General features: G+C 70.5%; 45 protein-coding genes and 1 pseudogene (1 of these 46 running past the window's edge). 24 read left to right on the top strand and 22 right to left on the bottom strand.

The window, feature by feature from the left end; translation table 11 throughout:
• The 9 genes from IEZ19_RS14760 to IEZ19_RS14720 all read right to left on the bottom strand — a co-directional run.
• On the bottom strand, positions 1-749 hold the beginning of the coding sequence (locus IEZ19_RS14760; protein WP_189311633.1) for an SAV_2336 N-terminal domain-related protein. It extends 2,545 nt beyond the left edge of the window; 749 of the gene's 3,294 nt are visible here — the first part of the coding sequence; it begins with the start codon at positions 747-749; the stop codon falls past the left edge of the window.
• A 324-nt stretch (positions 750-1,073) separates the two neighbouring features.
• Positions 1,074-2,024, bottom strand: a complete 951-nt coding sequence (locus tag IEZ19_RS14755; protein ID WP_189311632.1) for an AAA family ATPase — start codon at positions 2,022-2,024, stop codon at positions 1,074-1,076.
• On the bottom strand, positions 2,021-4,195 hold the full coding sequence (locus IEZ19_RS14750) for a VMAP-C domain-containing protein (protein WP_189311631.1): 2,175 nt from the start codon (positions 4,193-4,195) through the stop codon (positions 2,021-2,023). Before IEZ19_RS14750 ends, IEZ19_RS14755 begins: the two co-directional genes overlap by 4 nt.
• A 3-nt stretch (positions 4,196-4,198) precedes the next feature.
• Positions 4,199-4,588: a CU044_2847 family protein gene (locus IEZ19_RS14745; protein WP_308428967.1), complete on the bottom strand. Its 390-nt coding sequence runs from the start codon at positions 4,586-4,588 to the stop codon at positions 4,199-4,201.
• 215 nt (positions 4,589-4,803) lie between these two features.
• Positions 4,804-5,193 carry a D-ribose pyranase gene (rbsD, locus tag IEZ19_RS14740; RefSeq protein WP_189311629.1) on the bottom strand — a complete coding sequence of 130 codons (390 nt, stop codon included), beginning with the start codon at positions 5,191-5,193 and terminating at the stop codon, positions 4,804-4,806.
• The gene (locus IEZ19_RS14735) at positions 5,190-6,113 is read right to left on the bottom strand and encodes a ribokinase (protein WP_189311628.1); all 924 of its coding nucleotides are present in this window, start codon (positions 6,111-6,113) and stop codon (positions 5,190-5,192) included. The genes rbsD and IEZ19_RS14735 overlap by 4 nt, the downstream gene beginning before the upstream one ends.
• Positions 6,114-6,126: 13 nt before the next feature.
• Entirely contained in the window at positions 6,127-8,076 is a 1,950-nt protein-coding gene (locus tag IEZ19_RS14730) for an ABC transporter permease/substrate-binding protein (RefSeq protein WP_189311627.1), read from the bottom strand.
• Positions 8,066-9,586, bottom strand: a complete 1,521-nt coding sequence (locus IEZ19_RS14725; RefSeq protein WP_189311626.1) for a sugar ABC transporter ATP-binding protein — start codon at positions 9,584-9,586, stop codon at positions 8,066-8,068. The genes IEZ19_RS14730 and IEZ19_RS14725 overlap by 11 nt, the downstream gene beginning before the upstream one ends.
• Entirely contained in the window at positions 9,583-10,602 is a 1,020-nt protein-coding gene (locus IEZ19_RS14720) for a LacI family DNA-binding transcriptional regulator (RefSeq protein ID WP_189311625.1), read from the bottom strand. The genes IEZ19_RS14725 and IEZ19_RS14720 overlap by 4 nt, the downstream gene beginning before the upstream one ends.
• A gap of 127 nt (positions 10,603-10,729) precedes the next feature.
• On the opposite strand from IEZ19_RS14720, the gene recD2 reads away from it, so the two are divergent.
• Positions 10,730-12,991, top strand: coding sequence for an SF1B family DNA helicase RecD2 (gene recD2 / locus IEZ19_RS14715; protein WP_189311624.1), 2,262 nt, complete (start codon positions 10,730-10,732; stop codon positions 12,989-12,991).
• A 196-nt stretch (positions 12,992-13,187) separates the two neighbouring features.
• Positions 13,188-14,477, top strand: a complete 1,290-nt coding sequence (locus IEZ19_RS14710) for a citrate synthase (protein WP_189311623.1) — start codon at positions 13,188-13,190, stop codon at positions 14,475-14,477.
• Between the two features lie 816 nt (positions 14,478-15,293).
• On the opposite strand, the gene IEZ19_RS14705 is transcribed toward IEZ19_RS14710, so the two are convergent.
• The 3 genes from IEZ19_RS14705 to IEZ19_RS14695 all read right to left on the bottom strand — a co-directional run bounded on the left by IEZ19_RS14705 (position 15,294) and on the right by IEZ19_RS14695 (position 18,696).
• Positions 15,294-17,534, bottom strand: coding sequence for a heavy metal translocating P-type ATPase (locus IEZ19_RS14705; protein WP_189311622.1), 2,241 nt, complete (start codon positions 17,532-17,534; stop codon positions 15,294-15,296).
• 104 nt (positions 17,535-17,638) lie between these two features.
• Complete coding sequence (locus IEZ19_RS14700; RefSeq protein WP_189311621.1) at positions 17,639-17,878, bottom strand: heavy-metal-associated domain-containing protein; 240 nt, start codon at positions 17,876-17,878, stop codon at positions 17,639-17,641.
• A 134-nt stretch (positions 17,879-18,012) separates the two neighbouring features.
• A complete protein-coding gene (locus tag IEZ19_RS14695) occupies positions 18,013-18,696 on the bottom strand; it encodes a TetR/AcrR family transcriptional regulator (protein ID WP_189311620.1) in 684 nt (227 codons plus the stop codon).
• 166 nt (positions 18,697-18,862) lie between these two features.
• Between IEZ19_RS14695 and IEZ19_RS14690 the strand changes: the two genes are divergently transcribed.
• Both IEZ19_RS14690 and IEZ19_RS14685 read left to right on the top strand, forming a co-directional pair.
• Entirely contained in the window at positions 18,863-21,118 is a 2,256-nt protein-coding gene (locus IEZ19_RS14690; RefSeq protein ID WP_189311619.1) for an MMPL family transporter, read from the top strand.
• A gap of 68 nt (positions 21,119-21,186) precedes the next feature.
• The gene (locus IEZ19_RS14685) at positions 21,187-22,230 is read left to right on the top strand and encodes a zinc-dependent alcohol dehydrogenase family protein (RefSeq protein WP_189311618.1); all 1,044 of its coding nucleotides are present in this window, start codon (positions 21,187-21,189) and stop codon (positions 22,228-22,230) included.
• On the opposite strand, the gene IEZ19_RS14680 is transcribed toward IEZ19_RS14685, so the two are convergent.
• From IEZ19_RS14680 to IEZ19_RS14670, 3 genes are all read right to left on the bottom strand, one after another.
• Positions 22,211-22,774, bottom strand: coding sequence for a GNAT family N-acetyltransferase (locus IEZ19_RS14680; protein WP_189311617.1), 564 nt, complete (start codon positions 22,772-22,774; stop codon positions 22,211-22,213). The two genes, IEZ19_RS14685 and IEZ19_RS14680, sit on opposite strands and share 20 nt — an antisense overlap.
• Before the next feature lie 56 nt (positions 22,775-22,830).
• Positions 22,831-23,031, bottom strand: coding sequence for a helix-turn-helix transcriptional regulator (locus IEZ19_RS14675; RefSeq protein ID WP_189311616.1), 201 nt, complete (start codon positions 23,029-23,031; stop codon positions 22,831-22,833).
• Positions 23,032-23,447: 416 nt separating this feature from the next.
• A complete protein-coding gene (locus IEZ19_RS14670) occupies positions 23,448-24,374 on the bottom strand; it encodes a sugar phosphate isomerase/epimerase family protein (RefSeq protein ID WP_189311615.1) in 927 nt (308 codons plus the stop codon).
• Positions 24,375-24,537: 163 nt separating this feature from the next.
• Between IEZ19_RS14670 and iolC the strand changes: the two genes are divergently transcribed.
• From iolC to IEZ19_RS14640, 6 genes are all read left to right on the top strand, one after another.
• On the top strand, positions 24,538-25,488 hold the full coding sequence (gene iolC, locus IEZ19_RS14665) for a 5-dehydro-2-deoxygluconokinase (RefSeq protein WP_189311614.1): 951 nt from the start codon (positions 24,538-24,540) through the stop codon (positions 25,486-25,488).
• A gap of 59 nt (positions 25,489-25,547) precedes the next feature.
• Positions 25,548-26,432 carry a Cgl0159 family (beta/alpha)8-fold protein gene (locus IEZ19_RS14660; protein WP_229840354.1) on the top strand — a complete coding sequence of 295 codons (885 nt, stop codon included), beginning with the start codon at positions 25,548-25,550 and terminating at the stop codon, positions 26,430-26,432.
• Between the two features lie 7 nt (positions 26,433-26,439).
• A complete protein-coding gene (gene iolB / locus IEZ19_RS14655) occupies positions 26,440-27,264 on the top strand; it encodes a 5-deoxy-glucuronate isomerase (protein WP_189311613.1) in 825 nt (274 codons plus the stop codon).
• Positions 27,261-29,153, top strand: coding sequence for a 3D-(3,5/4)-trihydroxycyclohexane-1,2-dione acylhydrolase (decyclizing) (gene iolD / locus IEZ19_RS14650; RefSeq protein WP_189311612.1), 1,893 nt, complete (start codon positions 27,261-27,263; stop codon positions 29,151-29,153). The genes iolB and iolD overlap by 4 nt, the downstream gene beginning before the upstream one ends.
• Positions 29,154-29,167: 14 nt before the next feature.
• The gene (mmsA, locus tag IEZ19_RS14645; protein ID WP_189311611.1) at positions 29,168-30,670 is read left to right on the top strand and encodes a CoA-acylating methylmalonate-semialdehyde dehydrogenase; all 1,503 of its coding nucleotides are present in this window, start codon (positions 29,168-29,170) and stop codon (positions 30,668-30,670) included.
• Positions 30,671-30,983: 313 nt separating this feature from the next.
• Complete coding sequence (locus IEZ19_RS14640; protein WP_189311610.1) at positions 30,984-32,393, top strand: APC family permease; 1,410 nt, start codon at positions 30,984-30,986, stop codon at positions 32,391-32,393.
• A gap of 6 nt (positions 32,394-32,399) precedes the next feature.
• On the opposite strand, the pseudogene IEZ19_RS14635 reads toward IEZ19_RS14640, so the two are convergent.
• Positions 32,400-32,812: pseudogene (locus IEZ19_RS14635) on the bottom strand (GNAT family N-acetyltransferase).
• A 153-nt stretch (positions 32,813-32,965) separates the two neighbouring features.
• Here IEZ19_RS14635 and IEZ19_RS14630 point away from each other — a divergent pair.
• From IEZ19_RS14630 to IEZ19_RS14615, 4 genes are all read left to right on the top strand, one after another.
• On the top strand, positions 32,966-35,596 hold the full coding sequence (locus IEZ19_RS14630; RefSeq protein WP_189311609.1) for a CocE/NonD family hydrolase: 2,631 nt from the start codon (positions 32,966-32,968) through the stop codon (positions 35,594-35,596).
• Positions 35,593-36,456: an ABC transporter permease gene (locus IEZ19_RS14625; RefSeq protein WP_189311608.1), complete on the top strand. Its 864-nt coding sequence runs from the start codon at positions 35,593-35,595 to the stop codon at positions 36,454-36,456. The genes IEZ19_RS14630 and IEZ19_RS14625 overlap by 4 nt, the downstream gene beginning before the upstream one ends.
• A gap of 147 nt (positions 36,457-36,603) precedes the next feature.
• Positions 36,604-38,154: a vWA domain-containing protein gene (locus IEZ19_RS14620; protein WP_189311607.1), complete on the top strand. Its 1,551-nt coding sequence runs from the start codon at positions 36,604-36,606 to the stop codon at positions 38,152-38,154.
• A 107-nt stretch (positions 38,155-38,261) separates the two neighbouring features.
• The gene (locus IEZ19_RS14615) at positions 38,262-40,181 is read left to right on the top strand and encodes an AMP-dependent synthetase/ligase (RefSeq protein ID WP_189311606.1); all 1,920 of its coding nucleotides are present in this window, start codon (positions 38,262-38,264) and stop codon (positions 40,179-40,181) included.
• A gap of 55 nt (positions 40,182-40,236) precedes the next feature.
• Here IEZ19_RS14615 and IEZ19_RS14610 read toward each other — a convergent pair whose 3' ends face one another.
• Together IEZ19_RS14610 and IEZ19_RS14605 are read right to left on the bottom strand one after the other, a co-directional pair.
• Complete coding sequence (locus IEZ19_RS14610; protein ID WP_189311605.1) at positions 40,237-40,644, bottom strand: rodlin; 408 nt, start codon at positions 40,642-40,644, stop codon at positions 40,237-40,239.
• A 206-nt stretch (positions 40,645-40,850) separates the two neighbouring features.
• Positions 40,851-41,261, bottom strand: coding sequence for a rodlin (locus IEZ19_RS14605; protein WP_189311604.1), 411 nt, complete (start codon positions 41,259-41,261; stop codon positions 40,851-40,853).
• 200 nt (positions 41,262-41,461) lie between these two features.
• Here IEZ19_RS14605 and IEZ19_RS14600 point away from each other — a divergent pair, with 200 nt between their 5' ends.
• The 8 genes from IEZ19_RS14600 (at position 41,462) to IEZ19_RS14565 (ending at position 46,032) form a co-directional block, all read left to right on the top strand.
• The gene (locus IEZ19_RS14600) at positions 41,462-41,872 is read left to right on the top strand and encodes a rodlin (RefSeq protein WP_189311603.1); all 411 of its coding nucleotides are present in this window, start codon (positions 41,462-41,464) and stop codon (positions 41,870-41,872) included.
• Positions 41,873-42,111: 239 nt separating this feature from the next.
• On the top strand, positions 42,112-42,339 hold the full coding sequence (locus IEZ19_RS14595; RefSeq protein WP_189311602.1) for a chaplin: 228 nt from the start codon (positions 42,112-42,114) through the stop codon (positions 42,337-42,339).
• A 135-nt stretch (positions 42,340-42,474) separates the two neighbouring features.
• Complete coding sequence (locus IEZ19_RS53060) at positions 42,475-43,044, top strand: chaplin (protein WP_229840340.1); 570 nt, start codon at positions 42,475-42,477, stop codon at positions 43,042-43,044.
• A 268-nt stretch (positions 43,045-43,312) separates the two neighbouring features.
• Entirely contained in the window at positions 43,313-43,552 is a 240-nt protein-coding gene (locus IEZ19_RS14585; RefSeq protein WP_189311601.1) for a chaplin, read from the top strand.
• A 250-nt stretch (positions 43,553-43,802) separates the two neighbouring features.
• A complete protein-coding gene (locus IEZ19_RS14580) occupies positions 43,803-44,342 on the top strand; it encodes a hypothetical protein (protein WP_189311600.1) in 540 nt (179 codons plus the stop codon).
• Between the two features lie 200 nt (positions 44,343-44,542).
• A complete protein-coding gene (locus tag IEZ19_RS14575; RefSeq protein ID WP_189311599.1) occupies positions 44,543-44,824 on the top strand; it encodes a hypothetical protein in 282 nt (93 codons plus the stop codon).
• 126 nt (positions 44,825-44,950) lie between these two features.
• Positions 44,951-45,448: a DUF5949 family protein gene (locus IEZ19_RS14570; RefSeq protein WP_189311598.1), complete on the top strand. Its 498-nt coding sequence runs from the start codon at positions 44,951-44,953 to the stop codon at positions 45,446-45,448.
• Positions 45,448-46,032 carry a vitamin K epoxide reductase family protein gene (locus IEZ19_RS14565; protein ID WP_189311597.1) on the top strand — a complete coding sequence of 195 codons (585 nt, stop codon included), beginning with the start codon at positions 45,448-45,450 and terminating at the stop codon, positions 46,030-46,032. Before IEZ19_RS14570 ends, IEZ19_RS14565 begins: the two co-directional genes overlap by 1 nt.
• Before the next feature lie 143 nt (positions 46,033-46,175).
• Here the strand turns inward: IEZ19_RS14565 and IEZ19_RS53055 are convergent, their stop codons facing one another.
• The 4 genes from IEZ19_RS53055 to IEZ19_RS14545 form a co-directional block, all read right to left on the bottom strand.
• On the bottom strand, positions 46,176-47,333 hold the full coding sequence (locus IEZ19_RS53055) for an SH3 domain-containing protein (protein ID WP_308428966.1): 1,158 nt from the start codon (positions 47,331-47,333) through the stop codon (positions 46,176-46,178).
• Between the two features lie 743 nt (positions 47,334-48,076).
• Positions 48,077-49,213, bottom strand: coding sequence for a tetratricopeptide repeat-containing glycosyltransferase (locus IEZ19_RS14555; RefSeq protein WP_189311595.1), 1,137 nt, complete (start codon positions 49,211-49,213; stop codon positions 48,077-48,079).
• 66 nt (positions 49,214-49,279) lie between these two features.
• A complete protein-coding gene (locus IEZ19_RS14550; RefSeq protein ID WP_189311594.1) occupies positions 49,280-50,704 on the bottom strand; it encodes a DUF2079 domain-containing protein in 1,425 nt (474 codons plus the stop codon).
• A gap of 331 nt (positions 50,705-51,035) precedes the next feature.
• Positions 51,036-53,732 carry a SpoIIE family protein phosphatase gene (locus tag IEZ19_RS14545; protein WP_189311593.1) on the bottom strand — a complete coding sequence of 899 codons (2,697 nt, stop codon included), beginning with the start codon at positions 53,730-53,732 and terminating at the stop codon, positions 51,036-51,038.
• A 133-nt stretch (positions 53,733-53,865) separates the two neighbouring features.
• Here IEZ19_RS14545 and IEZ19_RS50655 point away from each other — a divergent pair, with 133 nt between their 5' ends.
• Together IEZ19_RS50655 and IEZ19_RS14535 are read left to right on the top strand one after the other, a co-directional pair.
• Complete coding sequence (locus tag IEZ19_RS50655) at positions 53,866-56,463, top strand: hypothetical protein (protein WP_229840339.1); 2,598 nt, start codon at positions 53,866-53,868, stop codon at positions 56,461-56,463.
• Between the two features lie 183 nt (positions 56,464-56,646).
• The gene (locus IEZ19_RS14535) at positions 56,647-57,615 is read left to right on the top strand and encodes a D-2-hydroxyacid dehydrogenase family protein (RefSeq protein WP_189311592.1); all 969 of its coding nucleotides are present in this window, start codon (positions 56,647-56,649) and stop codon (positions 57,613-57,615) included.
• Positions 57,616-57,671 lie beyond the last annotated feature (56 nt).

The following is a 57,671-nucleotide window of genomic DNA, read 5'->3' as shown; positions in this document are numbered from 1 at the left end:
AGCAGCACGTCGTGCACCGCGCCGCCCCGCCAGCCGGAGCCCATGCCGTCGCTGACGACCAGGACGAGCGTCCGGCCGGAGGGGTCGTGCAGCACCGAGGGGGACAGAGTGGAACTCTCCGGGTCGAAGGGGTGGCCGCGCAGGACGGGGCCTCCCGGAGTGCGGGTGTCCATGCCACGGACGTGTATCGCCCGGAAGGCGCCGAGCCGCTGCAGCGTGGTCAGCAGCTCCGAGGTCAGCCGGTGCCAGAGCAGCATCGACAGACCGTCGTCGACGACCAGGACCAGGTTCAGCCAGCGCTCCCGGGTGGGGCGCAGCACGACGTCCGGCAGCCGCGTTTCGGCGAGCTGGGCCGCCGTGGCAGCCTCGTCCAGTTCGAGCAGCCGGGGGCTTGGCCGCTTCCGTTTGAGCGGGCGCAGAGCGCGCCCGATGACCAGCTCGTCGCGCAGGGCCTTCTCCTCCGGCACGAGCAGAGGGAGGGCGGGCTTGCCCGGTTCCGGCGTGGGCGGCACCTGCGGCAGGTCGGGCAGAGAGGGAGGCAGGGATGCCGCGTGCAGTTCGGGCATGCTGAGACCGGGCAGTTCGGCACCGTCGGGCGGGCCGTCGGGCTCCTGGGCGCTCTCGGCGGCGGGTGACTCCTGGGGTGGGGGGAGCCGCACGGAGGGACCGGCCCGGCGCAGCACGCGATGCAACGGCAGCCCGTCTCCGCCCCGGGGCAGTCTTCCGGCCAGCCACAGCACGTCCAGCACTTCATGAGGATCGAGGTCGTACCCGGCCCCTTTGAGCACGCGCAGGAAAGCGCCCAGCCGGTCACCGTGCCGGTGCGGTGCCCGTTCCGTGTCTTCGTGCCGGGGGACCTCCGCCCGAGCGGCACGGTCGCCCTTCCTGCTGCTCGGCGGGCCCGTTGCACCGGGCCCGGGAGTGTCCGGTCGGTCGCTCGGACGCCCCTGCCGGTCGGTGCGGTCGTGATGGTGGCGGTCCGGTCGGTCGCCGTCTCGGTTCCCCAGCCGCTCGCCTCCGTCAGATCCGTCGCCCCCAGCGCCCCCGTCGGCCTCCCATGTCCCCCGCACCGCTCACACCGTTCCTGTGAGCTGGTGGAGTACCGCGTCGAGGAGGCCGTCGGCGTCCAGATCGACGTCGTTCGTGCGCAGGAACACGGCATTGAGCAACTGGTCGGTGGCCAGTTCGCCGGGGGCACGGCGGCGCAGGAAGGCCTGGAGCAGGTCGTCCACCTCGGGGAGGATCTCGGGGCCCAGATGGGCGGCGACGATGGCGCGCAGCCGTTCCTCGTCCGGAATCGGCAGGTCCAGGCGGATACAGCGGCGCAGGAACGCGGGCGGAAAGTCCCGCTCACCGTTGCTGGTGATGACCACGACCGGGAACTCCACGCACTCGACCCGGCCCTGATGCACCGTCACCGAACCGCGATGGTCGGCCGTCAGCACGTCGACGTCGGCCATCTCCTCGGGCAGTCGCGCCAGTTCGGGGATCTCGAACACGCCCTCCTCGAACACGGTCAGCAGGTCGTTGGGCAGATCCACGTCGCCCTTGTCCATCTCGTCGACCAGCAGCGCACGCGGGGTGTCGTGCGGGGCGAGCGCCGTACCGAGCGGGCCGAGACGGACGAAACTGCCGATCGTGGGCTCCGTCTCGCCTCGGTCCCGGCTCAGCGTGGTCTCCCGGAGCCGCCCGATCGCGTCGTACTGGTAGAGCGCCTCCTGAACGCTGGAGCGGCTGTTGACCGGCCAGCGCAGCAGCTCACCGAGGCTCAGCTCGTGCGCCACGGCCCGCGCCAGCGACGACTTTCCGGTGCCCGCCGGACCTGTCACGAGCAGCGGGCGGCGCAGATGCAGAGCCGCGTTGACGACGTCCGCGTGCTCGCGAGCGACAAGATACGGCGGTGGCGCGGCCGCCTGACCCTGCGCCCGGAAGCGGCGCCAGGGCGGAGCGGGCGGCATCGAGACCGGGCGGGCCACGCCGTCGCCGCGGAAGATCCGCCAACTGCCGTTCGCCGACGTACTCATGCGTTCTCCTGAGGCTCTGCCAGATGCAGCCGGGGGACCGAGCGGTCCGCGTCCGACCATGCCAGGACGGGACGGCCGGAATAGTGCCGGGGATCGCCGAGACTCATGGCGCGATACGCCCGCACGCCTTCGGGCAGGGCGCCCACAGGCACCGTGGACAGCCGGGCCAGCGCATGCGAGCGCGCTTGCCGGCCGCGGTCCCAGATCACCACGGGCACCCCCATCATCAGACATGTCTGCACGATCTCGTCACGCGAGCGAGGGGGCACGTCCACGGCGACCCGGACGGAGTCCTTGTCGGCCAGCAGGGCGCCATAGACCTCACTACGGCCCTGGGTGGGGTCGTCGAACGTCAGCGTCGTATCCGAGTCGAGAAGTCTCCAGCGGTGGCGCCAGTCGGGATGGAAACGTTCGTGCCGGTGCAGGAGTTCCGGGCAGGTGACCACCAGGGGGAACTCGGCGCCGAGCACCTGAGGAAGGTCGTCCGGCCCGAACCCGTCGTAGGCGCCGCCGTCGAGCTCGCCCCATTCGTCGATCGGCAGGTTCAGCCCGTCCCGGTCGACGAGGACCTCGAGAACCGGCCTGTCGCGGTCGGGGGCGGACCTGTGCAGCGCCTCCAGGACCTTCAGCAGTTCGCGGGCCGCCTCCGCTCCGGTACGCACCGCCTCGCCGTCCCCCGACGTCTGCCGCGGACCGGTGCCCTCGTCGCACCAGACCCGCAGCCGGTAGCGGTCCGCGCCGACACGCTCCACCTGCGCCGACACCCGTGCGGGGCCCGTGCGTTCACGCTGCGCGCGGGCCCACTCCTCGGCGTCCGTACGGCGTTCCATGAGGGAGGTGGCGGGGACGCCCATCCGGTCCACCACGGACACCGTCCACAGTCGCAGGGACGCCCGCAGCGCGGACGGCGCGATCACGGCCAGGTATTCCATCACCCGCAGCAGCCCTGGCACCCGCAGTCCGTCGTCGCTACGGCTGTCCCCTGGCAGGCTCTCCAGGTGGTCCAGGAGGTCCCTGACCGTATGACTGCCGGAGACCGTGGCCGCCAGCGGCAGCGCGGCCCGCGCCACCTCGGGCAGCCGGGCCCGCACCGTCTTCGGCAGGTCGTCCAGATACCGCATGAGCCTGCGGTGCTCGCGCGGCGACAGCAGCCGGGGTACCCGCGACATCCGCCCGGCCGCCAGCAGTTGAGAGACGGCCGTCGGTTCCCGGCGGCGTAACACCTCCGACAGTGCGGCCAGTGCCCGGGGCTCGGTCAACAGCAGGGCCGCGAACTCCTCGGTCGTGGGCGCGGACAGATTGTCGTGGACGCCGTATCCGCAGTGTTCCGCGACGGCACGCGCGTACTCGATGCGCTGCCCCGACGCAGGCATGTGCCTGTCCAGCAGGTCCAGCAACAGCTCGTAAGCCGGATCGTCCGGATCGGGCTCCGGCGCCTCGAACAGTTCGGCTCCGCCGGCCGCCCGCAGCTCGGCCTCGATGCGCTGCCAGGGGATGCCCCAGCTGCGCCGTGCGATGTGCTGGGAGCTGTAGGGCAGCGGTCGGCCGGTGATCGGGTCGTGGGGCGGTGTGACGAGTCCGGCGACGATGCCCACCACCGCGTTGTCGCCGATCGACCACAGCGGGCTGCCGCTGTAGGAAGGTCCGATGGCCATGCCGGTGGATTCCCCGTCGATGTAACCGACCGCCTCGTCACAGGACTTGACCCGGACGTCTGCGAAGGTGTGACTCAGCCCCGTGCCGTGCCAGGCACGCAGCGCCTGGCCGACCGACATCGTCAGCCACTGTGGCGGCAGCACGTTGTCGGACGGTTCCGTCTCCAGCCGCAGGACGGCGAGATCGCCCAGCCACTCGTGGTCCTCGGCCCTCGGGATCTCGGGCGTGCCGTTCCGGCGACGAGCGGGTACCCAGTGCGCGACCCGGGCGTCGCTGCGGACCGTGAGGGCGGCTCGGTGCAGAGCGACCGGCACGTTGTGGTCGTCGGGGCACCGTGGATCGAACACCCCTCGCCCCAGCGCATCGTTGACGACATGGGCACAGGTCAGCAGGTGGTCCCGGGTGAGCAGGACGCCCGCCCCCACGACATCGAGGCCGGAGGCACTCAGTACGGAGACCACGCAGTGGCGTGGGTCGGCTGCGGGCGAACGGTCCGCCTTGGTGAACCAGCCCATACGTCAGTCCGCGGCGGGTGCCGGGCGCCAGGTGGCCGAGACCGTCAGATGGGCCTGCCCGTTTCCTCCGACGATGCCCAGTTTGAGATCCTGTCCCACCTGCACGCCGAAGGTGACGCTGATCTCCTGCGGCGGCCTCTCGGACCCCGCCACGGCGTCATGGACCTCCTGCAGGAACGGCCCCAGAGGCCGCAGGGCAGTGCGCAGCGTCCCGACCGCGTGGGCGGCGATCGTCCGTCCGCCCCGGGACACCGGCACTGTGGCCCCCATGCCCTCCGGCAGTTCCGGCACCGGTTCCGTGGGGGCGTGCGAGCCGCCCGCGGGAGTGAGCTGGAACCTTACGAGTGACCCGTCGGCCAACTGGAGTTCGCTGAAGTCCGCCACGCTTGCCATTGTGCCGATCACAGCCCCGCTGAGAAGCCGGAAAAAAAATTCTCGGACCGCCGTGCAACCCTTCCCACCCTTGGCGGGTCGTATCTCACGTCAGAACCGCTGGAGGGGGATCTGGGGGGATCGCGGGGGTTCTGATGTGGAGGGGAAGAGCCGAGGGGGCCCGGTCTACGGACCAGGCCCCCTCGAAGCTGTCACCCGGCTTCCAGAAGAAGCGTCTAGAAAAAGACTCCGCATCTCAGCAGCACGTTCGCGTACGGTCGGGCCTCTCCCGTGCGGACGATCAGGCGTGCGCCCCGGGACAGCTCCTTCAGGCGGTCGTGCGGGACCAGGGTCAGGTCCGGGAACTCGCCCTCGAGCAGCGCTGCCGCCGCCGGATTGGCCTCCCGTACCTCCGTCGCCGCCGTCGCCCCCTCCACCACCAGCTCGTCGAGGAGCCCGGCCAGTACCTCCGCGAAGGACGGTACTCCGGCCCGGAACGCCAGGTCGACGACCCTCGGGCCGTCGGGTATCGGCATGCCGGCGTCGCACACCAGTACCCCGTCGCCGTGGCCGAGTTCGGCGAGGGCGCCGGACAGGTGGCGATTGAGGATGCCCGCCTTCTTCATCGCGCCCCGACCTCCGACAGCGCCTCGACCTCCGCGGCCGTGGGGAACGACTCCTGCGCGCCCCGCCGGGTCACCGCCACCGCCCCGACCCGCGCCGCGTACGCCGCGGCCTCGGCCAGGGACAGACCGGCGCCCAGCTTCCAGGCCAGCGCCGCCGTGAAGGAGTCGCCCGCGCCGGTGGTGTCCACCGCCGCCACCTTCACCGAGGGCACTCGGACGGCCCCTTCCGTCGCCGAGGCCACCAGCGCACCCTCAGCGCCCAGCGTGACGACCACCGAGCGCGGGCCCTTCGCCAGCAGCCGTCGCGCCCAGTCCTCCGGGGTGCCGTCCCCGGAGGCGTCGCCCAGGAGCACCTTCGCCTCGTGCTCGTTGACTATCAGCGGGTCGCACGCCGCCAGCACCTCCGGGGGCAGCGGTCGCGGTGGCGAGGGGTTGAGGACGAAGCGGGTGGCGGGGGGCAGCGTGCGCACGACCTCCTCCACCGTCTCCAGCGGGATCTCCAGTTGCGCCGAGACCACCAGGGAAGCGTGGAAGAGGCTTCCCGCCGCCTTCACGTCCTCCGGTGTCAGCCGGGCGTTGGCGCCCGGTGACACCACGATGCTGTTGTCGCCGGACGGGTCCACCGTGATCAGCGCGACCCCGGTGGGCGCGCCGCCGACGAGCACGCCCACGGTGTCGACGCCGGCCGTCCGCTGCGAGTCGAGCAGCAGCCGGCCGTGCGCGTCGTCGCCGACCCGGGCCAGCAGGGCCGTACGGGCCCCGAGCCGGGCCGCCGCGAACGCCTGGTTGGCGCCCTTGCCGCCGGGATGCGTGGCGAGGTCGGAGCCGAGCACCGTCTCTCCGGCATCCGGGCGCCGGTCGACGCCGATCACCAGGTCGGCGTTGGCCGAGCCCACGACCAGGAGGTCGTAGTCGTACATCGAGGGACTCCCGTCAGCCACTGAAACCGTTCACGTTCTGCTGCGTGACCACCTTCACCGCCACCTTCACGGTCTGCTCCACCTTCTTGCCCTGGATCGCCTTCAGCGCGTTGTCGACGGCGATCTTTCCGAGCTGGGTGGGCTGCTGGGCCACCGATGCGTACAGGGTGCCGTTCTTGACCGCGGTCAGACCGTCCGGGGTGCCGTCGAAGCCGATCACCGAGACCGACTTGCCGGCCTTGGAACCCAGCGCCTTGATCGCGCCGAGGGCCATCTCGTCGTTGGCGGCGATGACGCCCTGGACGTCGGGGTGGGCCTGGAGCAGGTTCGACATCACGTCGAGGCCCTTGGTGCGGTCGAAGTCGGCGGGCTGCTGGGCCAGGACCTTGATCCCCGGGTAGGCCTTGAGGCCCTCGGCGAAGCCCTGCGCCCGCTCACGGGCCGCCGACGTACCGGCCTGGCCCTGCAGGATCACGATCCTGCCCTGGCCGCCCAGCTTCTCGGCGATCGTCTTCGCGGCCAGCTCGCCGCCCGCGACGTTGTCGGAGGCGACCAGAGCGTCCGTGGTGGCCTTGTTGACACCGCGGTCCACGGCGATCACCGGGATCCTCGCCTTGCCGGCGGCCCGTACGGATGGTCCCGCCGCGTCCGAGTCCACCGGGTTGACGATGATCGCGCCGAGGCTCGAACTGGTGAAGTTCTGCAGCTGGTTGGCTTGCTGGGAGGCGTCGTTCTGGGCGTCCGTGACGGTCAGGTCGACGCCGAGCTTCTTCGCCTCGGCCTGGGCACCCGCGCGGATCTGCACGAAGAAGGGGTTGTTGAGGGTGGACAACGACAGGCCCATCTTCGGGGTCGTCGACGTCGAGCCGTTGTGCAGGAAGGACGTCGCGCCGACGATCGCCACCGTGACCACGGCCGCGAGCGCGTACGTCGTCGCCTGCTTGCCCCCGCCGTTCTGCGACGAACCGCCGACCACCGGGGTGGCCCCCGCCTTGCGGCGCACCGTGTCGAGCAGCACCGCGAGTGCGATGACGACACCGATCACGACCTGCTGCCAGAACGCCGACACCGACAGGAGGTTGAGGCCGTTGCGCAGCACCGCCAGGATCAGCGCGCCGATCAGGGTGCCGGAGGCCTTGCCGGTGCCGCCGGCGAGGGAGGCGCCGCCGATGACGACCGCGGCGATCGCGTCCAGCTCGTAGCCGTCGGCGGCCTGCGGCTGGGCGGAGGAGAGCCGGGCGGCGAGCACGATGCCCGCCGCGGCGGCGAAGACACCGGACAGAGCGTAGATCGCGAGCTTCTGCTTCTTGACTCGCAGACCCGACAGGCGGGCGGCCTCCTCGTTGCCGCCGATCGCGTACATCGAGCGGCCGATGTACGTCCGGCCGAGCACGAACGCCGCGATCAGGCCCATGATCACCATGACCAGCACCGGCACGGGCAGCCAGCCGCCCAGCGTGTCACCGAGGTGCGAGACGGAGTCGGGGAAGGGGATCGGGGAGCCCTGCGAGATCACCAGCGACAGACCGCGCGCCACCGACAGCATGGCGAGCGTCGCGATGAACGGCGGCAGCTTGCCGTACGCGATCAGGAAGCCGTTGACCAGGCCCGCCGCGATGCCCGTGGCGATGGCCAGGATCACCGCGAGGACGACCGGCACGCCGTGCGACGTCGCGCCCCAGGCGAGGACGGTGGCAGACAGCGCCGCCACCGAGCCGACCGACAGGTCGATGCCCGCCGAGACGATCACGAAGGTGACGCCGAAGGCCAGGATCGCCGTCACGGCCGCCTGGACGCCGATGTTGAGGAGGTTGTCCGTCGTCAGGAAGTCACCCGACAACGCGGACAGTGCGATGACGAGGACGATCAGCGCGGTCAGCGCGCCGTTGTCGAGGAGAAGACGGCGCAGGCCGCCCGGGGCGCCACTCGCGCCCGTCGTGCTCTTGAGCGTGTCAGCGGCCACGGGGGGCCTCCCCTTCGGTGGTAGGAGTGCTTACGGCGAGCGCCATCACGGCGTCCTGGGTGGCCTCGTCGGCCGCGAGTTCGCCCGCGATCCGGCCCTGGGCCATCACGAGCACCCGGTCGCTCATGCCGAGGACCTCGGGCAGATCGCTGGAGATCATCAGGACGGCGGCACCGGCGGCCGTCAGTTCGTTGATCAGCTGGTAGATCTCGACCTTGGCGCCGACGTCGATGCCGCGCGTCGGTTCGTCGAGGATCAGCACCCTGGTGTCGGCCAGCAGCCACTTGCCGATGACGACCTTCTGCTGGTTGCCGCCGGAGAGCGTGCGCACGTGCTGGCCGAGGCCGGCCATCCGCACGCCGAGTTGCCCGGCGATCCGCTCGGCCGCCACGTGCTGGGCCTTGAGGTCGACGAGCCCGGCGCGGGTCGCGGACCGCATGGTCACCAGGCCGAGGTTCTCCTCGACCGACGCGTCGAGCACCAGCCCTTGGCCCTTGCGGTCCTCGGGCACGAGCCCGATCCCGGCCGTCATGGCCGCGTTGACGTCGTGCCGCCTCAGCCGCTCCCCGGCGACCTTCACGTCCCCCTTGTCATAGGGGTCCGCACCGAACACGGCCCGTACGACTTCGGTACGGCCGGCGCCGACCAGGCCCGCGATGCCGACCACTTCGCCGGCGTGCACCTGGAAGCTGATGTCGTGGAAGACGCCGTCGCTGGTCAGCCCCTCGACGGTGAGCAACGCGGCGCCGGTGTCGGCGCGTTCGCGCGGGTACTGCTGCTCGATCGAGCGGCCCACCATGAGCCGTACGAGTTCGTCCTCGGACGTGGAGGCGGGGACCTGCCCGACGGACCGGCCGTCCCTGAGCACGGTCACCCGGTCGCCCAGCGCGGCGATCTCCTCCAGGTGGTGGGTGATGAAGACGATCCCGACGCCGTCCTCGCGCAGTGCGCGCACGATCGCGAAGAGCTTCTCGACCTCCTCGGAGGTGAGCACGGCGGTCGGCTCGTCCATGATCAGCACCCGCGCGTCCAGGCTGAGCGCCTTCGCGATCTCGACCATCTGCAGGCGCGCGATGCCGAGTTCGCGGACACGCGCGCGTGGCGACACATTGACGCCCACGCGCGCGAGCAGCACCTCGGCGTCGGCTTCCATCCGCTTCCGGTCGATCATCCCGAGGCGGCGCGGCTGCCGGCCCAGGAAGATGTTCTCGGCGACCGTCAGATCGGGTACGAGGTTGAACTCCTGGTAGATGGTGGCGATCCCGAGGCGCTCGGAGTCCTGCGCACCGTGGATGCGCACCTCCTCGCCGCCGACCAGGATCCGCCCGCCGTCGGGGCGGTAGGCACCGGAGAGCATCTTGATGAGGGTGCTCTTGCCCGCGCCGTTCTCACCGAGCAGCACGTGCACCTCGCCGCGGCGCAAGTCGAAGTCGACGCCGTCGAGCGCGACCACGCCGGGGAAGGTTTTCCGTATGCCCTCGATGCGCAGCAACTCGTCCGGGTTGCTCACGTCGTGCTCCTTTGCACTGGGGAGGGGGACTCGCCGCACGAGCGGCGTACGACGAGACGGGCGGGGAGGGTGACCGACTCGGGGGGCCGGCCCTCGATGCGGTCGACCAGGGCCCGTACGGCGGCCCGGCCCAGCTCGCCCGTCGGCTGGGCGATCGCGGTGATCGGCGGATCGGTGTGCACGAACCACCGGATGTCGTCGAACGCGGCCAGCGCGATGTCGTCCGGAACGCGCAGCCCGCGTGCGCGGATCGCGTCCAGCGCGCCCAGGGCCATCAGGTTGTCGGCCGCGAAGACGACCTCGGGCGGCTCGGGCAGGTCGAGGAAGCCCTCGGTGACCCGCCGTCCGCTGTCGGCCTGGAAGTCGCCCTGTCCTGTGTAGGTGTCCGGGAGGGGGATCCCGTGCTCGGCCAGGGCGGCCCGGAAGGCCTCGACGCGTTCGCTGCCGGTGGTGGTGGCCGCGGGACCCGCGATGATCGCGACCCGTCGGTGGCCGAGCCGGTGGAGGTGGGCGACGAGGTCCCGTACGGCCTCCCGCCCGTCCGAGCGCACGACCGGCACGTCGACGCCCGGGATCCACCGGTCGACGAACACCATCGGGGTCCCCGCGCGCGCGGCGTCCAGCATCAGCGGCGAGCCGCCGTCGGTGGGGGAGACGAGGAGTCCGTCGATCCGGCGGTCGAGCAGGGTCCGTACGTGATGGTCCTGCAGGTCCGGCCGTTCGTCGGCGTTGCCGATGATCACGCTGTACCCGAGCGCGCGGGCCTCCTCCTCGACGGAGCGGGCCAGCTCGGTGAAGTACGGGTTGAGCACGTCGCTGATGACCAGGCCGAGGGCGTGGGTCTGATCGGTGCGCAGCGACCGGGCGACGGCGTTCGGGCGGTAGCCCAGGGTCTCGACGGCGGCCAGCACACGCGTGCGAGCGTCGGCGCTGACCGACGGATGGTCGTTCAGGACGCGCGAGACCGTGGCGACCGACAGGCCGGCCTCGGCAGCGACGTCCTTGATGCTTGTCATCGCCTGCCCCACCTCCTCGTGGAATCGTTTACATGGACGGCGAAACAGGATTGGAATCGATTACATTCCGCAGCGCAAGACCCCGAGACCGGATCGTGATGTCGGTGGGCGGCGGTAGCGTCGGATCATGTCCAATAAGGCGGGGAGTCCGGGGAGCGGGGAGCTGCGGCTCGCGGTGCTCGAAGGGGTGCTTGAGCGCATCACGTACGCCAACGAGGAGAACGGGTACACGGTCGCCCGGGTCGACACCGGCCGGGGCGCCGGCGACCTCCTCACGGTCGTCGGCGCGCTGCTCGGCGCCCAGGTCGGCGAGTCGCTGCGCATGGAGGGCCGCTGGGGCTCCCACCCGCAGTACGGCAAGCAGTTCACGGTGGAGAACTACACGACGGTGCTGCCCGCCACCGTCCAGGGCATCCGCCGCTATCTGGGATCAGGGCTGGTCAAGGGCATCGGACCGGTCTTCGCCGACCGCATCACCCAGCACTTCGGGCTGGACACCCTGAAGATCATCGAGGAGGAGCCCAAGCGGCTCGTCGAGGTGCCCGGCCTCGGCCCCAAGCGCACCCGGAAGATCGCCGACGCCTGGGAGGAACAGAAGTCGATCAAGGAGGTCATGCTCTTCCTCCAGACCGTCGAGGTGTCCACGTCCATCGCGGTGCGGATCTACAAGAAGTACGGCGACGCCTCGATCTCCGTCGTGAAGAACCAGCCGTATCGCCTGGCCGCCGACGTGTGGGGCATCGGCTTCCTCACCGCCGACAAGATCGCCCAGTCCGTCGGCATCCCGCACGACAGCCCGGAGCGTGTCAAGGCGGGCCTGCAGTACGCGCTGTCCCAGTCCACCGACCAGGGCCACTGCTATCTGCCCGAGGAGCGGCTGATCGCCGACGCGGTCAAGCTGCTCCAGGTCGACACCGGCCTTGTCATCGAGTGCCTCGCCGAGCTGGCTGAGCCCTCGGAGGACGGCCAGGATCCAGGTGTCGTGCGGGAGAAGGTGCCCGCAGCCGACGGCGGCTCGGAGCCCGTCACCGCCGTCTATCTCGTCCCCTTCCACCGCGCCGAACTCTCCCTGTCCGCGCAGCTGCTGCGCCTCCTGCGCGCCGACGAGGACCGGATGCCGGGCTTCCATGACGTGGCCTGGGACCGGGCGCTGGGCTGGCTGAAGGGGCGTACGGGCGCCGAGCTGGCCCCCGAGCAGGAGGCCGCCGTCAAGCTGGCGCTGACCGAGAAGGTCGCCGTCCTGACCGGCGGCCCCGGCTGCGGCAAGTCCTTCACCGTGCGCTCGATCGTGGAGCTGGCCCGCGCGAGAAAGGCCCGGGTCGTGCTCGCCGCGCCCACCGGCCGCGCCGCCAAGCGCCTGGCCGAGCTGACCGGCGCCGAGGCGTCCACCGTCCACCGCTTGCTGGAGCTCAAGCCGGGCGGCGACGCGGCGTACGACAAGGACCGCCCGCTGGAGGCCGACCTGGTGGTCGTGGACGAGGCCTCCATGCTGGACCTCCTCCTCGCGAACAAGCTGGTCAAGGCGGTCCCGCCGGGAGCGCACCTCCTCTTCGTCGGGGACGTGGACCAGCTGCCCAGCGTCGGCGCCGGCGAGGTGCTGCGCGACCTGCTGGCCGACGGCGGCCCGATTCCGGCCGTGCGCCTCACACGCGTGTTCCGCCAGGCCCAGCAGTCGGGCGTGGTGACCAATGCGCACCGGATCAACTCCGGGCAGCATCCGGTGACCGACGGTATGAAGGACTTCTTCCTCTTCGTCGAGGACGACACGGAGGCGGCCGGCCGGCTCACGGTGGATGTCGCGGCACGCCGGATTCCGGCGAAGTTCGGCCTTGACCCCCGTCGCGACGTCCAGGTCCTGGCCCCGATGCACCGGGGCCCGGCCGGCGCCGGGAACCTCAACGGGCTGCTCCAGCAGGCCATCACACCGGGCCGCCCCGACCTGCCGGAGAAGCGGTTCGGCGGCCGGGTCTTCCGTGTCGGCGACAAGGTCACCCAGATTCGCAACAATTACGAGAAGGGCAAGAACGGTGTCTTCAACGGCACCGTGGGCGTGGTCACCTCGCTCGACCCGGTCGACCAGCGCCTGACGGTGCTGACGGACGAGGACGAGGAGGTTCCGTACGAGTTCGACGAACTGGACGAGCTGGCCCACGCGTACGCGGTGACCATCCACCGCTCCCAGGGAAGTGAATATCCCGCCGTGGTGATCCCCGTCACCACCGGGGCATGGATGATGCTCCAGCGGAACCTGCTGTACACGGCGGTCACGCGGGCCAAGCGGCTGGTCGTCCTCGTGGGTTCGCGCAAGGCGATCGGCCAGGCGGTGCGCACGGTCTCGGCCGGACGGCGCTGTACGGCGCTCGACTTCAGACTGGATCAGAAAAAATGATCGATCAAAGGAGTCGTGAAGGTCACAGAGCACTTCCGGTTGCCGGATCGAGGGGGCAGGATGAGCAGGCTGACGGCACTCAGTGCCGTCAATAGGCCCAATGGCGGCCCCGAGTGCACTCTCCTGAGCCAAATGGGGGATGGTAGAGACAGTCAGGGCACCTCGAAGATGAGGCACTACGTCGGTGAGGGAAGACGTGAGCGACAACTCTGTAGTACTGCGGTACGGCGACGGCGAATACACCTACCCGGTGATCGACAGCACCGTCGGTGACAAGGGCTTCGACATCGGGAAGCTCCGCGCCCAGACCGGTCTGGTGACTCTGGACAGCGGTTACGGCAACACGGCCGCCTATAAATCCGCCATCACCTACCTGGACGGCGAAGGCGGCATCCTTCGCTACCGCGGCTACCCAATCGAGCAGCTCGCCGAGCGCTCCACCTTCCTCGAGGTGGCGTACCTCCTGATCAACGGTGAGCTCCCGACCGTCGACGAGCTGAGCACGTTCAGAAACGACATCACGCGGCACACGCTGCTGCACGAGGACGTCAAGAACTTCTACCGGGGCTTCCCGCGCGACGCCCACCCGATGGCGATGCTGTCGTCGGTCGTCTCCGCGCTGTCCACGTTCTACCAGGACAGCCACAACCCGTTCGACGAGCAGCAGCGCAACCTTTCCACGATCCGTCTGCTCGCGAAGCTTCCGACGATCGCGGCCTACGCCTACAAGAAGTCGATCGGCCACCCCTTCGTCTACCCGCGCAACGACCTCGGCTACGTCGAGAACTTCCTGCGCATGACCTTCTCGGTGCCGGCGGACGAGTACGAGCCGGACCCGGTCGTCGTCTCGGCGCTCGACAAGCTGCTCATCCTGCACGCCGACCACGAGCAGAACTGTTCGACCTCGACGGTCCGCCTGGTCGGCTCGTCGCAGGCCAACATGTTCGCGTCGATCTCGGCCGGCATCAGCGCCCTGTGGGGCCCGCTGCACGGCGGCGCCAACCAGTCCGTGCTGGAGATGCTCGAGGGCATCCGGGACGCGGGCGGCGACGTCGACACCTTCATCCGCAAGGTGAAGAACAAGGAGGACGGCGTCCGCCTGATGGGCTTCGGCCACCGGGTCTACAAGAACTTCGACCCGCGCGCCCGCATCATCAAGGCCGCCGCGCACGACGTGCTCTCCGCGCTGGGCAAGGAGGACGAGCTCCTCGACATCGCCCTCAAGATGGAGGAGCACGCGCTCTCCGACGACTACTTCGTCGAGCGCAAGCTCTACCCGAACGTGGACTTCTACACCGGTCTGATCTACCGGGCCATGGGCTTCCCGACCGAGATGTTCACGGTCCTGTTCGCCCTCGGCCGGCTGCCGGGCTGGATCGCCCAGTGGCACGAGATGATCAAGGAGCCGGGCTCCCGCATCGGCCGCCCGCGCCAGATCTACACCGGTGTGGTCGAGCGCGACTTCGTCCCGGTCGAGGAGCGCTGACAGCTGCTGGTGGGGGGGCCGCTTCCTGGGTGCTCTGTCACCGGGGCGGCGTCCCGTTGGGTTTCGGGGTGGCCGGGCGGTGGTCTTCGGCTTGCGGTGCGGGTGGGTCGGGGCTGCGGCCGGGGGTTGTCCCCCGGGTGAGCACGGCCACCGGTGTGGTCGAGTGCGACTTCGTTCCGGTCGAGGAGCGCTGACAGCTGCCGGTGGGGGCCATGTGCGTGGCTCCCCGGCGTCGGCGTCCCTGGCGTGGTTCCGGGCCGTGTCGTAGCCGTACAGGCATAGCAGAAGGCGCCCTGGAGCGTCGGTCCCCCCACGGGCCGACGACCAGGGCGCCTTCCCATGTCCCGGTACGGATTCCCCCCACGGGATCCGGCCGGGCGCTTTGAGAGGACAGCGCCTGAATCGCTGTGTCGAGCACAATGACCGAAACCCACCGTGCTCCAGTGATGCGGTGCGATCTGCCGGGACCCGTAGGTTCGGGAGGGCCGCTCAAAGCTTCCCGAAGTACGTGCCCCGGCAACGCATCTCTGAGGAAGTCCCCCAAGACATCCCCAGATGCCAGTCAACGCCCCCCAAGACGCTGCCTGACATCGTCAACTTAGACCTTCGAACCCCTTCGATGGTTACGTTCACATCACTGTGATCTGCGTCTCTTGCATATGTCCGTTAGATACGCAAGAGCCCCGATACGGCGACCGGAGCCCCAGCGTAAGGATGATGCGCGAGCCTTGTGAAGAGCTTATGTGAGGCGCGCGCCGGACTCTAGGGGGACTCTTAACTTCGCCGTCGCCGAACTCCCGGTAACATCGCAGGGTTTCAGCGGAACCGCCGCAACCGCAGACTGTTGGTCACCACGAACACCGACGAGAACGCCATCGCCGCCCCCGCGATCATCGGGTTGAGCAGCCCCGCCGCGGCCAGCGGCAGCGCCGCCACGTTGTAGCCGAAGGCCCACACCAGATTGCCCTTGATGGTGGCCAGCGTCCGCCGGGACAGCCGTATCGCATCGGCGGCGACCCGCAGATCCCCGCGCACCAGCGTCAGATCGCCGGCCTCGATCGCCGCGTCCGTACCGGTCCCCATCGCGAGGCCCAGATCCGCGGTGGCCAGCGCCGCGGCGTCGTTGACCCCGTCACCCACCATGGCGACGGTCCGGCCCTCGCCCCGCAGCCGCCGTACGACGTCGACCTTGTCCTCGGGCAGCACCTCGGCGATCACCTCGTCGATGCCCACGGTCCGCGCCACGGCCTCGGCCACCGCCCGGTTGTCCCCGGTCAGCAACACCGGTGTGAGCCCCAGGGCGCGCAATTCGGCCACCGCCTCGGCGCTGGTCTCCTTGACCGCGTCGGCGACCGCGAGGATCCCGCGCGCCTCGCCGTCCCAGCCCGCCACGACGGCCGTACGTCCGTTCCTCTCGACCTCTTCCTTGACGCGGGCAAGCTCCGACGGCAGGTCGGTGAACAGACGGCCCACGGCCACCTCACGGCCCTCCACGCGCCCGCGTACGCCCCGCCCGGGGACGTTCTCGAAGTCCGCCACGTCCGGCAGCGTCCCGGCCCGCTCCTCGGCGCCCGCCGCGACCGCCCGGGCCACCGGGTGCTCGGAGGCGTGCTCGAGGGCGCCCGCGAGCCGCAGCAGATCCTTCTCGTCGGTGTCCTCGGCCGCGTACACCTCCTGGAGGGTCATGCGGCCGGTGGTGACCGTGCCGGTCTTGTCCAGCACGACCGTGTCGACGCGACGCGTGGACTCCAGGACCTCAGGGCCCTTGATGAGGATGCCGAGCTGGGCGCCGCGGCCCGTGCCGACCATCAGCGCGGTGGGCGTGGCCAGGCCCAGCGCGCACGGGCAGGCGATGATCAGTACGGCGACGGCGGCCGTGAACGCGGCGGTACCGTCCCCGGTCACACCGAGCCACGCGCCGAACGTGGCGACCGCGATCAGGATGACCACCGGCACGAACACGGCGGAGATCCGGTCGGCCAGCCGCTGCACCTCGGCCTTCCCGTTCTGCGCCTCCTCCACCAGCCGCGCCATCCGGGCGAGCTGGGTGTCCGCCCCGACCCGGGTCGCTTCGACGGCGAGCCGTCCGCCCGCGTTGACGGTGGCCCCGGTGACCGTGTCCCCGACGCCCACGTCCACCGGCACCGACTCGCCGGTCAGCAGGGCGGCGTCGATCGCGGAGGCACCCTCCACCACGACACCGTCGGTGGCGACCTTCTCGCCGGGCCGTACGACGAACCGGTCACCGACGGCCAGTTGCGTCACCGGCACACGCACCTCACGTCCGCCCCGTAGGACTGCCACATCCTTGGCACCCAGCTCCATCAGCGCCCGCAGGGCCGCTCCCGCGCGCCGCTTGGAGCGGGCCTCCAGATAGCGGCCGAGCAGGATCAGTGCGACGACTCCGGCCGCCACCTCGAGATAGATCGTGGACGCGCCGTCCATGCGGGAGACGGTGAACCGGAACTCGTCGCGCATGCCCGGCATGCCCGCGTCACCGAAGAACAGCGCCCACAGCGACCAGCCGAACGCGGCCAGCGTGCCGACCGAGACCAGCGTGTCCATGGTGGCGGCACCGTGCCGGGCGTTCGTCCAGGCGGCCCGGTGGAACGGCCATCCGCCCCATACGACGACGGGCGCGGCGAGGGTGAGCGAGAGCCACTGCCAGTTGTCGAACTGCAGGGCGGGGATCATCGCGATCAGGATGACGGGGGCGGCCAGCAGCGCCGAGACGAGGAGCCGGTGGCGCAGGGCGGCGAGTTCGGGGTCGGGGGTCGTCGCTTCCGGCGTCCCGGGCTCGGGCTGCGGGGGCGCGGGTTCCTCGGCCGTGTACCCCGTCTTCACCACGGTGGCGATCAGGTCGGCGACCTGGACGCCGGGGGCGTAGCTGACCTTCGCCTTCTCCGTCGCGTAGTTGACGGTGGCGGTGACGCCGTCCATGCGGTTGAGCTTCCTCTCCACGCGGGCGGCGCAGGAGGCGCAGGTCATCCCACCGATGAGCAGCTCGACCTCGGAGGTCTCGGCCGCTATGGGGGCTCCAGTGGTGGTGCTCGTCATGTCCGGACTCCAGGAGACGGACCGGGCCGTGCGGACCCCGCGACTTGCGGGTCGGCACGGCCCGGGGAGTTTCAGGCGTATGTTCTCGGACTCGGTACCCGGGCTCAGACCATGCCGACGAGCTCGAAGCCGGCCTCGTCGACGGCGGCGCGGACGGCCTCCTCGTCGAGCGGGGCGGCGGAGACGACCGTCACCTCGCCGGTCGACGCGACGGCCGTCACGGAGCTGACGCCGGGGACCTCGGACAGCTCACCGGAGACGGAGCGTTCGCAGTGTCCACAGCTCATCCCGCTCACCTTGTAGACGGTGGTGACGGTGCCCGGGGTGTCGATCTGCGCGGTCATGTCGTTACTCCTCGTCGAGGCCTGTGGGACAGCAGGTGGGGCGTGTGGGGCCCGCGGTGGGCCTCACGCTCATCACACTATACCCCTAGGGGGTACCCCTCCAAGGGGGAGTGGGCCGTATGCCGGTGGCTGATTCACGCCTCCGGGGCGGACCGCTCGTCCGGCGTGCCGGGGCGGGCGCCGGCCAGCGGCTCGAGGTAGCGGATCAGTACGTCCTTCACTTCCCGGACGTAGGCCTCGCGCTCGGCGCCCTCGTGGGTGAGGACCAGCTCCAGGCCCGCCTTGTGGATGCCGAGGCAGACGTGCGCCATGCGTGTGAGGTCGGCCGCGGACGCGTCGGGCAGGAGTGAGCCGAGCAGCTCCTCGATGCGGGTGACCAGGGTCGAGTGCAGGGCGTCGTGCTCCTCGGCCATCCGGCCGGGGGTGTCGGGCCCCTTCATCAGCGCGAAGAACACGGGGTGCTCGGTGGTGAAGGCGATGAAGCGGTCGACGACCGCGCCGACGGCGTCCGCCAGGGGTGTGGCGGGGTCGACCGGGGCGAGTGCGGCGCCGTACGTCTCGCGCATCTCGTGCATCAGCCGGTCGCCCAGCTCGATCGCGATGGCTTCCTTGTTGGGGAAGAACTGGTAGAGCGTGCCCGGCGAGACGCCCGCCTCGCGGGCGATGGCGTTGGTGCTGGCGGCCGCGTAGCCGCTCGAGCAGAAGACCGAGGCCGCAGCCTCCAGCAGTTGGGCGATGCGTCGCTCGCCGCGCGCCTGTCGGCGGCGCGGCTGTTCCTTCCCCCGGTCCTTCTCCTGGGTCTCGGGTGTGTCGGGCACGCGTTTATCCCCAGCTCTCCGGACGCGATTGACAAACGCGAGTAGTCGCTCGCATTCTGGGGAAACGCGAGCGATCTCTCGTGTTTGTCAGTCTATGGCAATGACTCATTCATGCTGCCGTGCTCGCGCACGGACGCACTGGTCAGGGTGAAGGGGGCACCGCACGATGACCGAAGCCAACACGCCGGCGCGGCCGGCGGACGGACCGCCCCGGACCGGAGACGGCCCACTCCGGCCGGGAGGCGGCGCACCCCGCCCCGGCGGCTGGACGAGGTTCGTGACCGCCCGGCCGCGGCTGTCGCTGCTCGCGGCCCTCGTGCTCACCGTGCTCGCGGTGCTGGCCGGCAGCGGTGTCGCGGACCGGCTGGGCAGCGGCGGCTGGGAGGACCCCGCCGCCGAGTCCACGTACGCGACCCAGGCCCTGGAGCGAGAGTTCCCGGACTCCCAGCCCAAACTGTTGCTCCTGGTGGACTCGGGACGCTCGACGGTCGACGCCCCTGCGGTCGCCGCTCGGGCGCGCGGCCTCGCCGAGCGGCTGGCCCGCGAGAAGGGCGTCACGGGCGTCGGCTCCTACTGGCAGACGGGGTCGCCCGCCCTGCGCGCGAAGGACGGCCACGAAGCGCTGATCGCCGCGCGCATCACGGGCGACGAGAAGGCGGTGGGGGAGACCCTCGACCGGATAGCGCCGTACTACCGGGGAGCGCACGGGCCGGTGACGGTGCGGGTCGGCGGCATCGTCGCGGTGCGGCACGAGATGCAGTCGATCATCCAGGACGACCTGGCGCGCGCCGAGATGATCGCCCTGCCGGTGACGCTCGTCCTGCTGGTGATGGTCTTCGGCAGCGCCGTTGCGGCCCTGCTGCCCCTGGGCATCGGCATCGTCGCGATCCTCGGCACGAACGCGGTGCTGTGCGGCCTGACGGAGCTGACCGACGTCTCCGTCTTCGCGCTGAACCTCACCACGGCCCTGGGCCTGGGCCTCGCCATCGACTACGCCCTGTTCATCGTCCGCCGCTTCCGCGAGGAACTGTCCACAGGCGCCAACCCGTTGACGGCCGTCGGCACGACCTTGCGCACCGCCGGCCGCACGGTTCTCTTCTCCTCCCTCACGGTCGCCGTGTCCCTGGCGGCGATGCTGCTCTTCCCGCAGTACTTCCTGCGGTCCTTCGCCTACGCCGGTATAGCCGTGGTTCTGCTGGCCGCGGCAGCCGCCCTGATCCTGCTCCCGGCGGCTCTGGTGCTCCTCGGTCACCGGGTCGACTCCCTCGATCTGCGCCGCCTGTTCCGCCGCGGCCGGGAGGCCAGGGTCTCCGGGGAGGAAGGCACGGCCTGGGCGCGTACGGCGACGCTCGTGATGCGCCGGGCCCCGGTCTTCGCCGTCGGCACCACGGCCCTTCTGGTCGTCCTCGGACTGCCGTTCACGGGCGTCAAGTTCGGCACCGCCGACGACCGCCAGCTGCCGTCGAGCGCCGAGTCCCATGTCGTGCAGCAGCACGTCAGGGACGGCTTCCCAGGCAGTCCCGGCGGCGGGCTCGAGGTGCTCGCCGAGGGACGGGCGACCGAGACGCAGTACGCCGACTACAAGCAGCGGGTGGCCGCGCTGCCCGAGGTGACCCGGGTCGAGGGACCGCTGGTGAAGGGCGATTCGGCCTACTTCACGGTGCTGCCGAAGGGCGAGGCCGTCGACGATGCCGCGCAGCGGCTGGTGGGCGACCTGCGCGCCATGGACCCGCCCTTCGACACCAAGGTGACCGGCACGGCCGCCGTCCTGGCCGACTCCAAGGACGCGATAGCCGAGCGGCTCCCGTGGGCGGCCGCGTTCATCGCGATCGTCACACTCCTCCTTGTCTTCCTCCTCACCGGCAGCGTGCTGATACCGGTGCAGGCGGTGGTGCTCAACGCGCTCAGCCTGACGGCGATGTTCGGCGCGGTGGTCTGGGTCTTCCAGGACGGCCACCTCTCCGGCGCGCTCGGCTTCACCAGCACCGGCTCCATCGAGACCACCCTGCCCGTCCTGATGTTCTGCGTGGCCTTCGGCCTCTCCATGGACTACGGCGTGTTCCTGCTCTCTCGTATCAAGGAGGAGTACGACCGCACGGGCGACCACAACGGGGCGGTGCGCCACGGGCTCCAGCGCACGGGCGGGCTGATCACGGCGGCGGCGGTCATCCTGGCCGTGGTCATGGTCGCGATCGGCACCTCGCGCGTGACCAACACCAAGATGCTCGGCCTGGGTATCGCGCTGGCCGTGCTGATGGATGCCATGGTCGTCCGCAGCCTGCTGGTCCCGGCGATCATGCGCCTCACCGGCCGCGCCACCTGGTGGGCCCCGGCACCGCTGCGCCGCTTCCACCGGCGGTTCGGGCTGAGCGAGGGCGAGTCGGCCGAGCCCGCGAAGGAGCGGGATCCGGTGTCCGTGTGAGACTCGGGTGGAGAAGGCGTCCGGCGGAATCCCGTGATCCCGGAACCGAGCGCGGAAAGGTGAAGCACATGAAGGCTGTGGTGTTCGAGCGGTACGGGGAAACCGCCGAGGTACGCGAGGTGGCGGACCCGGAGCCGGTCGAGCACGGGGTCGTGGTGCGGGTCGAGGCCACCGGCCTGTGCCGCAGCGACTGGCACGGCTGGATGGGCCACGACCCGGACATCACCCTGCCGCATGTGCCCGGTCATGAACTCGCCGGTGTCGTCGAGGCGGTGGGCGCCCGGGTGACCGGCTGGCGGCCCGGCGACCGGGTCACGGTGCCCTTCGTCTGCGCCTGCGGGACCTGCGCCGCCTGTGCGGCGGGCGACCAGCAGGTGTGCGAGCGGCAGAGCCAGCCGGGCTTCACGCACTGGGGCTCGTTCGCGCAGTACGTGGCGCTCGACCATGCCGACGTGAACCTCGTGGCGATCCCGGACGACATGTCCTTCGCCACCGCCGCCTCCCTCGGCTGCCGTTTCGCGACCGCGTTCCGGGCCGTCGTGCAGCAGGGCCGGTTGGCCGCGGGGGAGTGGGTCGCGGTGCACGGCTGCGGGGGCGTGGGCCTGTCGGCGGTGATGATCGCGGCGGCGTCGGGTGCGCGGGTGGTCGCCGTGGACGTGTCGACCGGAGCCCTGGACCTGGCGCGGAAGTTCGGCGCCGCCCAGTGCGTGGACGCCACGCGCACCCCGGACACGGCGGCGGAGATCCTGGAGCTGACCGGCGGCGGCGCCCATCTCTCCCTGGACGCGCTCGGCTCCCCGGCGACCTGCGCCGCATCGGTGAACGGCCTGCGCCGCCGGGGCCGGCACGTCCAGGTGGGCCTGCTGCCCTCCCCGGACGGTACGACCCCGGTGCCCATGGCCCGTGCCATCGCCCTGGAGCTCGAACTCCGCGGCAGCCACGGCATGGCCGCGCACACCTACCCCGGCATGCTGGAGCTGGTCCGCTCGGGCGTGCTGCGCCCCGACCTGCTGACGACGTCGACCGTCTCCCTGGACGCGGCGCCGGCGGCCCTCGCGGCGATGGACACCGCGGGCGGTGCGGGCGTCACGGTCATCGAGCCGTGGAGCTGAGCGCGGCCCACTCGCGGTCGAGGACCGCCATCAGCACCTCGTCGATCCACTCCCCGTCCCGCGTCATCGCCTCCCGCCGCACTCCCTCCACCACGAAGCCGACCTTCTCGTAGACGCGGCGGGCCCGGTGGTTGTCGCCGTAGACCTCCAACTGGATGCGGTGCAAGCCGAGATGGGAGAAGCCGTGGCCGACGATGAGGGACGTCGCCTCGGTGCCGAGCCCGCGGCCGCGGCCCCGGGGGCCGACAAGGGTGCGGAAGGTGCAACTGCGGCTGTCCGGGTCCCACTCGAACAGCACGACCTCGCCGACGAGTTCACCGGTGGTGCGGTCAGTGACGGCGAGGTCGAGCCGGTCGGGCTGCTCGGACCGGGAGCCGTACCAGGAACGCAGCCGCTCCAGGGTGAGTTCGCCGTTCGCCGGAAAGGTGAAGTGCACGACCTCGGGATCGCCGATGATCTCCCACATGGTGTCGGCGTCGTCCGCGGTGAACGGCCGCAGGACCGTCTTCTCGCCGGTGAGCAAGGGTTTGACGGAGAAAGTCATGCGACGCACTGTGCCCCACGCGCGGGCGGGGCACAGAACCGTTTTCGGGAGGCGGATCAGGGTTGTCTGCCGCCCCGGTTGCCCGGCCGGGAGGCCACCCAGGCCCGGACGGTGTCCGCGTACCAGAAGGGCTTGCCGCCCTCCACATGGTCGGGCGACGGGAGAAGTCCGTGCTTGCGGTAGGACCGCACGGTGTCCGGCTGCACCTTGATGTGCGCCGCGATCTCCTTGTAGGACCAGAGCCTTCGGTCGGTCATGAAGTGCACCTCCCTGCGCGCACCGCGGGGGCGGCCGGGAACGGCCGTCGGGGGAGCCGGGCGCTGCGCTGGCGATCACCAAGCCTGTGCCCGGTCAACGACGCACGGTGAGCGCGGGGAAGCGGCTGTCGACCGGCTGTGACCGAGAGCCCGCGTACACGCGACATGTGTGACACGACGGGGGTGTTTGTGACAGAGGTGACGCATAGGCGTACGCCCGCACAGGGCGGGGCGCGTTGACTCACGACCGCCGAGGGCGTACGCACTCACTCCGGACTCCCGGAACCTGGGCATGCCCAGAAAGTGACGAGCCGTCGGTCTCCGTTGCCTGTTCCGCACGGCCCGTGTCAGCCCGTTCGCCAATACCCCTGAATTCCGGATGAGTTCCGTCATGTGACGGCTGCCCCAGCCGAGTGTCAGGCCCCGCACGACCTCAGAAACGCGCGGGTCCGCCGGGCGATCGGCAGCGGCTTGTCGGGATCGCAGGGATACATGTCCTGCTCGACGATCGCGAACAGATCCACGTCCAGCTTCCGGGCCGCGTCCAGGACCGGGCCGAGCGCGGGCACGCCGGCCGGCGGCTCGCACATGACGCCCTGGGCGACGGCCGGCCCGAACGGGGTGGCGTTCGCCCGCACGTCGGCCAGGATCTCCGGGTCCACCTGCTTCAGGTGGAGATAGCCGATGCGCTCTCCGTACGTCTCGATGAGCTTGACGCTGTCCCCGCCACAGTAGGCGTAGTGCCCGGTGTCCAGGCAGAGCGACACCAGCGAGGAGTCGGTGCCGTCGAGGAAGCGGACGACGTTCTCCTCGCTGTCGATGTGGGTGTCGGCGTGCGGATGGACGACGATCGACAGGCCGTACCGCTCGCGCACCTCCCGCCCCAGTCGCTCGGTCAGCGAGGTCAGATTGCGCCACTGTTCGGCGGTCAGCGTGTCCGGCTCCAGAACCTCGCCGGTCTTGTCGTCGCGCCAGAAGGACGGGATGACGACCAGGTGCTCGGCACCCATGGCCTGGGTCAGCGCGGCGATGTCGGAGACGTGCTCCCACGTCTTGTCCCACACCGCCTCCCCGTGATGGAGCCCGGTGAAGACGGTGCCGGCCGACACCTTCAGCCCACGCCGTGCCGTCTCCTCGGTCAGGACCGCCGGGTCGGTCGGCAGATAGCCGTACGGGCCCAGCTCGATCCACTCGTAGCCGGAGCCCGCGACCTCGTCGAGGAAGCGCTGCCACGGCACCTGAACAGGGTCTTCGGGGAACCAGACGCCCCAGGAGTCGGGCGCCGAACCGATCCGGATGCGCGAGGCGCCGGAAGAGGGGGACTGTGGTGACAACGACGTCATGGCCGCCAGCGTGCGGCTCGCGGAAGGGGGTGTCAAGCTCTGGTCCGAATGTCTGGACAAAACATTGACAGGGCTCCCGTTGCGGGGCTAGAAACCGGGGGAGAGCCGCGCTCCGCCGCTGGGGCGCCCCGGAGGCGAGCCGGATGACGCAGAAGGGAAGCCGATGGCGTACGACCTGATCACCATGGGGCGGATCGGAGTGGACATCTACCCGTTGCAGGCGGGTGTCCCGCTCGCCCAGGTGTCCACCTTCGGCAAGTTCCTCGGCGGGTCGGCGACGAACGTCGCGGTCGCCGCGGCCCGCCTCGGCCGCCGGACCGCCGTGATCACCCGCACCGGTGACGACCCCTTCGGCACGTATCTGCACGAGGCCCTGCGCGGCTTCGGGGTCGACGACCGCTGGGTCACCCCGGTCCCCGGACTGCCCACCCCGGTCACCTTCTGCGAGGTCTTCCCGCCGGACGACTTCCCGCTCTACTTCTACCGGCAGCCCAAGGCGCCCGACCTGGAGATCGAGGCCCACGACCTGGACCTCGACGCCATCCGCGAGGCCGGCATCTTCTGGGTCACCGGCACCGGCCTGAGCGAGGAGCCCAGCCGTACGGCGACCCTCGCGGCCCTCGCCCGTCGCGCCAAGGCCGGGATCACGGTCTTCGACCTCGACTGGCGCCCGATGTTCTGGCAGGACCCCGACGAGGCCCGTCCCTTCTACACCGAGGCCCTGCGCCACACCACGGTCGCCGTCGGCAACCTCGACGAGGTGGAGGTCGCCACCGGAGTGCGCGAACCCCACGCCGCGGCCCGCGCCCTGCTCGACGCCGGTGTCGAACTCGCCGTCGTCAAGCAGGGGCCCAAGGGCGTCCTCGCGGTCAGCGCCACCGGCGAGTCCGCCGAGGTGCCGCCCCTGCCCGTCACGGTCCTCAACGGACTCGGCGCCGGGGACGCCTTCGGCGGCTCCCTGTGCCACGGACTGCTGGCCGGCTGGGACCTGGAGACGATCATGCGGCACGCCAACGCGGCCGGCGCGATCGTCGCCTCCCGGCTGGAGTGCTCCTCCGCGATGCCCACCCCGGACGAGGTGGCCGCCGCGCTCGAGGCCGGAGCGGTGCTGTGAGGGCGGGCAAGGTCGGCGGCGCCCACCACGAGGGCGGGGACGGCACTCGGCACACACGCGTGGACATCCCCGAGCTGGTCCGCACCCGCACCCACCACCCCGAGGCGATCGCCGAGGCCGCCGCACGCCGCGCCCGCAGGCCCCTGCTCGACGCGGACGGCCGGCTGATGATCGTCGCCGCCGACCATCCGGCGCGCGGCGCCCTCGGCGTCGGCGACAACAGGCTCGCCATGGCCAACCGCGCCGACCTGCTGGAGCGGCTGTGCCTCGCGCTGTCCCGGCCGGGTGTGGACGGCGTCCTCGCCACCGCCGACATCCTCGACGACCTGCTGCTGCTCGGCGTCCTCGACCACAAGGTCGTCATGGGCTCGATGAACCGCGGCGGCCTGCAGGGCGCATCCTTCGAACTCGACGACCGCTTCACCGGCCATCGCCCCGAGGACATCCAGCGCCTCGGCTTCGACGCCGGGAAGCTGCTCCTGCGCATCGACTACGACGACCCGGGCTCCCTGACCACCCTGGAGTCCGCCGCCCGTGCCATCGACGACATGGCCGCGCGCCGGCTCCCGGTCTTCGTCGAGCCGTTCATCAGCCGCCGCACCCCCGAGGGCCGGCTGAAGAACGACCTGTCCGCCGAGGCCGTCACCAAGTCCATCGCCATCGCCTCGGGTCTGGGCGGCAGTTCAGCCTACACCTGGCTCAAGGTCCCCGTCACCGACAACCCCGTCGACATGGCCCGTGTCATGGAGACCTCCACGCTCCCGGCCGTCCTCCTCGGCGGCGAGGTGGGTGGCTCCGCCGAAGAGCAGACCGCGGCGTACGAGAAGTGGCGCGGCGCGCTCCAACTGCCCACTGTGCGCGGCCTGGTGGTCGGCCGCACGCTGCTGTACCCGGCGGACGGCGACGTGGCCGCCGCCGTGGACACCGCCGTAGGACTGCTGTGAGGGCCGTATGACCAGCACCGACCTGCATCTGACCAAAGGCTCGACCGCGAGCGCCCAGTACGCCATCGACATCGACCCCAAGCGGGCCGGGTGGACGCACAGCAGCTTGCGCATCGTCGAACTGTTGCCCGGCGGAAGCCATATGTTCACCACGGGGGACAGTGAGTGGATCGTGCTTCCGCTCAGCGGCGGCTGTACCGTGCACATGGAGGACGAGGAGTTCCACATCCTTGGCCGGGACAGCGTGTTCGCGTCGGTCTCGGACTTCGTGTACGCGCCCCGGGACACCCGGGTCCAGATCGCCTCCGGTGCGGGAGGCCGCTTCGCCCTGGCAGGAGCGAAGTGCGAGCGACGACTCCCCGCCCGCTACGGCCCCGCGCCGGAGGTCCCCGTCGAGCAGCGTGGCAGCGGCGCGTCCGCGCGCGAGGTGCGCAACTTCGCCTCGGCCGACGCGTTCGAGTGCGACAAGCTCATCGCGGTCGAGGTGATCACGCCGGGCGGCAACTGGTCGTCGTATCCTCCGCACAAGCACGACGAACACCGGCCGGGCGAGGAGTCCGAGCTTGAGGAGATCTACTACTTCGAGATCGAGGGCCCGAACGGATTCGGGTACCAACGCGTATTCCCCTCCCGTGAGGGCGGATCCGACGTCCTCGCGGAGGTCCGCTCCGGCGACGCCGTCCTCGTCCCCGACGGATGGCACGGCCCGTCGATCGCGCAGCCCGGCCACGCGATGTACTACCTGAACGTCATGGCCGGTCCCGGCGCGACGCGGGAGTGGCGGATCTGCTTCCATCCGGCCCACGTAGAAAGCGCAGGAGGTTACCGATGACCTCTACGTCCTCGACGGTGAGGCTGACGGTCGCGCAGGCGCTCGTCCGCTTCCTGTCCGTCCAGTACACGCAGCGGGACGGCGAACGGCAGCGGCTGATCGGCGCGACCTGGGGCATCTTCGGCCACGGGAACGTCGCCGGGATCGGCCAGGCGCTCGTCGAGTACGGCGCCGACATGCCGTACCACCAGGGCCGCAACGAACAGGCCATGGTGCACGCGGCCGTCGGCTACGCGCGCCAGTCGAACCGCCTGTCCACGCACGCGGTCACGACGTCCATCGGCCCGGGCGCCACGAACCTGGTGACGGGCGCGGCGCTCGCCACGATCAACCACCTCCCGGTCCTGCTCCTGCCCGGCGACGTCTTCGCGGCCCGCCCCGCCGATCCGGTCCTCCAGCAGCTCGAAGTCCCGTACGCGGGCGACGTGTCGGTCAACGACAGCCTGCGCCCGGTGTCGAGGTACTTCGACCGCGTCACCCGGCCGGAAGCCCTGATCCCGTCGGCTCTTCAGGCCATGCGGGTCCTCACCGACCCGGTCGAGACCGGCGCCGTCACGCTCGCCCTGCCACAGGACGTGCAGGCGGAGGCGTACGACTGGCCCGAGGAGTTCTTCGCCGAGCGCGTCTGGACCGTACGGCGGCCGGGTGCCGACCCGGTCGAACTCGCCGAGGCGGTCCGGGCGGTCCGCGCGGCCCGCCGGCCCCTCGTCGTCGCGGGCGGCGGCGTCCACCACAGCCGCGCCGAGGAGGCCCTCGCCGAGTTCGCCGAGGCCACCCGCATCCCGGTCGCCTCCACCCAGGCCGGCAAGGGCTCCCTGCGCTGGGACCACCCCCAGGACGTCGGCGGCATCGGCCACACCGGCACCGCCACCGCCGACGAACTCGCCCGCACCGCCGACCTGGTGATCGGCGTCGGCACCCGTTACACCGACTTCACCACTGCTTCCGGCACCCTCTTCGAGAACCCGGACGTCCGTTTCCTCAACCTCAACATCGCCCCCTACGACGGTCACAAGCTCGCCGCGCTCCCGCTCGTCGCGGACGCCCGCAGCGGCCTCCAGGAGCTGACCGAGGCGCTGGGGATGCACGCTCACCGCGTCTCCGACGCGTACGTCACCGAGTACAGCGAGGACAAGGAGCGCTGGGAGCAGCGCGTCGAGGCGAGCTTCGAGGCCGACGAGCCGGACGTACGGCCGACGCAGCCGCAGGTCGTCGGTGCGCTGGACGCGATCGTCGACGAGTCCGACGTGATCATCAACGCGGCCGGCTCGCTCCCCGGCGATCTGCACAAGCTGTGGCGGGCGCGCTCGCGGGACCAGTACCACCTGGAGTACGGCTACTCCTGCATGGGGTACGAGATCCCGGCCGCGATCGGGGTGAAGCTCGCCGCTCCCGACCGGCCCGTGTGGGCGCTGGTCGGTGACGGGACGTATCTGATGATGCCGACCGAGATCGTGACTGCGGTGCAGGAGGGTATCGCGATCAAGGTCCTCCTGGTGCAGAACCACGGGTACGCCTCGATCGGCGGGCTGTCCGAGTCGGTGGGCGGCGAGCGGTTCGGCACCGCGTACCGCTACCCGGCCGGCGACGGCACCTACACCGGCGCCCCGCTGCCCGTCGACCTCGCCGCCAACGCGGCCAGCCTCGGCATGCGCGTGCTGCGCGCGAAGACCGTACGGGAGCTGCGCGCGGCGCTCGCCGAGGCGCGGGCCGCCGACACTCCCACATGTGTCTACGTGGAGACCGAAACCGCAGACACAGTGTCGGGCGCGCCTCCGGCGCAGGCCTGGTGGGATGTACCCGTGGCCGAGACCGCCACCCGATCGTCCGCGGTCAAGGCACGAGAGCTGTACGAACGGCACGTGTCGACCCGACGCCGCCATCTGTGAAGGAGTAACCGGGCATGACGAAGATCGTCAACCACTGGATCGGCGGCAAGACCGCCGAAGGCGCCTCGGGTACGTACGGGCCGGTCACGGACCCGGCGACCGGCGAGGTCACCACGAAGGTCGCGTTCGCGAGCGTGGCGGAGGTGGACGCGGCCGTCGCCGCGGCCAAGGACGCCTTCGCGAGCTGGGGTATCTCCTCGCTCGCCAAGCGCACGGAGATCCTCTTCCGCTTCCGCGCGCTGCTCGACGCCCACCGTGACGAGATCGCCGAGCTGATCACGGCCGAGCACGGCAAGGTGCACTCCGACGCGCTGGGCGAGGTCGCGCGCGGCCTGGAGATCGTCGACCTGGCCTGCGGCATCAACGTGCAGCTGAAGGGTGAGCTGTCCACGCAGGTCGCCAGCCGTGTCGACGTGGCCGCGATCCGCCAGCCGCTGGGTGTCGTCGCGGGTATCACGCCGTTCAACTTCCCGGCGATGGTGCCGATGTGGATGTTCCCGATCGCCATCGCGACCGGCAACACGTTCGTGCTGAAGCCGAGCGAGAAGGACCCGTCGGCGTCCCTGAAGCTCGCCGAGCTGCTGGCCGAGGCGGGGTTGCCGGACGGCGTCTTCAACGTCGTCCACGGCGACAAGGTGGCGGTGGACCGCCTCCTGGAGCACCCGGACGTGAAGGCGGTGTCGTTCGTCGGCTCGACGCCCATCGCCCGCTACATCCACACCACGGCCTCCGCGAACGGCAAGCGCGTCCAGGCGCTGGGCGGCGCCAAGAACCACATGCTGGTCCTGCCGGACGCCGACCTGGACGCGGCGGCGGACGCGGCGGTCTCGGCGGCGTACGGTTCGGCGGGCGAGCGCTGCATGGCCATCTCCGCCGTCGTCGCGGTCGGTTCGATCGGCGACACGCTGGTGGAGAAGATCCGCGAGCGCGCCGAGAAGATCAAGATCGGCCCCGGCAACGACCCGACGTCCGAGATGGGCCCGCTGATCACCGCCGCCCACCGCGACAAGGTGGCGTCGTACGTGACCGGCGCCGCCGCCGAGGGCGCCGAGGTCGTCCTGGACGGCACCGGCTACACGGTCGAGGGCTTCGAGGACGGCCACTGGATCGGTATCTCGCTGCTCGACAAGGTGCCGACCAGCGCGAAGGCGTACCAGGACGAGATCTTCGGCCCGGTCCTGTCGGTCCTGCGCGTCGACACGTACGAGGAGGGCGTGGCCCTCATCAACGCCTCGCCGTTCGGCAACGGCACGGCGATCTTCACCCGGGACGGCGGCGCCGCCCGTCGCTTCCAGCTGGAGATCGAGGCGGGCATGGTCGGCGTGAACGTGCCGATCCCGGTGCCGGTGGGCTACCACTCCTTCGGCGGCTGGAAGGACTCGCTCTTCGGCGACCACCACATCTACGGCAACGACGGCACGCACTTCTACACCCGCGGCAAGGTCGTCACCACCCGCTGGCCCGACCCGGCCGACGCCCCGGCCGGCGTGGACCTCGGGTTCCCGCGCAACCACTGAGTGTGACCGAAACTCCCCGTCAGGCCGTCCGGATAGCGGACGGCCTGACATTTTTTTAACGCCTTGCCTTCGGTTCCCGTTTTGAGGGAGGAAACGGGTAACGCAAGAGATATGTCATGTTGACCTTCGAAAGCAAGGTCGCATAACAGATGGTCTTGTTGAACGAACCACTAGAGCGTCAACGCCTGGGAAAGTGATGTGAGCTGCGTCGCTTTGCGAGTGCGGAATCCGAAGGTTAACCGCCATTGACGCCACGGTTTTCGTCGGGGTTCCATCAGCGCAACCCGCCGCTCGAGTCGATCGGAACCACCGTATGACCGACACGCTCCGCCCTGTCGAGAACGCCGTCCAGGACGGTGCCGCCAGGGTCTCGGACAGCCCGCAGAAGCTCAAGCGTTCCATCGGCGTCGTCGGCGGCACTCTCCTGACCCTCTCGTGCGTCACGCCCGCCTCCACGCTCTTCGTGGTCGTCCCCGACCTGTTCGGCTCGCTCGGCACGGCCACCGCCCTGACGATCGCCATCGGCTCCCTCCTCTGTATCGCCGTGGCGTTCTGTTACTCGGAGCTGGGCACCCTGATCCCCAGCGCGGGCGGCGAGTACGCCATGGTGTCGACGATGGCCGGGCGGCTGGCGGGCTGGCTGGTCTTCGTGCTGTCCCTGCTGGTCGTGATGATCGTGCCGCCCGTGATCGCGATGGGTACGGCCGACTATCTCGCCCCGATCGTCCACCTCGACCCGGCCATGACCGGTGCCGGCGTGATGCTGCTCGCCACCCTCGCCGGTCTGCTCGACCTGCGCGCCAACGCCTGGATCACCGGCATCTTCCTGGTCCTCGAGGTCATCGCCGCCGGTGTCGTCGCCCTCCTCGGCTTCGCGCACGGCCACCGCGGTCTCGGCAGCCTCACCTCGATGCAGGTGGCCGGCGCGAACGGGCACACGGACACCGTCACGGCCATGCTGATCGTCTCCGGCCTCGCCATCGCCCTCTTCATCACCCAGGGCTTCTCGACCGCCGTCTACCTCTCCGAGGAGCTGGAGAACCCGCGCCGCAACGTCGCCCGCACGGTCCTCGCCACCCTCGCCATCTCCACCGTGATCATCCTGGTCCCGGTCGTCGCCATCACGCTGGGCGCCTCCGACATCAAGGAGCTGACCGGCGGGGACATCGGCTCCATGGTCACCGCCTGGTCCAACTCGGCCGTCGGCACCTTCGTCAGCCTGTGCGTCGCCCTCGCGATCATCAACGCCGGCATCGTCATGGTCATCCAGAACTCCCGGGTCCTGTTCGCCTCGGCCCGCGACAAGGCCTGGCCCGAGCCGGTCAACGACGTCTTCTCCAAGCTCGGCCGCTTCGGCTCCCCCTGGGTCGCCACGCTCGCGGTGGGAGTCCCCGGGGCGCTGCTCTGCTTCGTCAACCTGGACACGCTGTACGGCGTCACGGGCGTCTCGGTGACCGGCATGTACCTGCTCGTCGCGGTCGCCGCCCTGCTGGCCCGGCGCGGTTCCCACAAGCACACGCCCGCCTGGCGGATGCCGCTGTGGCCCGCGATGCCCGTCCTGCTGATCGCCGTCCTGGGCTACATCCTCAGCCAGCAGGAGACCGGCTACCTCCTGTGGACCGGCGGCATCACGGCCGCGGCCACCCTCTACTGGGTCTTCTACCTCCGCCCGCGCCGCGAGACCCGCTGGCTGGTGTCGATCCCGGAGGACGCGCGGGCGTAGGCCCCGTCAGAAGTCCCACGTCACCACCGAGCACGACCCCTCGTCCTTGCCGCCCGCACTGCGATAGGCGGCGAGGGCGACGTCGTTCCCGGTGTCGACCAGGACCCACATGCCGTAACAGCCCAGCTCCCGGCCGAGTGCGCCCAGCCGCCAGATCAGCGCCCGCCCGATGCCGCGGCGCCGGTACGGCTCCGCGACACCGAGTTCGTACAGGAACATCTCGGTGCCCTTGTCGGGGTGGATCGTCTCGACGCCGCTGACGAAGCCGACGGGGGGCGCTCGCCGTCCTCGTAGGCCAGGAACAGATGGTGTCCCGCCGCCGTCAGGAAGCGCTCGGCCCACTCGGTGCGCACGGGATGGTCGAAGAGGTGCTCGGCGGCGGCGACTTCGGCCACGGAACCGGCAGGACGAATCTCCATGGGCCTTCGTACCACGGCTGGTGTACATGGCGGCAGGGCCGTACTCCCCGAGGAGGGGCGGGGGTTCAGCCCGACGGCTGCATCGGTTGTCGGTGGCGGCCCGTACCGTTGAGGCATGGATCTTCGACTGCCCCTGCCGCCCCGGAGGCGAAAGTGATTCGGCGGAGGCCGCGGTGGCTGCCGGCCGCCGTGGCCGCCGTCGTCGTGCTCGCCGGCGCGGGGACGTGGACGGCGGTCGCCGCCTCCGACGACGCGCCCGCGGTGCGCCGCGCCGACCGGGTCATGGACATGGGCGACGGGGTGCGCCTCGACACCTCGTACTTCACGGCCGCCGCCACGGGCCGCCGCCCCGCCGTCCTGCTGGCGCACGGCTTCGGCGGCAGCAAGGCCGACGTGCGCCAGGAGGCCGAGGACCTGGCCCGTGACGGGTACGCGGTGCTGACGTGGTCCGCGCGCGGCTTCGGCAGGTCCACGGGCAGGATCGGCCTGAACGACCCGAAGCACGAGGTCGCCGACGTCTCCGGGCTGATCGACTGGCTGGCGAAGCAGCCCCAGGTCCGCCTCGACCACCCCGGCGACCCGCGCGTGGGCGTGGCCGGCGCGTCGTACGGCGGCGCGATCTCCCTGCTCGCCGCCGGACACGACGACCGGGTGGACGCCGTCGCCCCGGCGATCACCTACTGGAACCTCGCCGACGCCCTGTTCCCGAACGGCGTCTTCAAGAAGCTGTGGGCCGGGATCTTCTTCAACACAGGCGGCGGCTGCGCCAAGTTCGAGCCCGCGCTGTGCGCGATGTACGACCGGGTCGCCGAGTCGGGCAGACCGGACACCGCCGCCCGCACGCTCCTCGAGGAGCGCTCGCCGTCCGCCGTCGCCGACCGGATCAAGGTGCCCACGCTGCTGCTGCAGGGCCAGACCGACTCCCTGTTCACGCTCGCCCAGTCCGACGCCGCCGCGAAGGCGATCCGGGCGAACGGCGCCCCGGTCGACGTCGACTGGATCGCGGGCGGGCACGACGGCGGGGACCTGGAGACCGGCCGCGTCCAGTCGAGGGTGACGGCCTGGTTCGACCGCTATCTGAAGGGCGACAAGGGCGCCGCCACCGGCCCCGCCTTCCGTATCACCCGCACCGGAGGCGTCGACTCCACCGACGGCGCCGCCCTGCTGCGCGGCGCGAGCGCGGACACCTATCCCGGCCTGGAGAACGACCGGCGCGCCATCGCCCTGACCGGCGGCACCCAGCACGTCGACAACCCGGCCGGGGCCAGCCCGCCCGGCGTCTCGGCCCTGCCCGGCCTCGGCGGCGCGGGCGGCCTCACCCAGCTGTCCGCCCTGGGCGTCGGCGTCTCGCTCGACTTTCCCGGCCAGTTCGCCAAGTTCGACTCGGCGCCTGTGACCGGTGACCTGCGGATCACCGGATCGCCGACGGTCACCGTGCACGTGACGTCGACGGGCGACGAGGCCGTGCTCTTCGGGAAGGTGTACGACGTCTCGCCGGGCGGCACCCAGCAGGTGCTGCCCTCCCAGCTGGTCACACCCGTGCGCGTCGAGGGCGCCAGGTCCGGCAGGGACGTCACGGTCACGCTCCCGGCGATCGACCACGACGTGCAGAAGGGCCACCGCCTCCGCCTGGTCCTCGCCTCGACGGACCTCGGCTACGCCTCACCGGTCGCCCCGGCGACGTACACCGTCTCCCTGAAGGGCGACCTGAGCGTGCCGACGGCACCCGGTGTGACCACCGCGGCGGCTCCGCTGCCCGCCTGGGTGTGGTGGCTGCCCGCGGCGGGCGCCCTGCTCGCCCTGGCCCTGCTGCTGACCGGCCGCAGGCGTACGGCGGTCCCGGCGCCGCTCGAACCTGCCCTGACCGAAGTCCCGCTGCAGATAACCGACTTGAGTAAGCGCTACGCCCGCTCGTCCGACCGGTACGCGGTGCGCGAGCTGTCCTTCCGCGTCGAGAAGGGTCAGGTGCTCGGGCTGCTCGGGCCGAACGGCGCGGGCAAGACGACGACCCTGCGCATGCTCATGGGCCTCATCAAGCCGGACGACGGCGAGATCCGCGTCTTCGGTCACGCGATCCGGCCGGGCGCGCCGGTGCTGTCTCGGGTCGGGGCGTTCGTGGAGGGCGCGGGTTTCCTGCCGCACCTGTCCGGGCGCGAGAACCTGGAGCTGTACTGGCAGGCGACGGGCCGTCCGCCCGAGGACGCCCGTCTCGAGGAGGCCCTCGAGATCGCGGGCCTCGGCGACGCCCTCGCCCGAGCCGTCCGCACCTACTCCCAGGGCATGCGCCAGCGCCTCGCCATCGCCCAGGCCATGCTCGGCCTGCCCGACCTCCTCATCCTCGACGAGCCGACCAATGGCCTCGACCCGCCGCAGATCCGCGAGATGCGCGAGGTGATGATCCGTTACGCGGCCGCGGGCCGCACGGTGATCGTCTCCAGCCATCTCCTCGCGGAGGTCGAGCAGTCCTGCACCCACCTCGTGGTGATGGACCGCGGCCGCCTCGTCCAGGCGGGCCCGGTGGCGGAGATCATCGGCTCGGGCGACACTCTGCTGGTCGGCACCGCCACACCCGTGGACGAACCGGTCGTCGAGAAGGTGGCCGCGCTCACCGGCGTCGCCTCCGCCGTGCGCACCGACGACGGGCTCCTGGTCCGCCTCGACGCCACGGGCAGCGCGGCACGCCTGGTGGCCGAACTGATCCGGCTCGACGTGCCCGTGGAGTCGGTCGGTCCGCACCGCCGTCTCGAGGACGCCTTCCTCACCCTGATCGGAGGTTCCGCATGAGTACGGTCACCGAGCCCGTCGAGGTCGCCTCCGGTTACCGGGCGGGGCGGACGCTGCCCCTCCGGGTGGAGCTGGTACGCCAGTTGAAGCGGCGGCGCACGCTCGTCATGGGCGCGATCCTCGCCGTCCTGCCGTTCGTGCTGCTCGTCGCCTTCGCGGTCGGCGGCGAGCCGGGCGGCCGCAACGGCCAGGTCACCCTGATGGACACGGCCACCGCGTCCGGCGCCAACTTCGCCGCGGTGAACCTGTTCGTCTCGGCGGGCTTTCTCCTGGTCATCCCGGTCGCCCTGTTCTGCGGGGACACCGTGGCCTCGGAGGCCGGCTGGTCCTCCCTGCGCTATCTGCTCGCCGCCCCCGTGCCCCGCGCCCGCCTGCTGTGGTCCAAGCTCGTGGTCGGTCTCGGACTCAGCCTCGCGGCGATGATCCTGCTCCCGCTCGTGGCGCTCGCCGTCGGCACCGCCGCCTACGGCTGGGGCCCGCTGGAGATCCCCACCGGCGGCGCGCTCGACCCGGGCACGGCGGCGCAGCGCCTGGTCGTGGTCGTGGCGTACATCTTCGTGTCCCAACTGGTCACCGCCGGGCTGGCGTTCTGGCTGTCGACGAAGACGGACGCCCCGCTGGGCGCGGTCGGCGGCGCGGTCGGCCTGACCATCGTCGGCAACGTCCTGGACGCCGTCACCGCCCTCGGCCGGTGGCGCGACTTCCTGCCCGCCCACTGGCAGTTCGCCTGGGCCGACGCAGTACAGCCGCATCCCGAGTGGTCCGGCATGATCCAGGGCACGGCGATTTCGATAACGTACGCGCTCGTGCTGTTCGCCCTGGCCTTCCGGGGTTTCGCCCGCAAGGACATCGTCTCCTAGGTCACCGGAGGATCACCCACCGGTCTCGACGGCCCTGCTCCGTGGCCTCTTTGAGATCGTTCCGCAACGCCCCGTACCGCACGTTCCGCCGCCGTACGCCGTCACAGTCACAGAAGTCGACGTCAATCGGCACAGGGGGCAGGGGAGATGGATCGGTGCGGGACACGGCGAACACGGGGCGCGCTGCTCGCCCTCACGACGGCGGGGGCACTGCTGCTGACGGCCTGCAGCGGGGGCGACAGCGGCGGACAGAGCACGTACGACAGCTCTAAGCGTTCGGGCGGCATGCCCGCACCCGTCCCGGCGCCGGCCCAGAGCCAGGGTTCGGCCTCCGGTGAACAGAGGGACGGCGAGGCCGCCGACTCGACGGAGCGCCCGTCCGCCGACTACCTCTCCACCTTCGCCCTGGACGTGGACACCGCGTCCTACGGCTACGCCCGTCGCACGCTCGCCGACGGCCGGCGGCCCGACCCGTCGACGGTCCGCCCGGAGGAATTCGTCAACAGCTTCCGCCAGGACTACCGGCGCCCCGACGGCAGCGGCTTCACGGTCACCGTCGACGGCGCCCGCACGAGCGAGCGGAACTGGTCCCTGGTGCGGGTCGGCCTCGCCACCCGGGACTCCGACGAGCGTGAACGTCCGCCCGCGGCCCTCACGTTCGTGGTCGACGTCTCCGGGTCCATGTCCGAGCCGGGCCGGCTGGACCTTGCCCAGGACTCCCTCGACACGATGACCGACCGGCTGCGCGACGACGACTCGGTCGCGATCGTCACCTTCAGCGACGAGGCCGAGACCGTGCTCCCGATGACCCGGCTCGGCGGCCACCGTGGCGAGGTCCACGATGCCATCGACGGCCTGGAGACACAGAGTTCGACCGACCTCTCCGCGGGCGTCGAGACCGGTTACGCCACCGCCGTCGAGGGCCTGCGTGAAGGCGCGACCAACCGCGTCGTCCTCGTCTCGGACGCGCTCGCCAATGACGGCGACACCGACCCGGACTCCATCCTCGACCGCATCGCGAGCGACCGCCGCGAGTACGGCATCACCCTGTTCGGCGTCGGCGTCGGCAGCGACTACGGCGACGCCCTGATGGAACGCCTCGCCGACAAGGGTGACGGACACACGGCGTACGTCTCCGGCACGGACGATGCCACCAAGGTATTCTGCGAGCAGCTCCCGCAGAACATCGAGCTGACCGCCCGCGACGCGAAGGCCCAGGTCGCCTTCGATCCGCACACCGTCGCCGAGTTCCGGCTCGTCGGCTACGACGACCGCCGGGTCGCCGACGACGACTTCCGTAACGACCGCGTCGACGGCGGCGAGGTCGGCCCCGGCCACACCGTGACCGCCCTCTACGCCGTCCGCACCAGGCCGGGCGCCGACGGGCACCTCGCCACCGCCACCGTCCGCTGGCTCGACCCCGGCTCCCGCGACCCGCACGAGCAGTCCGGCGAACTGGAGACCGGCGCCCTGAAGGACTCGGTGTGGAGCGTGACCCCGCGCTTCCAGGTGGCGGCCGTCGCCGCCTACTTCGCCGACGCCCTGCGCTCGGGCGACGACCGCTGGGCCCGGCTGCCCGGCGACCCCGGCCTCGGCGAACTCGAGGACCACGCCGACGGCTTGGCGAAGGAGACGGAGGACTCGGCGGTACGGCAGCTGGCCGACGCGATCGGACAGGCCCGCCGCTCCGAGGGCTAGCACGGCGGCCCAGTCGTGCACGAACCATTGACCTTCTATTACGCATGAGTAAGTTGACTTCCGAGTAAGTCCCCTGAGTGATTCCGAGGCCGCGACCGGGAGCCGTCATGGGCGTACGCAAGGATCTGAAGCGGGCCAGGAAGCGCACCGACCTGGCCACCCGTACGCAGGTGGAGACCGTCAGGGACGAGCACGGTGTCGTGCGCGAGGCCCGCAGCCCGGCCCTCGTGACGCGCGCGACCAGCGGCTCCACCGCCGACCTGCCCTTCACCAACGCGGCCGAGGCGCCCGACGCCGTGATCCTGCGCCGCCGCGCGCCCGACGGCTGGCGCCCGGTCACGGCGGCCGCCTTCGCCCGTGACGTCACGGACGCCGCCAAGGGCCTGATCGCGGCCGGCCTCGAACCGGGCGGCCGCGTCGCGGTGATGTCCCGCACCCGCTACGAGTGGACGGTCCTGGACTTCGCGATCTGGGCGGCCGGCGGCCAGACCGTGCCGATCTACGCCACCTCCTCCGCCGAGCAGGTCGAGTGGATCGTCCGCGACTCCGGCACCCGGTACGTCGTCACCGAGACCGCCGGCAACACCGCGACGGTCGGCACGGGCACCGCCGGCCACCCCGAACCGCCCCGTGTGTGGGCCATCGACGAGGACGCGCTCGCCGACCTCACGACCCTCGGCAAGGACGTCCCCGACGAGGAGGTCGCCAAGCGTCGCGCCGCCCTGACCCCCGACACCGTCGCCACCCTCTGCTACACCTCCGGCACCACCGGCCGGCCCAAGGGCTGCGTCCTCACCCACGCCAACCTGCACGCCGAGGCGGCCAACACGGTCCAGCTGCTGCTCCCCGTCTTCACGGAGGTCACCGGCCGGACCGCGTCCACCCTGCTGTTCCTGCCGCTCGCCCACATCCTGGGCCGCGCCCTGCAGATCGCCTGCCTCATGGCGCGCATCGAGATCGGCCACTTCCCGAGCATCAAGCCCGACGAACTCCGCTCGGCGCTACGGGAGTTCCGCCCCACGTTCCTGGTCGGTGTGCCGTATCTCTTCGAGAAGATCCACGACACCGGCCGCGCCACCGCCGAGAAGATCGGCCGCGGCGCCTCCTTCGACCGCGCCGACCGCATCGCCGTCAGCTTCGGCGAGGCGTACCTGAACAAGTTCCAGGGCACCGGCAAAGGACCCGGCCTCGGCCTGTACGCCGCCTGGGCCCTGTACGACCTGCTGGTCTACCGCCGGATCCGCAAGGAACTCGGCGGCCGCATGCGGTACGCCATCAGCGGCGGCTCCCCGCTCGACCGCAACCTCAACCTCTTCTTCTACGCGGCCGGAATCATCGTCTACGAGGGCTACGGCCTGACCGAGACGACGGCCGCCGCCACCATCGTGCCGCCGCTGCAGCCCCGCCCCGGCACCGTCGGCCGGCCGGTGCCCGGCGCGGCGATCCGCATCGCCGACGACGGCGAGGTGCTGATCAAGGGCGAGCTCGTCTTCGGCTCGTACTGGAACAACCCGGCGGCCACGGACGCGGTCCTCACCGAGGACTGGTTCGCCACCGGCGACCTCGGCTCCCTCGACGACGACGGCTACCTCACCATCACGGGCCGCAAGAAGGACATCCTCGTCACCTCCGGCGGCAAGAACGTCTCCCCGGCGGTCCTGGAGGACCGGCTGCGCGGCCGTCCGCCCGTCGGCCAGTGCATCGTCGTCGGCGACAACCGTCCCTTCGTCGCCGCCCTCGTCACGCTCGACCCGGAGGCGGTCGCGCACTGGCTGTCCGTGCGCAAGCGGCCCGCGGACACCCCGATGTCCGAGCTGGTGCGCGACGACGAGCTGCGCGCCGAGGTGCGCAAGGCCGTCGAGTACGCCAACCAGGCCGTCTCGCGTGCCGAGTCGATCCGTGAATTCACCCTCGTCGACGGTGAGTTCACCGAGGAAAACGGGCTGCTGACACCCTCCCTGAAGGTCAAGCGGCACGCGGTCACGGCGGCGTACGCGGAGCAGATCGAGGCCCTGTACCGGAAGTGACACGCGAACGGCGGGTCACCGGAGAATCCGGTGACCCGCCGCGGCGGGGCGATGCTCAGTTGTTGCCGGTGCCGTTGCCGGACAGGGCCGAGATGTCGTCCAGGATGTGCGACAGCGGCTCGTCGCCCTTGGCCTGGGTCGAGTTCTCGACGCACTGCTGGTTCTGCGGTGCGGACAGGACCGGGATGTCCTGGACCGAGACCGGCACGACACCGACGAGCGAACCGGCGTTGACCTTGGCGGGCAGCCCCAGGCAGGGCTTGTTCAGGGAGCCCTGAACCAGCGAGAGCTGCGGACTCATGTCGCCGAACGTCGCCGAGTTGCCGAATTCCTGCGAGGCGCCGGTGCCGCTCGCGGAGGTCGTACCGGTGTCGTCGCCGATGGCGAGCGCCTGGGGGGCGGCCGTAGCGGTGATGCCCGCGACCGAAGCCGCGATAGCCGCGGTTGCCCACAGCTTCTTCATGTTCATTCCCTTTCGAAAAGCGGACTCCAGCAAGGAGTTGCATGATCGTCAACGTGGCGCCTCGGGCCGGGTTGCGGGTTGTGCCCCGTTTTGGGGCAGTGCGCTCGCACGATGCGATGAACATCCCCGCTGCAGGCGTCACGCGAGGCACGTGAACGGCGGGTCACCAGTGATCCGGTGACCCGTCGTGGCGATGCGCCTGGCGCTCAGCTGTTGTTGGTGCCGTTGCCCGACAGGACCGGGAAGTCGTCCAGGATGTGCGACAGCGGCTCGTCGCCCTTGGCCTGGGTCGAGTTCTCGACGCACTGCTGGTTCTGCGGTGCGGACAGGACCGGGATGTCCTGGACCGAGACCGGCACGACACCGACGAGCGAGCCCAGGTTGGCCTTGGCGGGCAGACCGATGCAGGGCTTGTTGAGCGAGCCCTGGATGAGCGCCATCTGGGGGCTCATGCTGCCGTACGTGGCGGAGTTGCCGAACGACTGCGCCGAGTCGTTGCCGCTGGCGGACGTGGTGCCGGTGTCATTGCCGATGGCCAGTGCCGTGGGGGCGGCGGCGGCCGAGGCGCCCACGACGGAAGCGGCGACCGCGGCGGTGGCCAGAACCTTCTTGATCACTTGCTGTTCCCTTCTGGAATTACCCCGTCCACCGGAGCGCTCTGGTCAACTGCCCCGGGTTCTGTTGGTTCCGCCGGTTCACTCCGTTGGCTTACGCCGGAAAGGGAACAGCCCGACCGGGTGAATCGCCGAAACCAGGATGCCTGCCTGTGGTTGATGCCGGAGCAGGAATGCGTGTCTCTGCAGGAAAGGAAAGCGAAATGCTGAAGAAGGCAATGTCCGTGGCGGCGGTCGCCGCGGCCGTGGTCGGTGCGGCGGCCGTCGCCGCACCGCAGGCGCTGGCGATCGGCGACGACACCGGCACGACCTCCACGAGCGGCACCGGCGCCTCGCAGACGTTCGCCAACTCGGCGACCACGGGCAACCTGAGTCCGCAGCTCTCGCTGGTCCAGGGGTCGCTGAACAAGCTCTGCGTGGGCCTGCCGGCCAAGGCCAACGCCGGTTCGCTCGTCGGTGTCGTGCCGGTCTCGGTCCAGGACATCCCGGTCCTGTCCGCACCGCAGAACCAGCAGTGCGTCGAGAACTCGACCCAGGCCAAGGGCGACGAGCCGCTGTCGCACCTCGTGGAGGACATCCCGGTCCTGTCGGCCAACGGGACCGGCAACAACTGAGCCGTCGCGCGCCCGGCGCCCGGGCCGTTTCGGGCCTCGGTCCGCGGCGGCCCGGGTGGGCGAGCCGTTTCATCTTATGCGACGGGCATTCGGGTGAATTCCGCTGTGGCTCACGTTCCACAGTTTCCCCCAGTGTCTATTCCTCGTTTTAGAACTGCCGGTCATGGTGCGAGTCGTTCAAGCTGTGCTCGCTCGGTTTCAGCCGCCACACAGGCATGACTGGAGAGAAGGGAAACTTCATGAAGAAGAGCGCTGCAGTCGTCGCCGGCGCGATCATGGCCCTGGGCGTGGCCGGTCCGGCCTTCGCCGACGCAGGCGCCACCGGTTCCGCCGACGCCTCCCCGGGCGTCCTCTCCGGCAACGTCGTCCAGGTCCCCGTGCACATCCCGGTGAACGTGTGCGGCAACACCGTCAACGTGATCGCTCTGCTGAACCCCGCGTTCGGCAACGCGTGCAGCAACCAGTGACGACGTGACGCGCCGGCAGTCGGCTGCGTCACGGCCGGCCTTGGACACCTCCCGTTGCGTTCCAAGGCCGGCCTTTTCCAGTTCTCGACCAGGAAGACAACGAGATTGCGACAGACCCTGAGCAGGGGAGTGGTCGTGGCAGCCGCCGCGACGAGCATTCTGTCCCTGCACAACATGCCCGCCTTCGCCGACTCGCTCGCAGGCGGCGCCACTTCGGACTCGCCCGGCGTGCTCTCGGGCAACACCGTGGAGGTGCCGGTCCATGTACCGGTCAACGCCTGCGGCAATTCGGTCGACGTCGTCGGTCTGCTGAACCCGGCGTTCGGCAACTCCTGTGGCAACCAGGGGAATTCGGGGGGACAGGTCACCCCGGTGGTCCCGAGGCAACCTGGTTCCAGCGACACCGGCACCGGCACCCCGCAGACGCCCCTGCCGGCCGCGCCGCCCGTCGCGCGCACCCCGGCTCCCCGGCTGCCCTCCCCCGCCGAACAACCGCAGCGCGGCACGGCCTCCCAGGAGCGGCAGGACGACTCCTCCACCTACCGGGCGCGTCAGCTGGATGCCACACCCATGGGTGGCGCATCCCGCGCTGCCCTGGCGGAAACCGGTAGTGGGACCATGCTGGCGACCTCCGGCCTCAGCGCCGCGCTCATGGTGGGAGGGCTGATCCTCTACCGGCGAGGCCGCGCCGCGTACCGCAGGTGATCGGCCGGTGCCGGTCACCCCAGTGCCCGGCACCCGCAGCAGGCCGGTCGTAGCAACCCCGATGTGTCTGCCATGTGTGAGCAGTCCACATGGCAGACCGTCAGCGACGTATCGGGGCATCGCCCCACTCCGTCCCGCCGGCATCCACACAGGCCGGTTCATCGACAGATCACTCCTCTGGCGGCACAACCTTCGCCGAGGCAGCGCGTTGACACAGCGTCGGGCATCCGCCCAGATGTTTGTGTCAACCCCCAAGGAGTACCTCTCCATGTCGCGTATCGCGAAGGGCCTGGTCCTTACCTCCGTCGCCGCTGCGGCTGTCGCCGGCGCCGCCGGCCTTGCCGCCGCCGACAGTGGCGCGAACGGCGCCGCCAGCAACTCCCCGGGCGTCCTGTCGGGCAATGTGATCCAGGTCCCTGTTCACGTGCCGGTCAACGCCTGCGGCAACACCGTCAACGTCGTCGGTCTGCTGAACCCGGCGTTCGGCAACACCTGCGCCAACACCTGACGTCGCCTCGCACTCCATCGGCCGGCCGCCCTCCCGCACGGGAGGGCGGCCGGTTCGTTCGTCCCGTGGCGCACCTGCGGCGCCCCGAATGGGCGGGCGGGGCACCGGATCAGCGGGCCGGCCCGGACAAGCGCCCCACCAGGAACGATGCAGGGGCGGCTGGTGATGCAGTGCTCATGATCGGTTGCAGACGGTGGTGATCGATTGAACGGTGGTCACAAGATCCGACGTGCCACCGAAAGGAACTCCCATGCGAGGTCTGTTCGCAGGGCGCATAGCGTCCACCGCACTGTGCGCTGCCCTCCTCGCGGGCATCACCGGACCGGTCGCCATGGCGGCCGACTCCGCCCGGCAGCGCAGCCACGCGGTGTCCCAGGCACCCGTCCCCGGTGCGGACGCGCTCCTGGCGCAGATCAAGAGCCTCGGCAACCTCGGCGGCGTGGTCACCCCGGTCACCGGCGTGCTCAACACCGTGCTCAAGGCCGACAACGGCCAGCTCTCCACCACCGAGGCGACCCAGCTCATCAATGCCGTGAAGCAGGCCATCGCCGACGCGACCCCCAAGGACATCGCCGACCCGCGGGCCAAGGACACCGTGAGCGACGCCGTCGCCGCGCTGCAGAAGTCGCTGGACACCCTCCGCGATGCCGTCATCTCCGGGGACGCCGGCAGGGTGGCCACCGCGGTCACCGGCGTGGTGACGGCCCTCGTCAACCATGTCGCCGCCGTCCTGCTCGCCGGCGGCCTGCCCGCGCCCGATCTTCCCGGCCTGCCAGTGCCGACGACGTAGGACATCACGGGAAGCGGTCCCACAGCCGTTGCGCCGGAATCTCCGTTCCGGCGCAACGGCTGTCTTCCTTTCCGATCGGATGACGACCCCCCCGGGGTGCGGAAACTTCCCCACCCCGGGGTTTCCGTTCCGACCGGGCATCGTTGAGCACGGCGTCAGAAATACCTGAAGAGACATGAGTTGCCGAGGAAAGGAAGACGATGAAGTCCCTGAAGGCTGCCGCGGTCGTTGCCGGAACCATGGCCATCACCGGTGCCGCCGCACCCGCGTTCGCCTACGGCGCCGCCGACGTGACGCCCACCAGCCTCAACGGCGCCGTCAACACGCTCACCCAGGGCCCCATCGACGTGATGCCGCTGCGGCACCAGTCGAGCGCGCTCGACACGGAGAACAAGGACTCGGTGCTCAACACCGTCAAAGGCGTGACCGGTGCACTGAACCAGCACAACCCGTTGCTGGGCGGTCTTCCGTTGCAGAGCTGACCTTCCCGGGACGTCGTCCGAGGGGCGTCGAGAGGCGTCCCTCGTTCGTGTGGAGAGCACTCGGGGCATCGTCCACCCGGGTGAGAAGACACCGAGCCGTTCTCGGGGGCGTCGTAGGGTCGCGCGGTGACCTCAACCTCAAGCGAAACCCGCCCGCCGCGCCTCGCCGACCTGGGCACGCTCGTCGTACTCGCCTGGAGCGGCGAGGCGCCCGACGGTGATATGCCCTATCTGCTCGCCTACACCCTGGGGGACGGCGCGGGCGGCCTCGAGGCATCCTCCGCCGCCGTACGGCAGTTGCTGGAGAGCAACCGCCTGCCTGTGGGCGGCGACCTCCTCGACGGTGTCGCGAAGCCCGGCCTGCCGGTCAGCCTGCTGGTCCAGGCCGGGCAGGCGGTCGTCACGATGCCGCCGCTCACTGCCCAGTGCACCGCTCCGCCGGAGTGGCTGGCGGCGGTCGCCCAACGAGGCTTCGTCTATCTCGTGTTCACCACCCGCCCCTGGCCGGAAGCCGCTCCGGGCAGGCCCCTGGCCCCCGAGTCGCTGGCCGCGTTCGCGGGCGCCGACGAGACGCTGAGGAAGGCGGCGCACGTCGTCCTGCCGGCCCGGAGCCTGCGCGGCTGATGGCGAGAACCGCGGGCGCGGGCCGGAGCTTCGCCCTGCTCCTCGTACTCACGGGGGCGGGCGGGCTGCTCGCCTCCTGGGTCATCACCATCGACAAGTTCAAGCTGCTTCAGAACCCGAACTTCACGCCCGGCTGCAGCCTGAACCCGGTGGTGTCCTGCGGCAGTGTGATGAAGAGTGCCCAGGCTTCGGTCTTCGGGTTCCCCAACCCGATGCTGGGCCTGGTGGCCTACGGCATCGTGATCTGCGTCGGCGTGAGTCTGCTGGCCGGCACGGTGTTCCCCCGCTGGTACTGGCTGACCTTCAACGCCGGGTGCCTGTTCGGGATCGGCTTCGTGTCGTGGCTGCAGTTCGAGTCGCTCTACAGGATCAACGCGCTGTGCCTGTGGTGCGCTCTGGCGTGGGCCGCCACGATCCTCCTGTTCTGGTACGTGATCTCGTTCAACGTACGGAACATGTTCCTGCCGGCGCCGCGCCCGCTGAGAGTTTTCTTCGACGAATTCACCTGGGTGCTGGCCCTGCTGCACATCGCAGTCGTCGGACTGCTGGTTCTGACGCGGTGGTGGGACTTCTGGACGAGCTGACGGATTCCGCCATCGGGACATCGGGCATGGGGAAAACGGTTCGGGCCGCCCACCTGTCAGGTGGGCGGCCCGAACCGGCCGGGAGACCACCCGGTCACAGGGGGAAGCCTGTAACCGGAGCGGACTTCGTGGGATTCGGCCGGCTACTGGCAGACCGACTGGACGGTGAAGGACGCGATGTCAGCGCCGCCGTTGACGACGGTGACTGTCCACGCGGCACCCCCGGTGCCCGACTGGACATTGAGCGGCCCCGTACCCCCGGTCTGGGTCACACCGCCCCAGACGGCCGTGCTCGGGGTGGGGCACGTGGGACCGCTGAACGTGCCACTGTCGCCGGCGGCCAGGGTTTGGACGGTTGAGCTCAGGACCTGCGCGCCGGGGCCGGTGGGGCCGGTCGGGCCTGTGGCGCCGTCGATGCCGTTGATGCCGTTGAGTCCGTTGAGGCCCTGCGGTCCGGTGGGTCCGGTGGCGCCGTCGACACCGTTGAGGCCGTTGAGGCCGGTAGCCCCGGTCGGGCCGGTGGGTCCGGTGGGTCCGGTGGTGCCATCGATGCCGTTGATGCCATTGAGTCCGTTGAGGCCCTGCGGTCCGGTGGGTCCGGTGGCGCCGTCGACACCGTTGAGGCCGTTGAGGCCGGCAGCCCCGGTCGGGCCGGTGACGCCGGTGGCGCCGGTGGGTCCGGTGGGTCCGGTGGCGCCGTCGATGCCGTTGATGCCGTTGAGTCCGTTAAGGCCCTGCGGGCCGGTGGGTCCGGTCGGGCCGAGGCCGCCGGTGGGTCCGCTCGGGCCGGTGTTGCCATTGAGTCCGTTGAGCCCTGCGGGACCAGTGGGACCGGTAGCACCGTTGAGACCGTTCTGGCCGTTCTGGCCGTTCTGGCCCGTGGGGCCAGTGTGGCCCAAGGGCCCGGTCGGGCCGGTGGCGCCGTTGAGTCCATTGAGTCCGTTCAGACCCTGCGGTCCGGTCGGGCCGGTGTTGCCGTTGAGTCCGTTGAGACCCTGCGGTCCGGTCGGGCCGGTGTTGCCGTTGAGTCCGTTGAGTCCGTTGAGACCCTGCGGGCCGGTGGCGCCGGTGGCGCCGGTGGGTCCGGTCGGGCCCGTGGGCCCGACCGGATCGCACAACGGCACGCCGGCCGCGCTGACATAGCGCGCGGTCACCCACCCGGGTTGGTCGGCGAGCTGGTACCACCAGGGGTTCCCGTCGACGGTCTGTCCCTGCTCCTGGCACAGGAGAGAGATCTGGGCGCCGAAGGGGAACGAGCCCAGTGACGGCGAGTTCGTCGTCGGCGACTGGCGGATGTTCACGCCGATCTGCGAGGTGACGGTCCCCGTGACCGCCGCCCGAAGCTCCTTGTGATTCGTTTTCGCCCCGGCCCGCAGAGCGATCTGACCTGCGTGCGAGTTGGCGGCCTGACCCCGGGCGGACTGCACTTGCGCCGCAGCCGGGCCGCACAAGCCCAGGGTCAGCCCAAGGCTCACAGCCCCGAGAACCAGCGACGAGGCGCCGCCGGCCTTAACAGCTCCATGCACCAAAACCCACCATGCCTTTCTTGACATAAATGTGTGAGTGAGCTGTGAGCAGCAAACTGCATATGGCGCTTACAAATCGAGGCAAAATCGATGAAATGGGCTGAAAGCGGCATGCATATCGCTCAGAAAGCCCGCATTAATCAGCTAATAGCCGCCGTGCTGCAGTGTCTCGATGCCTCATGGCGGCGCACCTCGAATGCGGATTTCTTCAGGATTTCGTCGGTGCCGGCCATGAGGAATCGATTCCGTGAAAGTCGCGGAATTCCTCGAAGCGGGGTGCGGATGGCGCGGGGGGTCGTATCCGACGGCGCGGCGCTGCTGATCGCAGGTGGCTGAAAGGGCGCCGCGCGCTGTTGTGGCTCGGTCCGGCCCGGAGACCCGCGAACCGGGCCCCCTTGCCTGCCATGCTCGGCCTGCACCGCGGCCGCCCGGCGGGACCCTTGTTCGAGGCGGGCTGGGCGGCCGCGGTGATTCCGGATACGGCGTACGGGCCGGTGAGGGCCTCGGCCGTCAGCGTGTCAGCGGGATGGCGCGCCCTTCTGGCGCTGCTTGCCCTTGCCGCCCCTGAGGTTGTTGCCCGGCACCGGGATCGTGGCGAGTTTGCGCACGGCGAACTCGCGGTTGACGACGGTCTGTTTGCGGTGGGCCGGGGGCAGGTCGGGCATGGAGAGCAGGCGGTCGCACGCTCGTAGCGAACCCCTGAAGTCGCCGACCCAGTACGCCGTGATCGAGAACTCGGACAGCAGGCCCCAGCGGTAGACCCATGGCTGGGTGAACAGGATGTCGTCCGGCTGTTCCTTGTCCAGGCCGGCGACGACGATCGCGTGCGCCATGTGGTGCCGGCCCATGCCGCGTAGCCGCGAGGCCAGTTCGTAACACGCTTCGAGCCGTTGCGGACGAGACTCCCAGGCCCGGATCAGAGCGTCCATCCCGGCCGGCCAGTCACCCGACGCGGCGTGCAGGATGCCGGCCTGGAGCAGGGAGTAGTAGACCTCCTCCACCCAGCCGCCCATCGCCGCGCGGCGTTCGTACAGTCTGATCGCCTCGGGGGTGTTGCCCATGTCACGCATGGTCTGGGCCAGGTAGAAGACCGTGCGGGTGTTGCTGGGTTCGCGTTCCATCTCGGCGCTGAGCAGGCGCGCGTCGCGCTCGAACTTGTCGTGCCGCGAGCCGCCGTCCGCGTGGTCCTCGATGACCAGCGCATCGAGGTTCTCCTGATTCTCGTTCCCGTCGGCGGTGAGGTATTCGTGGGTGACGCCCACGTATCGCCACGGGAGGTCACCGCGTACCAGGCGCCTGATCCGGTATTCGGTGGCGCCTTCGTGCCGGAGCATGTACGCGTCGCCGGTCAGCCGGTGAAGAGGCCCGTCCCGTCTGACGACGTGGTCCGCGTCGAGGAGCAGCAGATAGTCGGCCCTGCCGCGGGCATGCTGGATGTTCAGGGTCCGGTTGTGCCCGAAATTGACCCAGGGTTCCTCGTGGAGTTCGCCCGGGATTCCGTCGAGCGCACGGCGGATCAACTGCTGGGTTCCGTCGGTCGATCCGGTGTCCGAGATCACCCAGGTGTCCACCAGATCACGGACGGACGCAAGGCATCGCTCGATGACGCCTGCCTCGTTCTTGACGATCATGCACAGGCAGATGGAGGGCTTCATGGCAGCACCACGCTCTCAACTCTTTTCCGGTGCGGACTCATTGACCAGAACGTGTCCACGGCGAAATCAGCCCTTGTGCTCGGAGGCGTCCAGGTCGCCGGTGATCGGTTCGCGCTGGGGCCAGGTGCGGTGCAGCAGGATGAAGCCGTCACGGTCGGCCACGGTGCGGTAGCCCTGTCTCTGGGCCTGGGTCAGCAGAGCGTGCTCCGTTTCGTACGTGAGCGGCCACCGCCAGCGTGGCGACACCCAGGTGTCCACCATGATCCACTGAGGATTGGGACGGCTGACCGGGTAGCCGTACAGGCTGACGCTCGTGCGGTTGGTGAGCTGCGGGACCAGATAGGTCGATGCCTGGACCGTGGCGTCGTCCGGGATCTTCGTCATCAGGCTGTGGGCGACGGCGACGCGTGGATCCGCCCGCCAGGTGCCTGGGTTGAGGAGCTGCCAGAACGGAAAGCTCGGCAGGATCAGCAGACTGACCGCGGCCGCTCCGGCGAGGTACCGCTTCAGGCCGGCGGGCCGCGTGCCTCGTTGGACCAGGGCGTCGACGAAGGCGGCGAAGACGATCGGCATCAGGACCAGCGAGTAGTGGTAGCCGGTGCCCCAGTGGACGTAATTGTTGGAGAAGAAGCGCCAGGCGAGCGTCGGGAGGGCGGCCCACAGCAGGGGCGACCGCAGGGCCAGGAACACGGTCGGAGCCAGCATGAGCGCGAGAGTCGACACCTTGGTCTGCGGGACGACGAGACCCACCGTGCTCCTGGACAGCAGGTCCAGGAATCCGGTGCCGGCACCCGCACCCGAAGCGCTCGCACTGCCCGCGGGGTTGTCAGCAAGGAACCAATAGGCGAACGAACCGGTCGGGTTGAAGGCCGGCAGGATCACCAGCAGGGCCAGCAGCGTCCCGGCCAGACCGAGCCCCGCGGTCATGAATCCGAGCTTGCGGGGCCCGCGCCAGGCGATGACCAGGCCGATCACGGCGACCGTGAGCCCGAGATCCTCCTTCACGAGCAGCAGCGGCAACGCCCACCACGCGGCGGCGGTCAGCCGACCGCTGCCGAGGGCGGTGAGGGAGAACGCGAGCAGCGGAGCCGCGAAGGCGACTTCGTGGAAGTCGAAGCCGACGGCGCTCGCGATGCCCCACGAGAGCCCGTAGCAGGCACCGATCACCGCGCCGGCCAGTGAACCCAGGGATCGGCGCGCCCAGAGCGTCAGCGGGACCACGCTCAGGGCGATCAGCGCGGCCTGCACCACGAGCAGGGTTCCCGCTGAACGGTGCAGCGCGTAGAAGGGTGCGACGAGAGCGAGGATGGGAGAGAAGTGATCCCCCAGGATGGGGTAGCCGGGCCCCTTCAACTCGGAGACGGGCAGATGCCCGTCCGCGTACGAGCGGACGACCTGTTCGAAGATCCCCAGGTCATAGCTGTTGGAGAGCATCCGGTGATGGATGCGCAGTGACAAGGCCGCGTAGACGAAGAAAAGCGCCCCCGCCATGGCCCAGGCCCACCATGCGCCGTCGAACCGGCTGTTGCGCGTCGATTCGCTCTCGGCTTTTTGGCCGAGGGTTGATTGTTGTGCGGGGAGGCTCGTGCTGAGGCTGGTGGACGGGGCTTGCAAGGGGACCTCCCGGAATGCCGACTGAAGCCCTCAAGATGCCAGCAATGCGTGACCCCGCGCCCTCGGCCAAACGCAGGTTCGGCGATAATCCATCGAACGGCGGAATTCGGCGTGTCGAGATACTGCATTTCAGATCATTGAACAATGAGCTCTTTCCGATTGCCGAGTGCCGGCCGAAGACCGCTTGCCGCCCGGCCGGCCTGAAGGACTAGAGCAGCTCCGTGAAGTCGGGCAGCCCGGTGCTTTCCGTCAGCGCCAGTTCGGCCCAGATCACCTTGCCCTGGGGTGTGTAGCGGGTGCCCCAGCGTTCGGCCATCCGGGCCACCAGGAACAGGCCGCGGCCGCCCTCGTCGGTCGTCGCGGCGTAGCGCAGGTGCGGTGAGGTGCTGCTGCCGTCGGCGACCTCGCAGATCAGGGTGCGGTCGTGGATCAGCCGGACATGGATCGGTTCGCAGCCGTGCCGGATGGCGTTGGTGACGAGTTCGCTCAGGACGAGTTCCATGTTGAAGGTCGGCTCGATCAGGCCCCACTCGTCGAGCTTCGCGGACGCGGCCTCGCGCAACCGGGAGACGGCCGCCGGATCGGCGGGCACGTCCCAGTCGGCGATCCGGTCGGGCGGCAGCGGCCGGGTGCGGGCGATGAGCAGGGCGACGTCGTCCTTGGGCCGCTCCGGCAGCAGCTCCTCCAGTACGGTCCGGCAGCTCTCCTCGGGCGACCGGTCGGGGTGGCCCGCGAGCGCCGCGGCCAGCAGTTCCATCCCCACGTCCAGATCGCGCCTGCGGTCCTCGATGAGCCCGTCGGTGTACAGGACGAGCTGGGTGCCCTCCGCCAGGTCCATGTGCGCCGTCTGGAACGGCATGCCGCCGATGCCGAGCGGCGGACCCGCGGGCAGGTCGCAGAAGGTGACGCTGCCGTCGGGGTGGACCAACGCGGGCGCGAGATGACCCGCGCGCGCCATGGCGCAGCTCCGCGTCACGGGATCGTAGATCGCGTAGAGGCAGGTGGCGCCCACGACGCGGGTGGGCGACTCGTCCTGGTCGATGCGGGCCACGAGATCGTCGAGATGGCTCAGCAGTTCGTCCGGCGGCAGGTCGAGCGTGGTGAAGTTGTCCACAGCGGTGCGCAGCCGGCCCATGGTTGCGGCCGCATGCAGCCCGTGGCCGACCACGTCGCCGACGGCCAGCGCCACCCGGCTGCCGGGCAGCGGGATCACGTCGAACCAGTCGCCGCTGACCCCGGACTGGGCGGGCAGATAGCGGTAGCCGACCTCGAGGGCGCTCAGCTCGGGCAGGGCCCGCGGCAGCAGGCTGCGCTGGAGGGTGACCGCAAGGGCGTGCTCGCGGGTGTAGCGGCGGGCGTTGTCGATGCTGACGGCGGCCCGCGCCACCAGCTCCTCCGCCAGCGACAGCTCCTCCTCGTCGAACGGCGCGTGCTCCTTGGAACGCCACAGGTTGGCCATGCCCAGCACGGTGCCGCGGGCCCGGATCGGCACGGCGACCAACGAGTGGATGCCGTGGTCCAGGGCGGCCTGGGTGAGTGCCGGGTCCTGCTCGCGCCAGCCGGTGTCCGTCGACAGGTCGGTCACCAGCGTCGGGCGGCCGGTGCTGTAGCCGCGCGCCTGGGGCGTGGACGACGCAAAGTCGATCAGGCGGCCCTTCTCGTAGAGCGGGGGATCGGCGCCGACCCCGTGCAGGGCGATGCGGCGCAGGCCCGTCGCCGTGCGGCTCGGTTCCTCGCCGTGCAGCACGGCGTCGGCGAGATCCACCGTGACGAAGTCGGCGAACCGGGGTACGGCCACCCGGGCCAGTTCGTCGGCCGTACGGGTGACGTCGAGGGTGGTGCCGACGCCCAGCCCGGCGTCGTAGAGCAGCTTGAGCCGCTCGCGGGCCAGCTCGGCCCCGCCGGAGACCTTCTGCAGCTCGGTGGAGTCCCGCAGTGTCATCACGGTGCCCTGCGGCCCCCCGTCACGGTCCGTGGGCCGCTGGTTGACCGCGAGCAGGCGTTCCCCGGCGAACATCACCTCGTCGGTGGCCTCGCGGCCGGACACCAGCACCGCCATGATCTCCGGGTCGAGGCCGGCCAGCTCGCCCACGTGCCTGTCCTCGGCGTCCTTGGGCAGGTCGAGCAGCCGTCTGGCTTCGTCGTTCGCCAGTACCAGTCGCCGGTCGCCGCCGACGATGAGGACGCCCTCGCGTACGGCGTGCAGCACCGCGTCGTGGTGCTCGTACATGCGGGAGAGATCGTCCGGCGCCAGGCTGTGGGTCTGCCGCCGCAGCCGCCGGCCCACGAGGGCGGTTCCGCCGGTGGCCATCAGGAGGACGACCAGACCGGTGCCCAGGATGATCGGCAGCTGCTGGACCACCCATCCCGTGACGTTCTTGACCTTCATCCCGGCGGACACGAGAGCGATGATCTTTCCGTTCGCGTCCTTGATGGGCACGGTCGCCTGCACCTCGCGGCCGAGGGGGCCGTGAACGCTCTCGGTGTAGACCTGTCCGTGCAGCGACGGCTCGATCCTGCCGACGAAGCGCTTGCCGATACGGCTGGGGACGGGGTGGGTGTAGCGGATGCCCTCGGTGTTCATGACCACGATGAAGTCGACCCCGGCGGCCTTGCGCCCAGCCTCGGTCAGGGGCTGGAGCACCTTCGAGGGTTCAGGCGTCTGCAGCGCCGCGGCGACGCCGGGAGAGTGGGCGAAGGTGTGCGCCACGGCGATCGAACGCCGTTTGGCCTCGGCGCTGGTGTCCCATTCGGCCTGGAGCACAAGAGCGAAGACGGTGAAGGCGACGAGGAGTAGCACCAGGACCGCCTGCAGCACGAGGACCTGCCCGGCCACGCTCAGGGGGCTCTTGCTGAACAACGATCGCGAAGATATGCGCCTGAAGCGGGTGAAAAATCCCGCCATCCATCCTTTGTAGCATCAATGGCTGATCGGAGGATGTCGGCCCGGAGCCCGGCCCTCTAAAGTGAGCCGATCGACTCCTGCGAGGGATGGGCCGGGAGTGATTTTCAAGGGGTAGGGCCAAGAGGGGGGACCGATGTCCGGGTTTTCGCACAGCCGTGTCCGAAGATCGATCGAGGTGGGTCTGTGCGCGGTCGCGTTGGCGGCCTCGGCGCAGGCCGCGGGCGTCGCGACGGCAGCGGACGGCGAGCCGGCCGCGAGAGGCACGGTCGGGACGGTCTCCGCCGCGACCGGCCCGGCACACCATGAGGCGCCGAGCGCCCGGCTGGGGGACGACGGGCGCGTCGAACTCGTCGGCGGACGTGACGTCCATGTCACGCGGCAGCCCCAGGGCGCCGGGGCGCGTGCGCCGCGCTACGCCGTCGCCACCACGAACGGCATCGTGACCGTGCGGCCGGCAGGGCCGCACACAGCGGACCGTACGGCGGCGAGCCTCCCGCTGACCTCGGCGGGCGCCGCAGACACCCGCACACAGACCCTGAGCAGCGGTCTCACGACGATGAGCGCCGCCACGCCGACCTACGCGGTGAAGCTGACGATCACGCACGCCGCCGTGCAGAGCAAGTACTTCTACGTCTGGAACCGCTCGACCTGGGCGTCGTACCTGGTCGACAGCGACGCCCTCGGCCCCACGGCGACCGTGAAACTGCCGCCGGGCGACTACTTCTCGGTCGCGCTGCACATGGACTGGCAGCAGCCGAGCTATCTGCTCACCCGTGCCTTCACGGTCGGTTCGGCCGCCATGACCGTCAGCTTCGACCAGAGCGCGGCCAAGGAGACCGCGATCCGCACCGACGACACCACGGCCACCCGGCAGGGCTCCGCAGTGTGGCTCAGCGTCCCGGGCGGTGACCTGGCGGGCTTCGCCGGCGGGGGCTCCGGCAAGGTGTACGTCACCCCGTTCTCGCAGAAGGGCGTCTCGCTGCGCGTCCACGACGTACTGGGGAAGAAGGGGGCCTCGGCGAACGTGCCGAGCCCCTACCGCTACGACCTCACGCACAGCTTCACCACCACGGTGCCCGCCTCGCCCGTCGCGACGGTCCGTACGTCCGCGCTGGCGAAGACCGTCACCCGGGTCGACGCACCCGGCACCCGTACGACCGCGACCCTGGAGAGCGTCCCCGACTTCGGAGAGTGGACGGGCGTCTACATCGGCGGCCCGGTGCCGGTGGCCGGCTCCGTCACCGAGTACGTCACCCCCGGCGTCACGTACGGGCGGTTCCTCGACTACGGCACCACTGACGTGAACCTGATCCTGCCCGACCGCACCCTGCCCGCCGGCGCCGGCGCCGGCGAGGTGCTGGGCGCGGCCCCGCTGCAGCCGGTGCGCGGCTCGTCGCTCGGCTCGCAGTGGTACAACGGCAAGGCCTCGCTCTCCGAGACGCACACCTTCGGCGACACCGCGGGCCACACAGGCCACGACTTCCGGGCGACGTACGCGTACCGGCTGACCGGGGCCGACGGCGTCACCTACGCCCAGGCGTCGGGCCTGGACGCGTCCCATGGTCTGATGTCGTCGAGCGTGCCGACGGCTCCGCAGACGTACACCCTCGAGCAGACCGTCCACCGCCATGTCCCGTACGCCCGCCTGTCGACGGACGTGCACAACGAGTGGACGTTCCGCTCGGGCTACGCGGGCAGCGGCAAGGAGCTCCCGCTGATCGACGCCCAGGTGAAGGTCTCGGGGCTCGACGCGAGGGGCCGCGCGGCCGCCGGTCCGGTGCGGATCGACGCGAGCGCCACCACCCGCGCCGTGGACGCGGTCCACGCCAACACGAGGATCACGGGCCTGGCGTACTCGACGGACGACGGCGCCACCTGGACCGAGCTGTCCGTCGCCGACGGTTCCGCCCCGTTGGACGTCCCCGCCACCGCCTCCTTCGTCTCCCTGCGCGTCACCGCGGCCGACGACCAGGGCGGCAGCCTCACCCGCACCATCGGACGGGCCTTCGCGGGGCCGGCGCCGCAGGGCGACGAGCGGGTGGGCGCGACCCGCATCTCGAGCCTCGTCGTGCACGGCGGCAAGCCGGTGGAGCTCACCGACGAGCCGCTCCAGGAGTTCGAGGCGAAGTTCACCGCGACCGATCCGTCCGGGATCGCGCGCGGCGACATGTACCTCTACCGGGGGTCGTACGACGCTCCCGACGCGGTTCTCCACAGCCCCTGGCCGGCGATGTGCACCAAGGCCGACGCGACCACCTCGACCTGTGAGGCCCGGTTCGCGTACATCGAGCCGCGTCAGACCCTCGGCCGCAACGCCTTCGCCGGCACATGGAAGGTCGCGGCCTGGGCCGAGTCGGCGGACGGCACGGGACACGTCGATCAGCACGCCGCCGCCACGCAGTCCCTGCTGCGCGACGCGACCCTGACGGCCAACGCGTCCCCCGAGCCGGTGACCAAGGGCAAGACGCTCACCATCACCGGAAAGCTCGCCCGCGCGGACTGGGAGACGTTGGGCGGTTATCACGGCTACACCGGCCAGAAGGTCAAGCTCCAGTTCCGTAAAAAGGGTGCGGCCACGTACGCGACCGTGAAGACGGTCACGACGAACAGCACCGGAAATCTGAAGACCACGGTCACGGCGTCCGTGGACGGCTACTGGCGCTACAGCTTCGTCGGCACGTCCACCACGGCCGCGGCCAACGCCGGCGGGGACTTCGTGGACGTCCGCTGAGAAAATGAAGGGCGAATGCGGGGGGACCCGAGAGGGTCGCCACGCGAAAGGCCGGTTCACGTACGTCCGTGAGCCGGCCTTTTCCGAATACCGGGGCTTTGCCGAGGAAGCCGCCCGACAGGACAACACCCCCGCCGGGCGCCCGCCCGTGCCCCGACAGTGAGCATCCCCGGGAGGAATGACATGCGATTCCGCTGCGCCGTACTCGACGACTTCCAGAACGTGGCGGTCACATCAGCCGACTGGTCGGCACTGGGCGGCGGTGTGGGGGTCGTCTCCTTCACCGAGCACTTCGGCGGCGAGGACGCCCTCGTCGCCGCCCTCGCCGACTTCGACTGTGTGGTCACGCTGCGGGAACGGGTGCCGTTCCCGGCCACCCTGGTGAACCGGCTGCCCCGCCTGAAGCTGCTGGTCGCCTCCGGCATGCGCAACGCGGTGATCGACTACGCGGCTGCGCAGGCCAACGGCATCACCGTGTGCGGGACCCAGAGTTCCGCCACCCCGCCGGTCGAGCTCACCTGGGCCCTGCTCCTCGGCCTCGCCCGCGGCATCGTCCAGGAGAGCAACGCCCTGCGCGACGGTGGTCGCTGGCAGTCCACCGTCGGCGCGGACCTGCACGGCCGCACGCTCGGGCTGCTCGGCCTGGGCAAGATCGGCAGCCGGGTGGCACAGGTCGGGCTCGCCTTCGGCATGGAGGTCACCGCCTGGAGCCGGAACCTCACCAAGGAGCGCACCGACGAGGTCGGCGTACGCCTGGCGCCCTCCACGGAGGAGCTGCTCATGAGCAGCGACTTCGTGTCCGTGCACCTCGCGCTGAGTGACCGCACCCGTGGCCTGCTGGGAGCCGCCGAACTCGCCCTGCTGAAGCCGACCGCGTACCTGATCAACACTTCGCGAGCCGCGATCGTCGACCAGGACGCGCTGCTCGCCGCGCTGCAGGAGGGCCGCATCGCCGGTGCCGGTGTCGACGTCTTCGACGTCGAACCTCTGCCCGCCGACCACCCGATGCGCACCGCACCGCGCCTGCTCGCCACCCCGCACCTCGGCTATGTGTCCCGCGCCAACTACGAGCGCTACTACGGCCAAGCCGTGGAGAACATCCAGGCCTACCTGGACGGTGCCCCGGTCCGGGTTCTCGGTCAGGGGGACTAGTAGGGCTTTGTTAGGTCCGGTGGTGGGGTTCGGGGGTTGGTGCGGGTTGGCCGCAT

Origin of the sequence: Streptomyces brasiliensis, assembly GCF_014647875.1 — a bacterium.
In the GTDB taxonomy this organism is placed as follows: Bacteria; Actinomycetota; Actinomycetes; order Streptomycetales; family Streptomycetaceae; genus Streptomyces; species Streptomyces brasiliensis.
The sequence above is the reverse complement of the archived record's forward strand: the minus strand, read 5'-3'. Positions and strand labels throughout refer to the sequence as shown.

Bases quoted from the DNA above. Each gene is read 5' to 3' on its own strand.
- IEZ19_RS14755 (WP_189311632.1), bottom strand. From the start codon at position 2,024: ATGAGTACGTCGGCGAACGGCAGTTGGCGGATCTTCCGCGGCGACGGC.
- IEZ19_RS14750 (WP_189311631.1), bottom strand. From the start codon at position 4,195: ATGGGCTGGTTCACCAAGGCGGACCGTTCGCCCGCAGCCGACCCACGC.
- IEZ19_RS14745 (WP_308428967.1), bottom strand. From the start codon at position 4,588: ATGGCAAGCGTGGCGGACTTCAGCGAACTCCAGTTGGCCGACGGGTCA.
- rbsD (WP_189311629.1), bottom strand. From the start codon at position 5,193: ATGAAGAAGGCGGGCATCCTCAATCGCCACCTGTCCGGCGCCCTCGCC.
- IEZ19_RS14735 (WP_189311628.1), bottom strand. From the start codon at position 6,113: ATGTACGACTACGACCTCCTGGTCGTGGGCTCGGCCAACGCCGACCTG.
- IEZ19_RS14720 (WP_189311625.1), bottom strand. From the start codon at position 10,602: ATGACAAGCATCAAGGACGTCGCTGCCGAGGCCGGCCTGTCGGTCGCC.
- recD2 (WP_189311624.1), top strand. From the start codon at position 10,730: ATGTCCAATAAGGCGGGGAGTCCGGGGAGCGGGGAGCTGCGGCTCGCG.
- IEZ19_RS14705 (WP_189311622.1), bottom strand. From the start codon at position 17,534: ATGACGAGCACCACCACTGGAGCCCCCATAGCGGCCGAGACCTCCGAG.
- IEZ19_RS14700 (WP_189311621.1), bottom strand. From the start codon at position 17,878: ATGACCGCGCAGATCGACACCCCGGGCACCGTCACCACCGTCTACAAG.
- IEZ19_RS14690 (WP_189311619.1), top strand. From the start codon at position 18,863: ATGACCGAAGCCAACACGCCGGCGCGGCCGGCGGACGGACCGCCCCGG.
- IEZ19_RS14685 (WP_189311618.1), top strand. From the start codon at position 21,187: ATGAAGGCTGTGGTGTTCGAGCGGTACGGGGAAACCGCCGAGGTACGC.
- IEZ19_RS14680 (WP_189311617.1), bottom strand. From the start codon at position 22,774: ATGACTTTCTCCGTCAAACCCTTGCTCACCGGCGAGAAGACGGTCCTG.
- IEZ19_RS14675 (WP_189311616.1), bottom strand. From the start codon at position 23,031: ATGACCGACCGAAGGCTCTGGTCCTACAAGGAGATCGCGGCGCACATC.
- IEZ19_RS14670 (WP_189311615.1), bottom strand. From the start codon at position 24,374: ATGACGTCGTTGTCACCACAGTCCCCCTCTTCCGGCGCCTCGCGCATC.
- iolC (WP_189311614.1), top strand. From the start codon at position 24,538: ATGGCGTACGACCTGATCACCATGGGGCGGATCGGAGTGGACATCTAC.
- iolB (WP_189311613.1), top strand. From the start codon at position 26,440: ATGACCAGCACCGACCTGCATCTGACCAAAGGCTCGACCGCGAGCGCC.
- iolD (WP_189311612.1), top strand. From the start codon at position 27,261: ATGACCTCTACGTCCTCGACGGTGAGGCTGACGGTCGCGCAGGCGCTC.
- mmsA (WP_189311611.1), top strand. From the start codon at position 29,168: ATGACGAAGATCGTCAACCACTGGATCGGCGGCAAGACCGCCGAAGGC.
- IEZ19_RS14640 (WP_189311610.1), top strand. From the start codon at position 30,984: ATGACCGACACGCTCCGCCCTGTCGAGAACGCCGTCCAGGACGGTGCC.
- IEZ19_RS14625 (WP_189311608.1), top strand. From the start codon at position 35,593: ATGAGTACGGTCACCGAGCCCGTCGAGGTCGCCTCCGGTTACCGGGCG.
- IEZ19_RS14620 (WP_189311607.1), top strand. From the start codon at position 36,604: ATGGATCGGTGCGGGACACGGCGAACACGGGGCGCGCTGCTCGCCCTC.
- IEZ19_RS14615 (WP_189311606.1), top strand. From the start codon at position 38,262: ATGGGCGTACGCAAGGATCTGAAGCGGGCCAGGAAGCGCACCGACCTG.
- IEZ19_RS14610 (WP_189311605.1), bottom strand. From the start codon at position 40,644: ATGAAGAAGCTGTGGGCAACCGCGGCTATCGCGGCTTCGGTCGCGGGC.
- IEZ19_RS14600 (WP_189311603.1), top strand. From the start codon at position 41,462: ATGCTGAAGAAGGCAATGTCCGTGGCGGCGGTCGCCGCGGCCGTGGTC.
- IEZ19_RS14595 (WP_189311602.1), top strand. From the start codon at position 42,112: ATGAAGAAGAGCGCTGCAGTCGTCGCCGGCGCGATCATGGCCCTGGGC.
- IEZ19_RS14585 (WP_189311601.1), top strand. From the start codon at position 43,313: ATGTCGCGTATCGCGAAGGGCCTGGTCCTTACCTCCGTCGCCGCTGCG.
- IEZ19_RS14580 (WP_189311600.1), top strand. From the start codon at position 43,803: ATGCGAGGTCTGTTCGCAGGGCGCATAGCGTCCACCGCACTGTGCGCT.
- IEZ19_RS14575 (WP_189311599.1), top strand. From the start codon at position 44,543: ATGAAGTCCCTGAAGGCTGCCGCGGTCGTTGCCGGAACCATGGCCATC.
- IEZ19_RS14565 (WP_189311597.1), top strand. From the start codon at position 45,448: ATGGCGAGAACCGCGGGCGCGGGCCGGAGCTTCGCCCTGCTCCTCGTA.
- IEZ19_RS14555 (WP_189311595.1), bottom strand. From the start codon at position 49,213: ATGAAGCCCTCCATCTGCCTGTGCATGATCGTCAAGAACGAGGCAGGC.
- IEZ19_RS14550 (WP_189311594.1), bottom strand. From the start codon at position 50,704: ATGGCGGGGGCGCTTTTCTTCGTCTACGCGGCCTTGTCACTGCGCATC.
- IEZ19_RS14545 (WP_189311593.1), bottom strand. From the start codon at position 53,732: ATGGCGGGATTTTTCACCCGCTTCAGGCGCATATCTTCGCGATCGTTG.
- IEZ19_RS50655 (WP_229840339.1), top strand. From the start codon at position 53,866: ATGTCCGGGTTTTCGCACAGCCGTGTCCGAAGATCGATCGAGGTGGGT.
- IEZ19_RS14535 (WP_189311592.1), top strand. From the start codon at position 56,647: ATGCGATTCCGCTGCGCCGTACTCGACGACTTCCAGAACGTGGCGGTC.